Annotated in this window: 51 protein-coding genes and 1 riboswitch (1 of these 52 cut by a window edge); of the genes, 34 read left to right on the forward strand and 17 right to left on the reverse strand. The window is 71.7% G+C overall.

Annotated features, from left to right (window positions below; genetic code table 11):
• Nucleotides 1-75: 75 nt before the first annotated feature.
• Both AB0M29_RS32890 and AB0M29_RS32895 read right to left on the reverse strand, forming a co-directional pair.
• Entirely contained in the window at nt 76-1,764 is a 1,689-nt protein-coding gene (locus tag AB0M29_RS32890; RefSeq protein ID WP_365389415.1) for a hypothetical protein, read from the reverse strand.
• 78 nt (nt 1,765-1,842) lie between these two features.
• Entirely contained in the window at nt 1,843-2,058 is a 216-nt protein-coding gene (locus AB0M29_RS32895; RefSeq protein ID WP_365389417.1) for a hypothetical protein, read from the reverse strand.
• A 135-nt stretch (nt 2,059-2,193) separates the two neighbouring features.
• Here AB0M29_RS32895 and AB0M29_RS32900 point away from each other — a divergent pair, with 135 nt between their 5' ends.
• Nucleotides 2,194-3,168 carry a carbohydrate kinase family protein gene (locus AB0M29_RS32900; RefSeq protein WP_365389418.1) on the forward strand — a complete coding sequence of 325 codons (975 nt, stop codon included), beginning with the start codon at nt 2,194-2,196 and terminating at the stop codon, nt 3,166-3,168.
• A gap of 27 nt (nt 3,169-3,195) precedes the next feature.
• On the opposite strand, the gene AB0M29_RS32905 is transcribed toward AB0M29_RS32900, so the two are convergent.
• Nucleotides 3,196-4,605, reverse strand: a complete 1,410-nt coding sequence (locus AB0M29_RS32905; RefSeq protein WP_365389420.1) for an aminotransferase class V-fold PLP-dependent enzyme — start codon at nt 4,603-4,605, stop codon at nt 3,196-3,198.
• Nucleotides 4,606-4,843: 238 nt separating this feature from the next.
• Between AB0M29_RS32905 and coxB the strand changes: the two genes are divergently transcribed.
• The 4 genes from coxB (at nt 4,844) to AB0M29_RS32925 (ending at nt 9,499) form a co-directional block, all read left to right on the forward strand.
• Nucleotides 4,844-5,836 (forward strand): cytochrome c oxidase subunit II, encoded by a 993-nt coding sequence (gene coxB, locus AB0M29_RS32910; protein ID WP_365389421.1) that lies wholly within the window; start codon nt 4,844-4,846, stop codon nt 5,834-5,836.
• The gene (gene ctaD, locus AB0M29_RS32915; RefSeq protein WP_365389423.1) at nt 5,833-7,575 is read left to right on the forward strand and encodes a cytochrome c oxidase subunit I; all 1,743 of its coding nucleotides are present in this window, start codon (nt 5,833-5,835) and stop codon (nt 7,573-7,575) included. Before coxB ends, ctaD begins: the two co-directional genes overlap by 4 nt.
• Nucleotides 7,572-7,970, forward strand: a complete 399-nt coding sequence (locus tag AB0M29_RS32920) for a cytochrome c oxidase subunit 4 (protein WP_365389426.1) — start codon at nt 7,572-7,574, stop codon at nt 7,968-7,970. The genes ctaD and AB0M29_RS32920 overlap by 4 nt, the downstream gene beginning before the upstream one ends.
• Before the next feature lie 134 nt (nt 7,971-8,104).
• Nucleotides 8,105-9,499 carry an Ig-like domain-containing protein gene (locus AB0M29_RS32925; RefSeq protein WP_365389427.1) on the forward strand — a complete coding sequence of 465 codons (1,395 nt, stop codon included), beginning with the start codon at nt 8,105-8,107 and terminating at the stop codon, nt 9,497-9,499.
• Between the two features lie 58 nt (nt 9,500-9,557).
• Here the strand turns inward: AB0M29_RS32925 and AB0M29_RS32930 are convergent, their stop codons facing one another.
• Entirely contained in the window at nt 9,558-9,977 is a 420-nt protein-coding gene (locus AB0M29_RS32930; RefSeq protein ID WP_365389429.1) for a hypothetical protein, read from the reverse strand.
• Nucleotides 9,978-10,190: 213 nt separating this feature from the next.
• Between AB0M29_RS32930 and AB0M29_RS32935 the strand changes: the two genes are divergently transcribed.
• The 6 genes from AB0M29_RS32935 to AB0M29_RS32960 all read left to right on the forward strand — a co-directional run bounded on the left by AB0M29_RS32935 (nt 10,191) and on the right by AB0M29_RS32960 (nt 17,418).
• The gene (locus tag AB0M29_RS32935) at nt 10,191-10,811 is read left to right on the forward strand and encodes a heme-copper oxidase subunit III (protein WP_093784508.1); all 621 of its coding nucleotides are present in this window, start codon (nt 10,191-10,193) and stop codon (nt 10,809-10,811) included.
• 66 nt (nt 10,812-10,877) lie between these two features.
• The gene (locus AB0M29_RS32940) at nt 10,878-11,687 is read left to right on the forward strand and encodes a c-type cytochrome (protein WP_365389430.1); all 810 of its coding nucleotides are present in this window, start codon (nt 10,878-10,880) and stop codon (nt 11,685-11,687) included.
• Entirely contained in the window at nt 11,684-12,742 is a 1,059-nt protein-coding gene (locus AB0M29_RS32945) for a Rieske 2Fe-2S domain-containing protein (RefSeq protein ID WP_365389432.1), read from the forward strand. Before AB0M29_RS32940 ends, AB0M29_RS32945 begins: the two co-directional genes overlap by 4 nt.
• On the forward strand, nt 12,742-14,376 hold the full coding sequence (locus tag AB0M29_RS32950; RefSeq protein WP_365389435.1) for a cytochrome bc complex cytochrome b subunit: 1,635 nt from the start codon (nt 12,742-12,744) through the stop codon (nt 14,374-14,376). The genes AB0M29_RS32945 and AB0M29_RS32950 overlap by 1 nt, the downstream gene beginning before the upstream one ends.
• A 200-nt stretch (nt 14,377-14,576) precedes the next feature.
• Nucleotides 14,577-15,641: an anthranilate phosphoribosyltransferase gene (gene trpD, locus AB0M29_RS32955; protein WP_365389437.1), complete on the forward strand. Its 1,065-nt coding sequence runs from the start codon at nt 14,577-14,579 to the stop codon at nt 15,639-15,641.
• Nucleotides 15,642-15,724: 83 nt separating this feature from the next.
• Nucleotides 15,725-15,841, forward strand: a riboswitch (SAM riboswitch).
• A 206-nt stretch (nt 15,842-16,047) separates the two neighbouring features.
• Nucleotides 16,048-17,418, forward strand: coding sequence for an aminotransferase class V-fold PLP-dependent enzyme (locus tag AB0M29_RS32960; protein WP_365389439.1), 1,371 nt, complete (start codon nt 16,048-16,050; stop codon nt 17,416-17,418).
• Nucleotides 17,419-17,445: 27 nt separating this feature from the next.
• On the opposite strand, the gene AB0M29_RS32965 is transcribed toward AB0M29_RS32960, so the two are convergent.
• Both AB0M29_RS32965 and AB0M29_RS32970 read right to left on the reverse strand, forming a co-directional pair.
• Entirely contained in the window at nt 17,446-17,727 is a 282-nt protein-coding gene (locus tag AB0M29_RS32965) for an Lrp/AsnC ligand binding domain-containing protein (protein ID WP_365389441.1), read from the reverse strand.
• Complete coding sequence (locus AB0M29_RS32970) at nt 17,724-18,503, reverse strand: rhomboid family intramembrane serine protease (RefSeq protein WP_365389442.1); 780 nt, start codon at nt 18,501-18,503, stop codon at nt 17,724-17,726. The genes AB0M29_RS32965 and AB0M29_RS32970 overlap by 4 nt, the downstream gene beginning before the upstream one ends.
• Nucleotides 18,504-18,662: 159 nt before the next feature.
• On the opposite strand from AB0M29_RS32970, the gene AB0M29_RS32975 reads away from it, so the two are divergent.
• The 6 genes from AB0M29_RS32975 (at nt 18,663) to AB0M29_RS33000 (ending at nt 25,642) form a co-directional block, all read left to right on the forward strand.
• Nucleotides 18,663-18,923 (forward strand): hypothetical protein, encoded by a 261-nt coding sequence (locus AB0M29_RS32975; RefSeq protein WP_365389444.1) that lies wholly within the window; start codon nt 18,663-18,665, stop codon nt 18,921-18,923.
• Nucleotides 18,924-19,134: 211 nt separating this feature from the next.
• Nucleotides 19,135-20,472 (forward strand): NYN domain-containing protein, encoded by a 1,338-nt coding sequence (locus AB0M29_RS32980; protein ID WP_365389545.1) that lies wholly within the window; start codon nt 19,135-19,137, stop codon nt 20,470-20,472.
• A gap of 272 nt (nt 20,473-20,744) precedes the next feature.
• Nucleotides 20,745-21,770: an NlpC/P60 family protein gene (locus AB0M29_RS32985; RefSeq protein ID WP_365389447.1), complete on the forward strand. Its 1,026-nt coding sequence runs from the start codon at nt 20,745-20,747 to the stop codon at nt 21,768-21,770.
• 226 nt (nt 21,771-21,996) lie between these two features.
• Entirely contained in the window at nt 21,997-23,025 is a 1,029-nt protein-coding gene (locus AB0M29_RS32990; RefSeq protein WP_365389548.1) for an NlpC/P60 family protein, read from the forward strand.
• 206 nt (nt 23,026-23,231) lie between these two features.
• Nucleotides 23,232-24,500 (forward strand): hypothetical protein, encoded by a 1,269-nt coding sequence (locus tag AB0M29_RS32995; RefSeq protein WP_365389449.1) that lies wholly within the window; start codon nt 23,232-23,234, stop codon nt 24,498-24,500.
• Nucleotides 24,497-25,642 (forward strand): M48 family metalloprotease, encoded by a 1,146-nt coding sequence (locus AB0M29_RS33000; protein ID WP_365389451.1) that lies wholly within the window; start codon nt 24,497-24,499, stop codon nt 25,640-25,642. Before AB0M29_RS32995 ends, AB0M29_RS33000 begins: the two co-directional genes overlap by 4 nt.
• Nucleotides 25,643-26,489: 847 nt before the next feature.
• Here the strand turns inward: AB0M29_RS33000 and AB0M29_RS33005 are convergent.
• A complete protein-coding gene (locus AB0M29_RS33005) occupies nt 26,490-27,020 on the reverse strand; it encodes a PadR family transcriptional regulator (protein ID WP_365389454.1) in 531 nt (176 codons plus the stop codon).
• A gap of 121 nt (nt 27,021-27,141) precedes the next feature.
• On the opposite strand from AB0M29_RS33005, the gene AB0M29_RS33010 reads away from it, so the two are divergent.
• Complete coding sequence (locus AB0M29_RS33010; RefSeq protein ID WP_365389456.1) at nt 27,142-28,536, forward strand: MATE family efflux transporter; 1,395 nt, start codon at nt 27,142-27,144, stop codon at nt 28,534-28,536.
• A gap of 138 nt (nt 28,537-28,674) precedes the next feature.
• On the opposite strand, the gene AB0M29_RS33015 is transcribed toward AB0M29_RS33010, so the two are convergent.
• Nucleotides 28,675-29,904, reverse strand: coding sequence for a glycosyltransferase family 87 protein (locus AB0M29_RS33015; protein ID WP_365389550.1), 1,230 nt, complete (start codon nt 29,902-29,904; stop codon nt 28,675-28,677).
• A gap of 142 nt (nt 29,905-30,046) precedes the next feature.
• On the opposite strand from AB0M29_RS33015, the gene AB0M29_RS33020 reads away from it, so the two are divergent.
• Both AB0M29_RS33020 and AB0M29_RS33025 read left to right on the forward strand, forming a co-directional pair.
• On the forward strand, nt 30,047-31,177 hold the full coding sequence (locus AB0M29_RS33020; protein WP_365389459.1) for a glycosyltransferase family 4 protein: 1,131 nt from the start codon (nt 30,047-30,049) through the stop codon (nt 31,175-31,177).
• A gap of 167 nt (nt 31,178-31,344) precedes the next feature.
• Nucleotides 31,345-32,985 (forward strand): GMC oxidoreductase, encoded by a 1,641-nt coding sequence (locus tag AB0M29_RS33025; protein ID WP_365389461.1) that lies wholly within the window; start codon nt 31,345-31,347, stop codon nt 32,983-32,985.
• Between the two features lie 37 nt (nt 32,986-33,022).
• Here the strand turns inward: AB0M29_RS33025 and AB0M29_RS33030 are convergent, their stop codons facing one another.
• Nucleotides 33,023-34,819 (reverse strand): AMP-dependent synthetase/ligase, encoded by a 1,797-nt coding sequence (locus AB0M29_RS33030; RefSeq protein WP_365389463.1) that lies wholly within the window; start codon nt 34,817-34,819, stop codon nt 33,023-33,025.
• A gap of 218 nt (nt 34,820-35,037) precedes the next feature.
• On the opposite strand from AB0M29_RS33030, the gene AB0M29_RS33035 reads away from it, so the two are divergent.
• From AB0M29_RS33035 to AB0M29_RS33060, 6 genes are all read left to right on the forward strand, one after another.
• Complete coding sequence (locus tag AB0M29_RS33035; protein ID WP_365389466.1) at nt 35,038-35,799, forward strand: metallophosphoesterase; 762 nt, start codon at nt 35,038-35,040, stop codon at nt 35,797-35,799.
• Between the two features lie 102 nt (nt 35,800-35,901).
• Nucleotides 35,902-36,393 carry an SRPBCC family protein gene (locus AB0M29_RS33040; protein ID WP_365389467.1) on the forward strand — a complete coding sequence of 164 codons (492 nt, stop codon included), beginning with the start codon at nt 35,902-35,904 and terminating at the stop codon, nt 36,391-36,393.
• Nucleotides 36,394-36,397: 4 nt separating this feature from the next.
• A complete protein-coding gene (locus tag AB0M29_RS33045; protein WP_365389469.1) occupies nt 36,398-37,615 on the forward strand; it encodes an ArsA-related P-loop ATPase in 1,218 nt (405 codons plus the stop codon).
• A gap of 77 nt (nt 37,616-37,692) precedes the next feature.
• Nucleotides 37,693-38,085, forward strand: coding sequence for a DUF5304 family protein (locus tag AB0M29_RS33050; RefSeq protein WP_365389470.1), 393 nt, complete (start codon nt 37,693-37,695; stop codon nt 38,083-38,085).
• A gap of 55 nt (nt 38,086-38,140) precedes the next feature.
• Nucleotides 38,141-39,082 carry an ROK family glucokinase gene (locus AB0M29_RS33055; RefSeq protein WP_365389473.1) on the forward strand — a complete coding sequence of 314 codons (942 nt, stop codon included), beginning with the start codon at nt 38,141-38,143 and terminating at the stop codon, nt 39,080-39,082.
• 4 nt (nt 39,083-39,086) lie between these two features.
• The gene (locus AB0M29_RS33060; RefSeq protein WP_365389475.1) at nt 39,087-39,860 is read left to right on the forward strand and encodes an endonuclease/exonuclease/phosphatase family protein; all 774 of its coding nucleotides are present in this window, start codon (nt 39,087-39,089) and stop codon (nt 39,858-39,860) included.
• 94 nt (nt 39,861-39,954) lie between these two features.
• Here the strand turns inward: AB0M29_RS33060 and AB0M29_RS33065 are convergent, their stop codons facing one another.
• Together AB0M29_RS33065 and AB0M29_RS33070 are read right to left on the reverse strand one after the other, a co-directional pair.
• Nucleotides 39,955-40,518 carry a hypothetical protein gene (locus AB0M29_RS33065; RefSeq protein ID WP_365389477.1) on the reverse strand — a complete coding sequence of 188 codons (564 nt, stop codon included), beginning with the start codon at nt 40,516-40,518 and terminating at the stop codon, nt 39,955-39,957.
• Nucleotides 40,511-41,281 carry an alpha/beta fold hydrolase gene (locus tag AB0M29_RS33070; RefSeq protein WP_365389479.1) on the reverse strand — a complete coding sequence of 257 codons (771 nt, stop codon included), beginning with the start codon at nt 41,279-41,281 and terminating at the stop codon, nt 40,511-40,513. The genes AB0M29_RS33065 and AB0M29_RS33070 overlap by 8 nt, the downstream gene beginning before the upstream one ends.
• Before the next feature lie 194 nt (nt 41,282-41,475).
• On the opposite strand from AB0M29_RS33070, the gene AB0M29_RS33075 reads away from it, so the two are divergent.
• The 5 genes from AB0M29_RS33075 (at nt 41,476) to AB0M29_RS33095 (ending at nt 46,142) form a co-directional block, all read left to right on the forward strand.
• Complete coding sequence (locus tag AB0M29_RS33075; RefSeq protein WP_365389482.1) at nt 41,476-42,261, forward strand: 1-acyl-sn-glycerol-3-phosphate acyltransferase; 786 nt, start codon at nt 41,476-41,478, stop codon at nt 42,259-42,261.
• A gap of 40 nt (nt 42,262-42,301) precedes the next feature.
• Entirely contained in the window at nt 42,302-43,546 is a 1,245-nt protein-coding gene (locus AB0M29_RS33080) for a DUF5931 domain-containing protein (RefSeq protein ID WP_365389553.1), read from the forward strand.
• The gene (locus AB0M29_RS33085; RefSeq protein WP_365389484.1) at nt 43,543-44,226 is read left to right on the forward strand and encodes a response regulator transcription factor; all 684 of its coding nucleotides are present in this window, start codon (nt 43,543-43,545) and stop codon (nt 44,224-44,226) included. The genes AB0M29_RS33080 and AB0M29_RS33085 overlap by 4 nt, the downstream gene beginning before the upstream one ends.
• Before the next feature lie 68 nt (nt 44,227-44,294).
• Nucleotides 44,295-45,323, forward strand: coding sequence for a 6-phosphofructokinase (locus AB0M29_RS33090; RefSeq protein ID WP_365389486.1), 1,029 nt, complete (start codon nt 44,295-44,297; stop codon nt 45,321-45,323).
• A gap of 177 nt (nt 45,324-45,500) precedes the next feature.
• The gene (locus AB0M29_RS33095; protein WP_365389488.1) at nt 45,501-46,142 is read left to right on the forward strand and encodes a hypothetical protein; all 642 of its coding nucleotides are present in this window, start codon (nt 45,501-45,503) and stop codon (nt 46,140-46,142) included.
• Here the strand turns inward: AB0M29_RS33095 and AB0M29_RS33100 are convergent.
• Entirely contained in the window at nt 46,126-48,078 is a 1,953-nt protein-coding gene (locus tag AB0M29_RS33100) for an anthranilate synthase family protein (protein ID WP_365389491.1), read from the reverse strand. The two genes, AB0M29_RS33095 and AB0M29_RS33100, sit on opposite strands and share 17 nt — an antisense overlap.
• 194 nt (nt 48,079-48,272) lie before the next feature.
• Complete coding sequence (locus AB0M29_RS33105) at nt 48,273-51,119, reverse strand: N-acetylmuramoyl-L-alanine amidase (RefSeq protein WP_365389494.1); 2,847 nt, start codon at nt 51,117-51,119, stop codon at nt 48,273-48,275.
• Nucleotides 51,120-51,319: 200 nt separating this feature from the next.
• Here AB0M29_RS33105 and AB0M29_RS33110 point away from each other — a divergent pair, with 200 nt between their 5' ends.
• Entirely contained in the window at nt 51,320-52,669 is a 1,350-nt protein-coding gene (locus AB0M29_RS33110; RefSeq protein ID WP_365389497.1) for a class II 3-deoxy-7-phosphoheptulonate synthase, read from the forward strand.
• 156 nt (nt 52,670-52,825) lie between these two features.
• Nucleotides 52,826-53,137 (forward strand): (2Fe-2S)-binding protein, encoded by a 312-nt coding sequence (locus tag AB0M29_RS33115; protein WP_365389555.1) that lies wholly within the window; start codon nt 52,826-52,828, stop codon nt 53,135-53,137.
• 2 nt (nt 53,138-53,139) lie between these two features.
• Here the strand turns inward: AB0M29_RS33115 and bfr are convergent, their stop codons facing one another.
• Nucleotides 53,140-53,619, reverse strand: coding sequence for a bacterioferritin (bfr, locus tag AB0M29_RS33120; RefSeq protein WP_365389499.1), 480 nt, complete (start codon nt 53,617-53,619; stop codon nt 53,140-53,142).
• Nucleotides 53,620-53,779: 160 nt separating this feature from the next.
• Between bfr and AB0M29_RS33125 the strand changes: the two genes are divergently transcribed.
• Nucleotides 53,780-54,394 carry a sulfite oxidase-like oxidoreductase gene (locus tag AB0M29_RS33125; RefSeq protein WP_365389501.1) on the forward strand — a complete coding sequence of 205 codons (615 nt, stop codon included), beginning with the start codon at nt 53,780-53,782 and terminating at the stop codon, nt 54,392-54,394.
• 48 nt (nt 54,395-54,442) lie between these two features.
• On the opposite strand, the gene AB0M29_RS33130 is transcribed toward AB0M29_RS33125, so the two are convergent.
• The 3 genes in view from AB0M29_RS33130 to pknB are tightly spaced (at most 45 nt apart) and all read right to left on the reverse strand, a layout consistent with a single transcriptional unit that may run on beyond the window.
• Entirely contained in the window at nt 54,443-54,985 is a 543-nt protein-coding gene (locus AB0M29_RS33130) for a DUF4396 domain-containing protein (RefSeq protein ID WP_365389504.1), read from the reverse strand.
• 45 nt (nt 54,986-55,030) lie between these two features.
• Complete coding sequence (locus tag AB0M29_RS33135; RefSeq protein ID WP_365389506.1) at nt 55,031-55,963, reverse strand: deoxyribonuclease IV; 933 nt, start codon at nt 55,961-55,963, stop codon at nt 55,031-55,033.
• Between the two features lie 4 nt (nt 55,964-55,967).
• Nucleotides 55,968-56,590: the 3' end of a Stk1 family PASTA domain-containing Ser/Thr kinase gene (gene pknB / locus AB0M29_RS33140; RefSeq protein WP_365389509.1), read on the reverse strand. The gene runs 1,348 nt beyond the window's last position; only the last 623 of its 1,971 coding nucleotides appear in the window; the start codon falls outside the window, past its right edge — the gene reads right to left on this strand; it ends in the stop codon at nt 55,968-55,970.

Consider the following 56,590-nt stretch of genomic DNA (forward strand, 5'->3'; position numbering starts at 1 on the left):
GCCATCCGCCCTCCGTCCGAGGGTGCGGCCGCCGCTGTCTTTCCGTACGAGGCTCCGCCTCGCGGGCCGGCCGGGTCAGCGGGCCAGCAGGGTCTGCCCGTCCGCCGCGTCGACGACCTTGCGGTCACCCAGCGGCTTCTTCAGCTGGACGGTCTGCGAGAACACCTTGGCGATCATCGGGCACATCATCCCGGGCTTCTTCTCCCGCGACAGGATGCTCACCCGCACCTGGGAGTCCGTCTCCTGGGCGGTCACCGTGTAGTTGCTGCACAGCCCGCCGGTGAAGGTGACCGTGAGGGTGCTGCCGCTGGCGTGGTACGAGTCCGCCCGCACCGGGCGCGGCGGCAGCGGGTCGACCGGGTGCTCGGGCCCCGTGGACGGCGCCGGGGACGCCGGCTGCGCCGGAGTGCCGGGCTGGATCGGCGACGGGGCCACCGGGCCGGTGCGCTGGATGTACTTCGGGTCGACAGCGGTCTGCGCCACCGTGTCCGTCCCGCGGACGCCGGCCTGCGCGGTGTCGAAGAGCCAGGCGGGCACCAGGCTCTGCGTACCCGACACGAACTCCAGGGCCAGCCCGAAGACCGCGCCCCGCACTTCCACCGGATTGCCGTTGCCCGGGCTGCACGGCATCGAGTGCGGCAGCGTCTTGTCGTCACCCGAGCCGGTCGGCGACGCCTTCGGCTTCGGCAGCGGCGGCTGCATCGGGCAGTAGTAGATGATGTTGTCCGGGTGCATCACGTCCGCGTTGAGGTCCTTGAACGCCTGCGCCGCGCTGACCACGGGATAGGTGTCGCCCTTGGCGAGCGTCGCCAGCCGCCCGTAGCCGAGGGCGATCGTGCCGTCGGACCCGATCTGCAGACTGGTCGCCCAGCCGTGCGTGGGCAGGCCGCCCACCACCGGGTCGGCGGAGACCGTACGGATCGCCCCGGCCGTCCGGGTGGCGTCCACATGCGCCCCGGAGAGCCCCAGACCGGCGAGCACCGGGGCTGCCGCCGCCTTGGCCCGCGACTCGGAGACCGGCGGCGTGTCCGACGACGTGATGGTGGAGGTGCCGCCCGCGTTCACGCTCGACGAGGTGCTGTCGGAGCTGGAGGCACCGGGCGCGCTGCCGCCCGAGCCGCCGCTCATGGGCCGCTCCACCCCGGCGGGCGGCGCGCCCGGCACCGACCCCGGCTTCACGTCCGTCGCGGGCGGACCGGCGTCCTCGCGTACCGAGGTGTTCGGGCCGTAGTGCGTGTAGGACCAGGTGCCGGGCCCCGACTTGCTCACCAGCAGCTCGGGCCCGCTGCCGTCCGCGGTGCCGCCGACCCGCCAGGAGTCGTGGTCGGAGACCACTGACCCCTTCACCCCCAGCAGCGAGGCCAACCGGGTGACGGCCGCCGAGTCCACCTGGCCGTCGGGCCGGTAGACGGGCGCCGCCTTCGGGCCGCCGGGCAGCGTGCCCGTCAGCTTGTACGCGGGGCCGCCGACCGTGCTGGCGGGGCCGCCGCCGCTGCCCTCGACCGGTGCGGTGCCGTCGTCCATCCGCAGCGGAGCGGGGTGCGCCGACGGGCTGCCGCCGCTGCCGCCACCTGTGCCGTTCGCCGCCCAGATCGCGCCGCCGCCCCCGGCCAGCAGGACGGCCACCGCCACCGCCACAATCGTCAGCCGGGACCTGCGGGCGGGGCGGTCGGCGTCGTTCCGCTCGGCCGCGTGTTCCGTCCGGTCCGCCTTCTCCTCGTCGCGCTCGGTGCCCACCGCGTACTCCTTCGGCTCCGTACCCATCAGGTGCCGATGTGACGCGGCGGGCCGCCGGGCGGTTCCGCTGTCCCGGTCAGGCGCGCGGGGAAGCGCGGCCGGGGGTCAGTCGCCGAACTCCGCCATACCCTCCACCACGTGCGCGGACGCGGCGGGGACGGTGATGCCGTGCAGGCTGGCCGGGGCGACCACGGACTGCGCCTTGGCGGCCGGGACCTTCCAGTGCTCAGCCATCTGCCGGCAGTCGCCGATCAACTGCTCCAGCGATTCCGGGTCGGCGAGCGGGGAAGCGGGGAATGCGACGGGGGGAGTGTGGCTCATGCTTCGACACTAGGCAGGTGGGCACCCAGGAGAAAGCCCTACTATCGGGTAGTTTCGCCGTGTCCTGATCCGCCGCCCCAACCGGTAGCGTTGGCGCAAGCCAGCGCCGCCCACCCTTCGCAGGAGTCTGCCGCCGTGCGTATCGCCGTTACCGGTTCCATCGCCACCGACCATCTGATGACCTTCCCCGGTCGGTTCGCCGACCAGCTCGTCGCAGACCAGTTGCACACGGTATCGCTGTCCTTCCTGGTCGACGCCCTCGACGTACGCCGTGGCGGTGTCGGCGCGAACATCTGCTTCGGCATGGGCCAGCTCGGCACCTCGCCGATCCTGGTGGGCGCGGCGGGCAACGACTTCGGCGAGTACCGCGCGTGGCTGGACCGGCACGGTGTGGACACCGCCTCGGTGCGGATCTCCGAGGTGCTGCACACCGCCCGCTTCATCTGCACCACCGACAGCGACCACAACCAGATCGGCTCCTTCTACACCGGCGCCATGAGCGAGGCCCGGCTGATCGAGCTGCAGGCCGTCGCCGACCGGGTCGGCGGCCTCGACCTGGTGTCGATCGGCGCCGACGACCCCGAGGCGATGATCCGCCACACGGAGGAGTGCCGGTCCCGCGGTATCCCGTTCGCCGCCGACTTCTCGCAGCAGATCGCGCGGATGGACGGCGACGACATCCGGGTGCTGCTCGACGGCGCCGCGTACCTGTTCCACAACGAGTACGAGAAGGGCCTGATCGAGGCCAAGACCGGCTGGACCGCCGAGGAGATCCTCGACCGGGTCGGCGCCCGCGTCACCACCCTCGGCGCCCAGGGCGTACGCATCGACCGCAAGGGCGAGGCCCCGATCGAGGTCGGCTGCGCCGAGGAGCAGGCCAAGGTCGACCCGACCGGCGTCGGCGACGCCTTCCGCGCCGGGTTCCTGTCCGGCCTGTCCTGGGGCGTCAGCCTGGAGCGCGCCGCCCAGGTCGGCTGCATGCTCGCCACCCTGGTCATCGAGACGCTGGGCACCCAGGAGTACGAACTGCGCCGCGGCCACTTCATGCAGCGCTTCAGCAAGGCGTACGGCGACAGCGCCGCCACCGAGGTCCAGTCGCACCTGCGCTGACCGCCCGGCCACTCGGCCGTCCGTCCGTCAGACGCGGCGCCGCACCGTGTACGCGGTGCCGCGCTCTGCCGGGCGCTCCCCGACGTACTCCTGCTCGCGCATCGCGCACCAGGCGGGGATGTCCAGCCGGGCGGCCTCGTCGTCGGAGAGCACGGTGACCAGGCCGCCCACCGGCACGTCGCCGATCACCCTGGCCAGGTCGATGACCGGGATCGGGCAGAGCTTGCCCAGCGAGTCCACCACCAGGCCGCCGTCCGGGTCCGACCCGCCCGGCGCGTCCTCGGCGAGGTCCAGGGGCTCAGCCGCCGCCGGGGGAGCGGCGGCCGGGGCGCCCAGCGCGGCGCGGACGTCCGCGACCACACCCGGCAGCACGCCGAGGAAGCGCTCCACGTCCTCGGCCGCCGTGCCCGGCGGCAGCGACACCCGTACGTTGCCCTCCGACAGCACGCCCATCGCCTTGAGCACATGGCTGGGCGTCAGCGTGCTCGATGTGCACGAGGAGCCGGAGGACACCGAGAACCCGGCCCGGTCGAGACCGGTCAGCAGCGCCTCGCCGTCCACGTAGAGGCAGGAGAAGGTCACCAGGTGCGGCAGCCGCAGCGTGCCGTGGCCGACCACCTCCACATCGGGCACGAGCAGCGGCACCCGGGTCCTGATCCGCTCCACCAGCGCCGAAAGCCGCTCCGCCTCGGCCGCCGCCTCGGCGCGTACGGCCCGCAGCGAGGCCGCCGCGGCGACGATCGCGGGCAGGTTCTGGAATCCCGGCGCGCGGCCCGACTCCCGTTCGTCCGCGGGCTCCTGGGAGGCGAACCTGGTGCCCTTGCGCACCGCGAGCAGCCCCACACCGGGCGGCCCGCCCCACTTGTGGGCACTGGCCGCCAGCAGCGACCAGGCGCCCTCCACCGGGCCCCAGCCCAGCGACTGTGCCGCGTCCACCAGCAGCGGCACCCCCGCCGCGCGGCACGCGTCCGCCACCTCGGCGACCGGCTGGACCGTACCCACCTCATGGTTGGCGGACTGCAGGCACGCCAGCGCGGTGTCCTCGCGCAGCGCCGCCGCGTACTGCTCCGCACTCACCCGGCCGACGCGGTCCACGGCCACCGGCGTCGCGTCGTACGCCTCCGCCGCGTGCAGCACCGAGGAGTGTTCGACGGCGGACACCACGATGTGACGGCCCGTCCGGCGGCGGCCCGCCATCGCGCCCGACAACCCGGCGTGGACCGCCCGTGTCCCCGAAGGAGTGAAGACCAGTTCGTCGGGGCGGCAGTCCACCGCCTCCGCCGCGGCCTCGCGCGCCGCGTCGAGCAGCAACCGCGCCCGGCGTCCCTCGCGGTAGAGCCGGGCCGGGTCCGCCCACCCCTCGTCGAGCGCGGCGAGCAGTGCCTGACGGGCAACAGGGTGCAGCGGGGCGGCAGAAGCCATATCGAAATAGGACACGTCAGCACGCTACAACCACCCCCGCCCACACGGCCCGACCCCCTCCAGACTGCGGGATTCCATCCCTTCGGGGTTCCCCCCGGCGCGTTGGCCCCCCTCCCCGCGCGACCCCAAATAGCGTCCAGTAGGGTTTGGTCCGCATAAACATCCACACCTATTGCCCGCGCGCACGGGCCGACCGACCAGCTGACGGCCGGGCACCCGGGACGCGCGAGCGAGACTCTCGGGAAGGCGCTACGTGAGTCCCAACGGCTCCGACCTCCCCCACGGCCCTATGGGCGTGGGCGGCACCCCCACGTCGCGGCGCCGCCTGCGGCGGAAGCTGCCGCAGGCGCTGGCTGCGGGCCTGGTCCTGGCGACGGCCACTGGTTGCTCTGACAAGGACTATCCGCGGTTGGGCATGCCCAGCCCGGCCACGGAACAGGCACACAGGATCCTCGCGCTGTGGCAGGGCTCCTGGGCCGCCGCACTGGCGACCGGTGTCCTGGTCTGGGGCTTGATCCTGTGGAGCGTGATCTTCCACCGGCGCAGCCGGACCAAGGTCGAGGTCCCTCCGCAGACCCGCTACAACATGCCTCTTGAGGCCCTGTACACGATCGTCCCGATCATCGTCATCGCGGTGCTGTTCTACTTCACCGCCCGTGACGAGTCGAGGATCCTGGACACCTCCAAGAAGCCGCAGCACGTGATCAACGTGGTGGGCTTCCAGTGGAGCTGGGGCTTCAACTACGTCGAGAACGTGGACGGCAATCCGGCGACCCCCGCGGTGGTACCGCGGGAGCTGTCCCAGATCCCCGCGGACAAGCTGGCGCTGCCGCACGGGGCTGAGGGTGTCTACGACGTCGGTACTCCGGCGAGCAAGAACCCGGACACCGGTCTGCCCGGCCCGACGCTCTGGCTTCCCGTGAACGAGTCGGTGCGCTTCGTGCTGACCTCGCGTGACGTCATCCACTCCTTCTGGATCGTGCCGTTCCTGATGAAGATGGACGTCATCCCCGGTCACACCAACGTCTTCCAGGTGACGCCCAACAAGCTGGGCACCTTCGAGGGCAAGTGCGCGGAGCTGTGCGGTGTGGACCACTCGCGGATGCTGTTCAACGTCAAGGTCGTCACGCCCGCGCAGTACCAGCAGCACCTCAAGGACCTGGCGGCGAAGGGTCAGACCGGGTTCATCCCGGCAGGCATTGCCACCACGGGCAACGCGAAGAACTCGGAGCCCAAGACCACATGAGCATTCTCAACGAACCGCAGGGCGCGGCTCCTGCCGACGACTCCTACGCAGACGAACTCCCGGTACGCAGGCACAGCCCCGGCTCGGTCATCGTCAAGTGGATGAGCACCACCGACCACAAGACGATCGGGTCGATGTACCTGATCACCTCGTTCGCCTTCTTCATCATCGGCGGCGTGCTCGCGCTGCTCATGCGTGCGGAGCTGGCCCGGCCGGGCAACCAGTACCTGTCGAACGAGCAGTTCAACCAGGCGTTCACGATGCACGGCACCGTGATGCTGCTGATGTTCGCGACGCCGCTCTTCGCCGGCTTCACGAACTGGATCATGCCGCTGCAGATCGGCGCGCCCGACGTGGCGTTCCCGCGGCTGAACATGTTCGCCTACTGGCTCTACCTGTTCGGCTCGCTCATCGCGGTCGGCGGGTTCGTCACCCCTGACGGCGCGGCCGACTTCGGCTGGTTCGCGTACTCCCCGCTGTCGGACGCGGTCCGCTCGCCGGGCGTCGGCGCCGACATGTGGATCATGGGTCTGGCGCTCTCCGGCTTCGGCACCATCCTCGGCGCGGTCAACTTCATCACCACGATCATCTGCATGCGCGCACCCGGCATGACGATGTTCCGGATGCCGATCTTCTGCTGGAACGTGCTGCTGACCGGTGTCCTGGTCCTGCTCGCCTTCCCGGTGCTCGCCGCCGCGCTGCTGTGCCTGGAGGCCGACCGGAAATTCGGGGCGCATGTGTTCGACGCCGCCAACGGCGGCGCGTTGCTCTGGCAACACCTCTTCTGGTTCTTCGGCCATCCAGAGGTGTACATCATCGCCCTACCGTTCTTCGGCATCATCTCCGAGGTCATCCCGGTCTTCAGCCGTAAGCCGATGTTCGGCTACATCGGCCTGGTGGCCGCGACGATCTCCATCGCCGGTCTGTCCGTGACCGTGTGGGCGCACCACATGTACGTCACCGGCGGGGTGCTGCTGCCGTTCTTCTCGTTCATGACGTTCCTCATCGCGGTACCGACCGGTGTGAAGTTCTTCAACTGGATCGGCACGATGTGGAAGGGGTCACTGAGTTTCGAGACCCCGATGCTCTGGTCGATCGGCTTCCTGATCACCTTCGCCTTCGGTGGTCTGACAGGTGTGATCCTGGCGGCCCCGCCGCTGGACTTCCACGTGTCGGACTCGTACTTCGTGGTCGCGCACTTCCACTACGTCGTCTTCGGCACCGTGGTGTTCGCGATGTTCGCGGGCTTCCACTTCTGGTGGCCCAAGATGACCGGCAAGATGCTGGACGAGCGGCTCGGCAAGATCACCTTCTGGACGCTGTTCTTCGGCTTCCACGGCACCTTCCTCGTCCAGCACTGGCTGGGCGCCGAGGGTATGCCGCGCCGCTACGCGGACTACCTGGCGGCGGACGGGTTCACCACGCTGAACACCATCTCCACCATCAGCTCGTTCCTGCTCGGCCTGTCGATCCTGCCGTTCCTCTACAACGTGTGGAAGACGGCGAAGTACGGCAAGAAGGTCGAGGTCGACGACCCGTGGGGCTACGGCCGCTCGCTCGAGTGGGCGACGTCCTGCCCGCCGCCGCGGCACAACTTCACCACCCTGCCGCGCATCCGCTCGGAATCCCCGGCGTTCGACCTGCACCACCCGGAGATCTCCGCGATCGACGCGCTGGCGAGCAGTGGCCACGGCGGCAGGTCGCTGTCGGGCTCTGAGGGCAAGGAGGCCGGTCAGTGAAGATCCAGGGCAAGATGTTCCTCGGCTTCGCCGTCTTCATCCTGGCGTCCGCCATCGTCTACGGGATCTGGTCCAAGGAGCCCGCGGGCACCACGGCCCTCTTCCTCGCGTTCGCGCTGTGCACCATGATCGGTTTCTACCTGGCGTTCACCGCGCGCCGGGCGGACACCGGGGCCATGGACCGGGAGGACGCGGACATCGCGGACGACGCCGGTGAGCTGGGCTTCTTCAGCCCGCACAGCTGGCAGCCGCTCGCGCTGGGCATCGGCGGCGCGCTGGCGTTCATGGGCATCATCTTCGGCTGGTGGCTGCTGTACGCCTCGCTGCCGGTCATCCTGATCGGTATCTACGGCTGGGTGTTCGAGTACTACCACGGTGAGAACCGCACCCAGTAGGACGCCCGCAGCGGCACCCGCAGCACCCACGTACCACCCCGGGCAGGCCCCGGCACCGCAGTCAGGTGCCGAGGCCTGCCCCTTTTGCACGCTCTCACCGCGCGGGATCCCGCGGCCGTTCATAACTTGAGTGCATGAGCCACAAATTCGGACGCCGGATCGCGCTGCGCTGCACCCTCGTTGCCGCGCCCCTCGCGGTGGGGCTCACCGCTTGCGGCGGTGGCGGCAACCCACTCGCCGCCACCCCGCACACCGCAGCCGCCAAGGTCGCCTACGGGTCGGCCGCCGGAGGCAAGGCAGACCCGTCCAAACCACTACAGGTCACTGTGGAACGGGACGGCAGCCGGATAACCGACGTCACCGCTACGGACGCGGCAGGACGCTACGTACGCGGTGAACTCAGCGCCGACGGGATGACATGGCACTCCACGTCCCCGCTGGCCGCAGGAACCCACTACACGGTCCGGGTGAGCACCGAGGACTCCGACGGCCACCCCGGCCGCAAGGTCCTGGGCTTCGACACCACCCCGGCCGACGCCGGACTCCATGTGACCTTCGGCCCCGACGCGGGCACCTACGGTGTCGGGCAGCCGGTCACCGCGGCGCTCAGCACCCCCGTGAAGGACCCCAAGGCCCGCGCGATAGTCGAGGGCAACCTGCGGGTGTCCTCCACCCCGCAGGCTGCCCAGGGATCCTGGTACTGGGTCGACGACCGGACCCTGCACTACCGGCCCAGCACGTACTGGCCGAACAACGCGAAAATCGATGTCACCAGCACCCTCAACGGGGTGAAGGTGCAGGACAAGCTCTACGGCGGTCCTGACAAGAAGCTCACCCTGCACACCGGAGACCGCGTCGAGGCGCTCACCGACGCCGCCACCGACCAGATGACCTTCAAGCGGGACGGCAAGGTCGTCAAGACGATACCCGTGACCACCGGCAAGCCGGGTTTCTCCACCCGCAACGGCATCAAGGTCGTGCTGGGCAAGGAGTCCTTCGTCCAGATGAAGAGCGAGAGCATCGGCATAGCCGCCGGCAGCTCCGACTCGTACGACCTGCCCGTCTACTGGGCGACCCGGGTGACCTGGAGCGGTGAGTACGTCCACGCCGCGCCCTGGTCGGAGGGCTCGCAGGGATCGGCGAACGTCAGCCACGGCTGCACGGGCATGAGCACCGAGAACGCCCACTGGTTCTTCGACAACGTCCGGCAGGGCGACATCGTCCAGGTGGTCAACAGCCTCGGCGACACGATGACGCCGTTCGACAACGGCTTCGGTGACTGGAACCTGACCTGGGCGCAGTGGAAGCAGGGCAGCGCCCTGGGGACGCAGGGCAAGGCCGCGGCCGCCAAGAACAGCGCCCCCGACACCAAGACCGCCGCCAAGACCGGCACCACATCCGGCACGAAGCCCGACACCAAGACCGGCGCCACCTCGGGCACCGGCTCCAGCGGCACGGACGGGACGGCAGGGCCCGAGCCCGCGGCCGCCCCCGCCGACCCCTCCCGACTCCGCCCGCAGACCGTCTGAGCGGGCGGCAGGCGCTCCCAGGGGTCTCAGGGCGGCCCCTGGGCGCTGTACGGCGGGTCTAGCGGGTCGCGACAGCCTTCGTCTTCGGCGCGATCCGCGCCCGCAGCAGCGTGGCCAGCGTCTCGGCCAGCGCCACCGGGTCGACGGGGTGGGTGACCGCCGCGTCGGCCCGGCTCCAGGTCGCCAGCCAGGCGTCCTGCGGACGGCCGATGAGCACCAGTACGGGCGGGCAGCGGAAGATCTCGTCCTTCACCTGGCGGCACACACCCATGCCGCCCGCGGGGGCCGACTCGCCGTCCAGGACGCAGGCGTCGATGCCGCCGCGCTCCAACTCGGTGAGAACGGCGGGCAGCGTCGCGCACTCCACGTACTCCACCGGCGGCAGATCGGCGGCGGGCCTGCGGCCGACGGCGAGCCGGACCTGTTCCCGGGTGTTCGCGTCGTCGCTGTAGACCAGCACCGTGGCGGTCGCCTGCATCGTGGTTCCTCCTCGTGAAGGCGTTCTCAATCTCTTCGGATGCTACTCCCGCGACCGCCCCGACGAGGAGGGTTCCGACCCGTCGAAGATCCGCCGGACACACCGTCATCCCTCGTTCGAGGGACTGGCGCACTACGCCACGCGGGTAGCCCTGGGGCCTGGACACACCGAAGGGGACCCCCCGGAGTGAGCGCCAGATAAGCGACCGACATAATGTCGGACGTGGCGACAGCAACTGCAGTAGAAACCGGGCACGCGCACCCGTCGGTCAACCGGCCGAACCTCACCAGCGTCGGAACCATCATCTGGTTGAGTTCCGAGCTGATGTTCTTCGCGGCCCTCTTCGCGATGTACTTCACCCTTCGGTCGGTCACGGGTGCCGACTTCTGGAAGGCACACGCCGATGCGTTGAACGTCCCGTTCTCGGCGACGAACACGACGATCCTCGTGCTCTCCTCCTTCACCTGCCAGATGGGCGTCTTCGCCGCTGAGCGTGGTGATGTGAAGAAGCTCCGGTCGTGGTTCATCGTGACCTTCGTGATGGGCGCGATCTTCATCGGCGGGCAGATCTTCGAGTACACCAACCTGGTCAAGAAGGACGGGATCTCGCTGAGCTCAGACCCGTACGGCTCGGTGTTCTATCTGACCACCGGGTTCCACGGGTTGCACGTGACAGGCGGCCTGATCGCGTTCCTGCTGGTGCTCGGCCGTACCTACGCGGCCAAGCGGTTCACCCACCAGCAGGCCACCGCTGCCATCGTCGTGTCCTACTACTGGCACTTCGTCGATGTCGTGTGGATCGGCCTCTTCGCCACGATCTACCTGATCAAGTAGTCGGTCGCGCACCACACACACATTCCAGAAGCATCGACGCAAGAGATCCTGACACCGGGGTAATCCGTGAAAAAGCTCTCCGCACGACGGCGCCACCCGCTGGCGGCGCTTGTCGTCCTACTCTTCGCGCTCGCGGCCACCGGGGGGCTGTACGCCGCGCTCGCGCCGGCGCCCAAGGCGCAGGCTGACGATTCGGCTCAGTCCCTCGCGATCACCGAGGGCAAGAAGCTGTACTCGGTCGGCTGCGCCAGCTGCCACGGTATGTCCGGGCAGGGCAGTTCCGACGGCCCGAGCCTGGTCGGCATCGGCGCCGCGGCCGTGGACTTCCAGGTCGGCACCGGCCGCATGCCCGCACAGCAGCCCGGCGCGCAGATCCCGAAGAAGAAGGTGATCTACAGCCAGGCCGAGATCGACCAGCTCGCCGCGTACATCGCGTCGCTCGGCCCGGGTCCCGCCATCCCCACCAAGGACCAGTACAGTCCGGCCGGCGCGGACTCCGCCAAGGGCGGCGAGCTGTTCCGTACCAACTGCTCCCAGTGCCACAACTTCGTTGGCAAGGGCGGGGCGTTGACGGATGGCAAGTATGCGCCGACCCTGGAAGGCGTGGATCCCAAGCACATCTACGAGGCCATGCTGACCGGTCCGCAGAGCATGCCGTCCTTCCCGGACACCACGATGCCGCAGGACACCAAGGCTGACATCATCGCGTACCTGCACGAGGTGGACAGCGCCAAGTCGGAGAGCCCCGGTGGTCTCTCCCTCGGCAGCATCGGCCCGGTGTCGGAGGGCCTGTTCGCGTGGGTCTTCGGACTCGGGACGCTACTGGGCATCGCGACCTGGGTCGCCGCCCGGACGACTAAGGCCAAGAAGTCATGAGCGAGACTGGATCTCACAAAGACGTGTCAGAGAACCTGCCGAGTGAGCACCATGCTCACGGGAGCGAAGTAGCGGTCACCGAGGACCCGTTCGCCAACCCCGGGCATCCTGCCCACGAGTACCGCCGCCAGGACATCGACGAGCGGGCCGCGAAGCACTCCGAGCGAGTGGTGGCGGGGCTGTTCACCCTGTCGATGCTCGGCACGATCGCGTTCATCGCGTGCTTCGTGATCTTCCCGGTCGACAAGATCGTCTTCATCTTCCCGTTCGGCAACGTCAGTGCGCTGAACTTCTCGCTGGGCCTCACGCTCGCCGTGGCGCTGCTCGGCATCGGCGCGGGCGCGGTCCACTGGGCCCGCACCCTGATGTCCGACGAGGAGATCGCCGACGAACGCCACCGTGCGGACGCGGACGACGAACTGCGCGCGAACGTCGAGGCGCAGTGGATCCAGGGCGCGAAGGAGAGCGGCTTCGGACGGCGCAAGCTGATCCGCAACACCATGCTCGGCGCGCTGACCCTGGTGCCGCTGTCCGGTCTGGTGATCCTGCGCGACCTCGGCCCGCTGCCGGAGGACAAGCTCCGTCACACCATGTGGGCCAAGGGCAAGACGCTGGTCAACATGAACACCAACAAGCCGCTGCGTCCCGAGGACATCGTGGTGGGTTCGCTCACCTTCGCGAAGCCCGAGGGCCTGGAGGAGTCGCAGGAGGACTTCCAGGAGCAGATCGCCAAGGCGGCGCTGATGATCGTGCGGCTCAAGCCGGACGACATCAAGGACAAGCAGGAAGCCGACTGGGCCCACGAGGGCATCGTCGCCTTCTCCAAGATCTGCACTCACGTCGGCTGTCCGATCAGCCTGTACGAGCAGCAGACGCACCACGTACTCTGCCCGTGCCACCAGTCGACGTTCGACCTGTCCGACGGTGCCCGGGTGATCTTCGGCCCAGCGGGACACCCGCTGCCGCAGCTTCGGATCAGCGTCAATGGTGAGGGCAACCTCGTCGCCCTCGGCGACTTCGCGGTGCCCGTCGGTCCGGCCTTCTGGGAGCGCTGATGACTACAACGACCGAAGCCCCTGTCCGCCGGGGCAAAGCACCCGCGGGGCAGCGGGTCGCGGAGTGGACCGACAGCCGGCTCGGGCTCTACAAGCTGGCCAAGTCCAACCTGCGCAAGATCTTCCCGGACCACTGGTCCTTCATGCTGGGCGAGATCTGCCTGTACAGCTTCACGATCCTCATCCTCACGGGTGTCTATCTGACGCTGTTCTTCCACCCCAGCATGAGCGAGGTCGTCTACCACGGCCCGTACGTGCCGCTGCAGGGTGTGCGGATGTCGGAGGCGTACGCCTCGACCATGCACATCAGCTTCGAGGTGCGCGGTGGTCTGCTGATCCGGCAGATCCACCACTGGGCCGCGCTGATCTTCGTCGCGGCGATGATCGTGCACATGATGCGCGTGTTCTTCACCGGCGGTTTCCGCAAGCCGCGTGAGATCAACTGGCTGTTCGGCTGGACGCTGCTGTTCCTCGGCATGTTCACCGGCTTCACCGGTTACTCGCTCCCCGACGACCTGCTCTCCGGCACCGGTATCCGGTTCGCCGAGGGCGCGGTGCTCGCCACCCCGATCGTGGGCACGTACATCTCGATGTTCCTGTTCGGCGGCGAGTTCCCCGGTCACGACCTGGTGCCGCGCTTCTACTCGGTGCACATCCTGCTGCTGCCGGGCCTGATGGCCGGTCTGCTGGTCGCGCACCTGATCCTGGTCTTCTACCACAAGCACACCCAGTTCCCGGGTGCGGGCAAGACCGAGAAGAACGTCGTCGGCATGCCGCTGCTGCCGGTGTACACCGCGAAGGCGGGCGGCTTCTTCTTCCTGGTCTTCGGTCTGATCGCGGCGCTCGCCGCGGTCGCCACCATCAACCCGATCTGGACGATGGGTCCCTACCGGCCGGACCAGGTGTCCACCGGAGCCCAGCCCGACTGGTACATGGGCTTCTCCGAGGGCCTGATCCGTGTGATGCCCGGATGGGAGATCAGAGGCTTCGGCCACACGCTGGCACTGGGTGTGTTCGTACCGCTGATGATCTTCCCGCTGGTCCTCGCGGCGATCGCGGTCTACCCGTTCATCGAGTCCTGGGTGACCGGGGACAAGCGTGAGCACCACCTGCTGGACCGCCCGCGCAACCGCCCCGTCCGCACCGGCTTCGGTGTCGCCTGGCTGACGATGTACTTCGTGCTGCTGATCGGTGGCGGCAACGACCTGTGGGCCACGCACTTCCATCTGTCGATCAACGTGATCACCTGGTTCGTCCGCATCGGCTTCTTCACGCTGCCGGTCGCGTCGTTCTACGTGACCAAGCGGATCTGCCTGGGCCTGCAGCTCCGGGACCGCGAGAAGGTGCTGCACGGTCGCGAGACCGGCATCATCAAGCGGCTGCCGCACGGCGAGTTCATCGAGGTGCACGAGCCGCTCTCGCAGGAGCAGCGCCACATCCTCACCGCGCACGTCCAGCCGACCCCGCTGGAGATCGGCCCCGAGGTCGACGAGAACGGTGTCGAGCGCAAGGCCAACCCGGTCGAGAAGCTCCGGGCGAAGCTGTCGCGTGGGTTCTACGGGGAGAGCAGCCAGATCCCCAAGCCCACCGTCGAGGAGTACGAGGAGATCACCAGCGGGCACGGGCACCACTAGCCGTACGGTGCACCACCGCTGAGCAGTGCTGAGCAACGCCACCTTCCGGGCCGGTCCCGGTGTCCCTTCGGGGGCGCCGGGGCCGGCCCGGAGGCGTTGCGGGACAGGGGCGTCCGCAGTGCGGGCAGCGGCCGCCGCACGGTCGGCCCGCCGCTAGGCTGAGCGCGCGGAACCCTTCCCGACCACCAGGAGCGTGGACCATGAGCGTTGTGACCCCGGCAGGCGGCAACAGCCCGGCGGCCCCCTCCTGGCCCGACGTCCTCAGCACCCTGCTGGCCGGACGGGACCTCACCGCGGCGCAGACCGGGTGGGCGATGGACACGATCATGCGCGGTGAGGCCACCGACGTGCAGATCGCCGGGTTCGCGGTCGCGCTGCGGGCCAAGGGGGAGACCGTCGAGGAGGTCTCCGGGATGGTGCGGGCGATGTACGCGCACGCCAACACCATCGAGGTGCCGGGCAAGACGGTGGACATCGTCGGCACCGGCGGCGACCGGGCCAAGACCGTGAACATCTCCACGATGTCGGCCATCGTGGTGGCGGGCACCGGCGCCAAGGTCGTCAAGCACGGCAACCGGGCCGCGTCCTCGGCCAGCGGCGCCTCCGACGTACTCGAACACCTGGGGGTCAACCTCCAGCTCACCCCGCAGCGGGTCGTCGAGGTCGCGGAGGAGGCCGGGATCACCTTCTGCTTCGCGGTGAAGTTCCACCCGGCGCTGCGCCATGTGGCGACCGCGCGCGCCGAGCTGGGGGTCGCGACGACCTTCAACTTCCTCGGCCCGCTGACCAATCCGGCCCGGGTGCGGGCGCAGGCGACCGGTGTCGCCGATCTTCGGATGGCGCCGATCCTGGCCGGGGTGCTGGCCGAACGCGGCTCCTCCGCCCTGGTGTTCCGTGGCGACGACGGTCTGGACGAGCTGACCACCACCGCCACCTCCCAGGTGTGGGTGGTGCGTGACGGCAAGGTCGAGCAGACTCCCTTCGACCCGCGCGACGTCGGTCTCGGCCTGGTGCCCGTGGAGGCCCTGCGCGGCGCCGACGCGGCCTACAACGCGCAGGTCGCCCGGCGGGTGCTCGCGGGCGAGACCGGGCCGGTACGCGACGCGGTGCTGCTGAACTCGGCGGCCGCGCTCGTGGCGCTGTCGCCGACCAGCGGCTCGCTGGAGGAGCAGATCTCCGCCGGGCTGGTCCGGGCGGCCGAGTCGATCGACTCGGGCCGGGCCGCCGCCGCGCTGGAGCGGTGGGCCGCGGCGAGCAACGCGTAGCAGGACGTACGCACGCACAAGTCGCCGTCCACTCCATGGACGGCGACTTGTGCGTGCGCCGCCCTGTGGCAGAATGCTGAGCAGGTCACGAGTGACAGCGCAAAGGCCCCGGCTCGCTGTCCGGCAACCCTCCGTCCGAGGCGGGGTGCCCCGGGTGATGACCAGGCCGTGAGCAGCGAGGCTCTCGGCAAGCCGGACTTGGGGAGTTCTCTCATGCGTAAGCGAATGCGATAGGGCCTGTCGGCCCGGTTCCGCCGTACCGCCATCACGTCGACGCAGGGCTCTGCCGCGCGTCCGACGCATCCGTTCGACGAAATCCGTCCCGCTCCGCCCCGCGTGCATCCGCCGGTGTGTCCTCCGGCCGCGGGCGTGCGGTGATGTCGCCTGCCTTTTACGGGAGTTCGCCATGACTGTGTCCTTCGCTGCCACCGACCGAGAGATTTGTACCCCGCTGCCCGTTCTGGGGCATGACGTCCGCGTGCCGCTGGTGACCGGCGGCGAGGTGACGTACGCCGCGCTCGACTACGCGGCCAGCGCCCCGGCGCTGCAGCGGGTCTGGGACGACGTGGCGGCGTACGCCCCGTACTACGGCAGCGTGCACCGCGGCGCCGGGTACCTGTCGCAGCTCTCCACCGACCTGTTCGAGCAGAGCCGGGAGACCGTGGCCGCGTTCCTCGGCTGCCGGGCGGACGACCAGGTGGTCTTCACCCGGTCGACCACCGACTCGCTCAACCTGCTGGCCGCCGTGCTGCCCGCCGGCACCCGGGTCTTCGTCTTCGAGACCGAGCACCACGCCTCGCTGCTGCCCTGGGAGCGCGCCGAGGGCGCCGAGGTCACCTACCTGGCGGCGCCGCGCACCCCCGAGCAGGCGGTCGCCGCGCTCGACGTGGCGCTGCACGCCGCGCCCAAGGGCCCCAAGCTGGTCTGCGTCACCGGTGCCTCGAACGTCACCGGCGAGCTGTGGCCGGTACGGGAGCTGGCCGCCGCCGCGCACCGGCACGGCGCCCGGATCGTGCTCGACGCCGCGCAGCTCGCCCCGCACCACCCGGTGGACGTCGCCGCGCTCGACGTCGACTGGGTCGCCTTCTCCGGCCACAAGCTGTACGCCCCCTTCGGCTCCGGAGTGCTGGCCGGGCGGGCCGACTGGCTGCGCGAGGCGGAGCCGTACCTCGCCGGGGGCGGCGCGAGCCGCAAGGTCGCCCGCCGGGCCGACGGCGGGGTCGACGTCGAGTGGCACACCACCGCCGCCCGGCACGAGGCGGGCTCGCCCAACGTGATCGGCGTCTACGCGGTCGCCGCCGCGTGCAAGGCGCTCACCGAGGCCGGGTTCGACCGGCTCGTCAGCCGCGAGCAGCAGCTGCTGGCCCGGCTGCGGGAGGGCCTCGCGGAGGTCCCCGAGGTGCGGGTGCTCTCGCTCTTCGGCGAGGACGCGCCGCGGGTGGGCGTGCTGTCCTTCGTCGTCCAGGGCTGGAACAGCTCGCACTTCGCCGCGGCGCTCTCCGCGGAGTACGGCATCGGGGTCCGCGACGGCCTCTTCTGCGCCCACCCCCTGGTCCGCACCCTCCTCGGGGGCGAGCCGGACGCGCCGGGCGAGTGCGGGGCGCCCGAGGCGGTGCCCGGCGAGCGCTCCCTGAACGCCATCCGGGTCAGCTTCGGCGCCGGGACGCCCGACGAGCACATCGAGCGCTTCGTGCGCGCCGTGCGGGAGCTCGTCCGCGACGGCGCCCGCTGGAAGTACCGCACCGAGGACGGCCGCTGCGTCCCCGACCGCGGCTGACGCCGGCCCGCGGGCGGGCCGGCGGCGCTACGAGTCGAGGCCGATGGCGAAGGCGGCTTCCAGGTCGTGCTGCGAGTAGGTGCGGAAGGCGACATGGGTGTCGGTGACCTGGACGCCGGGGATCTTGCTGATCCGGCCCGGGATGATGTCCGCGAGGTCGTCGTGCCGGGCCACCCGCACCAGCGCCACGAGGTCGTACGTCCCGGTCACCGAGTAGACCTCGCTGACGTTCTCCAGCGCGGCGATCGACTCGGCGATCTCGGGGATGCGGTCGACTGACGTCTTGATGAGCACGATCGCGGTGATCACGGCTGGATGTCTCCTTGGGTCGACCCGAATACGAGCCCTACCTTACGACGCGGCCGGTAGCACACCCAGGCGCAGAGGAACCCGAAGGCGAAGCCGACCACATGGGCGAGGTAGGCGACGCCGGGACCGTTGCGCGCGGTCTGCGCGGCCAGCCACTGCAGCACGAACCAGAAGCCGAGCACCACCCAGGCGGGGAAGCGCAGTGGGATGAAGAAGAGGAACGGGAACAGGCTGGTGACGCGGGCCCGGGGATAGAGGTAGAGGTACGCGCCCAGCGCCCCGGAGATCGCCCCGGAGGCGCCCACCAGGGTCTGCGCCGACTCGCTGTTGGCCAGCGCGAAACCGTAGGTCGCCAGATACCCCGCGACCAGGTAGAAGACGGCGAAGCGGACCCTGCCCATGCGGTTCTCCACGTTGTCGCCGAAGACGTAGAGGAAGAGCATGTTGCCGATCAGGTGCAGCCAGCTCCCGTGCAGGAACATCCCGGTGAGCACGGAGACGAACGGCACCTTGGTGAAGGCGTCCGGCACCGGGCACCCGGAGGGCAGCCCGAGCCGGTCGGGCGGGAGCTGCCCGTGGAACAACTCGTACGGGATGACGCCCCAGTGGTTGAAGTAGCCCGACTGCGCGCACTGCAGCCGCTCGCCGGTCCCGTACGAGGTGTTGAAGCCGGAGAGCGGGCCGAGCAGGAAGACCACGGTGCACACGGCGATCAGCCCGTATGTCACGACCGGTGGACGGCGGACGGGGTTCTTGTCGTACACCGGGATGACCATGGACCGATGATGACGGACCGGGCGTAACGGTCATAGGCCGCCTCGCCGCAGCGCGCCGTACCTCCGAGGCCGTAGGGTGACCCGGGACGTTTCGCCCTCCGCCGGCCATCGGCTGGGGGAACCCCCGTCACGTATGCCCGAGGAAGAGGTGCAGACCCGATGCCGGTTCCCCTGCCGACCGACACCACGCGCTGGCGCTGCACGCTGTGCGGCAATCTCACCCGCTTCGACGTGACCCGCTCGACGCGGGTCGTGGAGTACGTCCACCTCGATCTCGCGGGCGCGCCGTCGATCGAGGAGACCGAGGTGCTCAGCGAGACGGTCGAGTCGGTGCGCTGCCGCTGGTGCAACGCGCTGGACCAGATCGAGCTGGTCGACCGGCCCGGCGCCGACGCGGAGAACGGCACCGCGCAGGGTTGACCGCCCGTACGGGGACAATGGACACAAGAGGCGGCGGCCGGAGGATCGAAGGGGGCCGGGGAGGCGCCGTGTAACCGGACGGGAGTGACTGGTGGACGGTATCGGCGGCGTTCCGCGGGCCGAGGCGAGCGGGGCCGAGGCGGGTGCCGCCGCGCCGGGCGAAGGCGCGCCGGACGACGGCGTTCCTGACGACCGTGTCGCGGGCGACGGCGTGCCCGGGCCCGGCGGTGAGCCCGCGCTCGACCGGCCGCTGCCCGAGGGGGTACGCCACCGGGTGGTCGCCATCGCCGCCGACGCGTTCGGCAGCTTCACCTACCCGGAACTGCCGGTCAGCTTGCGCCCGTACGCCCGCTTCACCCCCTCCAGACGTGTGAAGTACGCGGCGACCGCACTGGCCGCCGCCCTCGAAGGGGACGCGGCGTTCCGGCAGAAGGTCGCGGGCCGGCTGCGCGAGGCGCAGCCCGAGCTGACCGGGGCGCTCGACGGCGGCACCCCGCCGCCCGCCGCCGACCCGCTGGACGTGGCCGCGGCCGCCTATCTGCTGCGCCCCGCGGGCTGGGCCAAGCTGGTCGCCACCGCCGGCGAGGAGGCCCAGCGGGCGCACGACGAGCGGGCCGACGAGGAGACCCTGCGCGAGCTCGCCCGGCTGCGCGAGGAGGTCGACGGGCTGCACTCCCAGCTCCGCGCCGAGGCGCAGCGCGCCCGCGCCGAACTGGACGCGGTCCGCAAGGAGGGCGACTCGCTGCACCGCAAGCTGCGCAGCGCCCTGAGCGACGTCAAGCGCGCCGAGGCGGCGCAGCGCAAGATCCAGGCCGAACTGGACGAGACCCGCACCGCCGCCGCCCACGACAAGACCGCCGCCGAGAGCGAGGCGCGGCGGCTGCGCACCCGGCTCACCGAGGCGGAGGCGGCCGTGGAGTCCGGCCGCAGGGCCGCCCGCGAGGGACGCAGTATCGAGGACGTACGGCTGCGGCTGCTGCTGGACACCGTGCTGGACGCGGCCTCCGGGCTGCGCCGCGAACTGGCCCTGCCGCCACGGGACACCATGGGTGTGCGCCCGGCCGACACCGTGGACGCGGTGGCGCCCGGGGCGTTCAGCCCGCGCGACATCGCCACCCGGGCGCTCTCCGACACCGACCCGGCGCTGCTCGACCAGTTGCTCGCGCTGCCGCAGGCGCATCTGGTGGTGGACGGCTACAACGTCACCAAGACCGGCTATCCGGCGATGCCGTTGGAGAAGCAGCGGCTGCGGCTGCTCGGCGGCCTGGCCGCGCTGGCCGCGCAGAGCGGTGCCGAGGTCACCTGTGTCTTCGACGGCGCCGATCTGGACATGCCGGTGCTGCTTGCGCCGCCGCGCGGGGTGCGGGTGCTGTTCAGCAAGGCCGGTGAGACCGCTGACGAGTTGATCCGCCGTCTGGTGCGGGCCGAACCGCCGGGGCGGCAGATCGTGGTGGTCTCCGCGGACCGCGAGGTGGCCGACGGCGTCGCCAAGGCGGGCGCCCGCCCGGTCGCCTCCGTACTCCTGCTCAAACGCCTCGCAAGGGTCTGAATCCCCCCTGAACGTACGCTTTCCGTCCGCATGGGTGTTCACTAATGCACCAGCGCCAACTCAGCGTGAGCGCACCTCACCACGCGTACGAGGGTCGTAAAAAAATTGCGAAGCGGTCGAGATTTTGCCTACAAGGATTTGAACCGATCACAGGAAGGTCACTAAGGTCGGGCGTCGAACCTCCGCGCAGTCGATCATCCAATCCGGATGGCGCTCGGGGACCGCCCACCAGTCAACCGGTAGGCGGCTGAAGGAAGAAGGAGCTCGCCTCCGTGGCGTCCCACCGTCGTCCCAAGCCGGCAAGCCGCACGCGCGTCTCCGTGCTGACCGCGACCGCCGCAGCAGCGGTCGCTCTCTCGTCCCAGGCCGCGCACGCCGCCCCCGCCACGTCCGTCAAGGACGCCAAGGCGAAGGTCGACGCGCTGTACACGCAGGCCGAGCAGGCCACCGAGAAGTACGACGGGGCCAACGAGAAGCTCCAGACCCTCCAGAAGGAGGCGGGCAGCCTCCAGGACCAGGTCGCCCGGCAGCAGGCCCACCTGAACCAACTCCGGGACGGCCTCGGCGCGATCGCCGCCTCCCAGTACCGCACCGGCGGAATCGACCCGTCGCTGCAGCTCTTCCTGTCGTCCAACCCGGACAACTACCTGGACCAGGCGACCACGCTGGACCAGCTCAGCTCGCTCCAGACCGACGCGCTCAGCCAACTCCAGGACGCCAAGCGGACCCTGGACCAGCAGCGCGCCGAGGCCACCACCAAGCTGGCCGAACTGCAGAGCACCCGCACCGAGCTGGCCAACCGCAAGGCGGAGGCGAAGAACAAGCTCGCCCAGGCCCGGCAGATCCTCAACTCGCTGACCGACCAGCAGCGCGCCGACATCGCCGCCGCCGACGCCCGGGCGAACCGCTCGAACGTCCGCGTCGACCTCGGCAACTCCAAGGCCGCCACCGCGCGCGCCGCGGCCGCCTTCGCCGAGGCGCAGAAGGAACTGGGCAAGCCGTACGTCTACGGCGCCACCGGCCCCAGCTCCTTCGACTGCTCCGGCCTCACCTCCTGGGCCTACAGCCACGCCGGGGTCTCCATACCCCGCACCTCGCAGGAGCAGGCCAACGCGGGCACCCGCATCTACTCGCTGTCCCAGCTCGGCGTCGGCGACCTGGTCATCATGTACGGCGACTACCACCACGTCGGCCTCTACGCGGGCAACGGCATGGTGCTGCACGCGCCGAAGCCGGGCGCGGTGGTGCGCTACGAGGCCCTCAGCGACATGCCCTTCGAGTTCGGCGTGCGCATCTGACCCGGAGTACGGGTCTCACCTGGAGTACGGGTCCGGGCTGGAGTACGGGTCTGACCGGATGTTCGTCATACGGCGTTCGGGTGATGAACACGTTCACGAGCGTTCCGGCCCGGGGTGTGTGACCTGCGGCTGAACCGGGGCGCGCTGCTCAGGGCGCCCCGGCGTCTTTGAACTCCGCGTGTCCGGATGGCTACTGTCTGCTCCCGTGGCTTCCCATCGACGCTCCATGCCGCCGGGCCTGGCGGCCCGCACCACCCGTGTCACCGTGCTCTCCGCGGCGGCCGCGGCCACCGCGGCGCTGTCCGGCGGCACCGCGCAGGTCGCGGCGGCCGACCCCGGCGGCGGTGGTCACGACTCCGGGGCGTCACGGCTGGACCGGCTCTACCAGCAGGCCGAGCAGGCCACCGAGCGCTACGACGCCGCCCAGGAGCAGACCCGTAAGCTCCGCGCCGACCTCAGCGCCCTCCAGGACCGGGCGGCCCTCGGCCAGCAGCGGGTCAACGACCTGCGCGACGAACTGGGCATCCTGGCCACCGAGCAGTACCGCAGCGGCGGTATCGACCCCTCGCTGGCGCTGCTGCTCTCCTCCGACCCCGACGACTACCTCGACCGGGCCACCGCCCTCGACCGCCTGAGCGGCAGGCAGGCCGAGCGGCTGGACGAACTCCGGGCCGCCGAGCGGACACTGCGGCAGCAGCGCACGGAGGCGGCGGGCAAGCTCGCCGAACTCGACCGCACCCGGGTGCTGCTGCAGCAGCGCAAGCAGACCGTGCAGACCGCGCTCGCCCAGGCCCACCGGCTGCTCGACGCGATGCCGGTGGCGCAGCGCGCCGCATACGTACCCGGCATGGACGTGCGTGCCTCCCGCGACCGTGTCACGCCCGACATCCCCGACCTGCCCGCCGCCTCCGGCCGCGCCGCCATCGCGGTGGCCACCGCCCGGCAGATGGTCGGCGCGCCCTACGTCTGGGGCGCCACCGGCCCCAACTCCTTCGACTGCTCGGGCCTCATGCAGTACTCCTACGGCCGCGCAGGCGTCGCCCTGCCCCGTACCTCCCAGGAGCAGATGAACGCGGGCCGCCATGTCCCCCTCGACCAGGCCCGCCCCGGTGACCTGGTCATCTACCGCGGCGACGCCAGCCATGTGGCCATGTACGTCGGCGGCGGACAGGTCGTCCACGCCCCCTACCCGGGCGCCCGCGTCCGCTACGACCCGGTCGGCATGATGCCGATCACGGCGGTCACCCGGCCGTAGGAAGCCGTCCGCCGCCGCGGGCGGTCGGCCGCGGGTGGCCTCGGGCACGGCGGCCGGTCCGCTCGGACCGCGGGCGGGCGGTCGGCCGCGGGGCGTGGCCGCGGCGCTCGCCGGTCCGCTCGCCGCGGGCCTCCGGTGCGGGTGCGGCGCCCCTGCGTCGCCGGTGCGCGGCCCGCCGGCCGCCGCCGCATCGTACGATCGGGGCCATGGCCGCGGTGCTCCCACGACGCTCCCGGGCCGCCGTCCGGGCGTGGGCGGCGGCCCTCGTCGTGCTGGCCGGGGCGCTGACCGCCGGATGCGGCGGCGGGGGAGGGGCGGCGGCACCGACCGCGACGCCCGACCGCAACGCCGCGGCGCGCGCCCTGCTCGACCAGCGGGCCGCGGCCGTACTGCACCACGACAGCGCCGCCTTCCTGGCCGGGGTCGACCCGCGGAACACCCGCTTCGTCGCCGCCCAGCGGCGGATGTTCACCGACCTGACGGACGTACCGCTGTCGGCCTGGTCGTACCGCCTGGTGCGCACCGGCGCCTTCCCGCTGCCCGCGACCGCCGACGGCACCGCGCGGACCGCCGCCGAGGTCGAACTGCGGTACCGGATCGGCGGGTACGACACCGAGCCGATCGTGTCGACCTCGTATCTGACCCTGTCGCAGCGCGACGGCCACTGGTACGTGGCCGGGGACGGCGACGGCGCGGCGAGCGGCCACCGCGGCACCGTCCAGCTGTGGGACCAGGGCCGGGTGCGGGTGGTGCGCGGGGCGCACAGCCTGGTGCTCGGGCTCGGCGACCCGGCGGTGCTGCGCGGTTACGCGACCGACGCGGACCGGGCGGTGCCGCAGGTCACCCACGCGTGGGGCGCGGGCTGGCCCGGCAAGGTCGTCATCGAGGCGCCGCGCACCCTGGACCAGATGGCCGCGCTGCTGAACGCGACGCCCGCCACGTACAAGGGGATCGCCGCGGTCACCACGGGCGAGGCAGGCGGCACCACGCAGGCCCCCGCGGACCGGGTGATCCTCAACCCAGCGGCTTTCGGCGAGCTCTCCGCCTTCGGCCGCCAGGTGGTCCTCACCCACGAGACCACCCATGTCGCCACCCGGACCCTCACCACCACCGGCACCCCGCTGTGGCTCTCCGAGGGCGCCGCCGACTGGACCGCCTACCGCGACTCCGGCCGGTCAGCCCGGCAGATCGCGCCCGAACTCGCCGCGGACGTCGACGCGGGCAAGGTCCCCGCCGCGCTGCCCACCGACGCCGACTTCCGCACCACCGCCACCCGCCTTCCGCAGGCGTACGAAGGCGCCTGGCTGGCCTGCCGGATGATCGCCGACGACTGGTCGCCGGCCAAACTCACCGCGCTCTACGGGGCGATCGCCCACGGCGCCTCGCCGGACGCCGCGATGCGCGCGACGCTGGGCGTCGGCCTGCCGGAGTTCACCACGCGCTGGCGGGCGTACGTACGGCAGGAGCTGGCATGAGCGACGAGGCCGCCGAGGACTTCACCCCCGAGGAGATCGCCCGGGCGCGGGCGCTGCGGCAGGCGACCTGGCCGGTCGGCGTGGGGCGGCGGCTGGTGGGCCTCGGGCTGCTGCTCGGGCTGGGGCTGACGTCGGCCGGGGCCGGCCTGGTGGCGGCCTTCGGCGGCGCGTGGGCCTGGCGGGTGGTGGGCGCGGCCGTGACACTCGTGGTGCTGCCGGAGGTGGCCGGGCTGCCGTTCGCCGCCAGGGGGCGGGTGGTGCGGGTGCGCTTCGGGCTGGTCACGCAGGGGTGGCGCGGCTGGTGGGCGGACGTGCTGCGCGGGCTGCTGATCTCGCTGCCGCTGACCCTCGGGGCGCTCTTCGGGGTGTACGCGCTGGCCGGTGCCACCCGCTGGTGGTGGGCGTGGGCCGCGCTCGGGGCCGCCGCCGTGACGGTGCTGATGTCCTGGGTGGCGCCGCTGGTCTTCGAACCCCTCTTCAACCGCTTCACGCCGATGGAGCCGGGACCGCAGCGGGACTCCCTCCTCGCCCTCGCCGCCCGCGACGGGGTGAGCGTGCGGGACGTGCTCGTCGCCGACGCCTCCCGCCGCACCACGGCCCTCAACGCGTACGTCTCCGGCTTCGGCCGCACCCGCCGCGTCGTCGCGTACGACACCCTGCTGACCACCGCCACGCCCCGCGAGGTGGAACTCGTCGTGGCCCACGAACTCGGCCACGTGGTGCACCGCGACGTCCCGCGTGGTACCGCCCTCGGCGCCCTCGGCGCCGCCGCCGGGGTCTGCCTGCTGGCCGTCGTCGTCACCTGGCAGCCGCTGCTCGACCTCGCGGGCGTCGACCACTTCGCCGACCCGCGCTCCGCCTGGCTCCTCGCCGCCGTCGCCGCGGTCGGCGGCGCCCTGGCCGGACCCCTCGGCTGCGCCGTGAGCCGCCGCGTCGAACTCCGCGCGGACCGCCACGCCCTCGAACTCACCGGCACACCCACCGAGTTCATCGCCATGCAGCGCCGCCTCACCGTCGCCAACATCGGCGAACCCACCCCACCCCGCGCCCTCCACCTCCTCTTCGGCACCCACCCCACCCCCACCACCCGCATCACCCTCGCCCGCACCTGGCACCCCCCGCCGGCCCCCACGACCCCCTGATCCGGGATCCCGCGCCCGGGGACTAGGGGAGAGGGGCCGAGGCGCGAGCCCGGCGCCTCGGTGCGGCACGTAGGTCGGCGAGGACAGCGAGCGCGGCCGGGGCGGGGCCGCGAGCTGTGCGCTGGCGGGTTGTGCCGTCTCGGGCCGGTGCGGGTGGCCGCGTGTGGGCGGTTGCCGGTGAGGACGGGGGGCGTGGGCGGGGCGGGGCCGCGAGCTGTGTGGCGGCGGGTCGTGGCGGCTCGGTGCGGCGCGCGGTGGCCGCGTGTCGGCCGATGCCGGGCGCGGACAGTGGGCGTGGGCGGGGCGGGGCCGCGAACTGTGCGACGGCGGGGTTGTGCCGCCTCGCTGCGGCACGCGGTGGCCGCGAGTGGGCGGTTGCCGGTGGGGACGGGGGCGTGGGCGGGGTGGGCCCGCGAGCCGTGTGACGGCGGGTTGTTCCGCCTTGCTGCGGCACGCGGTGGCCGCGTGGGCGGTTGCCGGTGGGGACTGTGGACGGGGCGTGTCCGCGAACTGTGTGGCGGCTCGGTTGCGGCTCGCGGTTGCCGGTGGGGACGGCGGGTGTGGGCGGGGCCGCGAGCTGTGTGGCGGCGGGTTGTGGCGGCTCGGTTGCGGCTCGCGGGTCGGCGGGCGTGGGCGGGCCCGCGAATTGTGCGCTGGCAGGTTGTGCCGTCTCGGGCCGGGGCGGGGTGGCCGCGGGTCGGCGTGGCCGGGCGGCTCGCGTGCCCACGCGGGGTGGGTTTCCGGGTGGGCCCCCAACGGGTCGACCCGCGCGGAAGCGCCGCGCGGCGCCGCTGCGTCAAGCGGCGGTAACGGGTGGGTGGGTGGGCCGCGGGGCCCTGGCCGCGGGTCAGGTGGCGGGGGTCAAGGCGGCGATGGCTTCCTTGAGCCACGCCTTTTCTTCGGTGCCCGTCGCGCGAGCGACCCGCAGCATGCCGCGGCGGAAGAGGTCGGGTTCGTCCTCGAGCCGGACGGGGCGGCCGTCGGCGTAGAAGAAGCTTGCGGGCTGGAGGAGGAAGTCGAGGCGGCGCTGGAGGACGGCGGCCTGGGCGGTGGGGTCGTCGAGGTGGCGGAGGAAGGCGAGGAGGGTGTTGAAGCGGGTCGAGTCGGTGACCTCCACCGGCTTGGGGTCGCGCAGCCGCTCACGGAGGCGGTCGCGGCCCGCGTCCGTCAGGGAGAGGACGCGCCGCGGCGCCGCGCCCGCGCCCGGCTCGGTGTGCTGGTCGAGCAGGCCCGCCGCCGTCATCCGGCTGATCGCGGGGTAGAGCGCCCCGTCGCTGACGGGGCGGACATGCCCGCTCAGCCCGGTGATGCGCTCCTTCAACTCATAGCCGTGCAGCGGCTGTTCGTAGAGAAACCCGAGAATCGTCAGCTCCAGCACGGCGCTTCCGCCCCTCCCTCGTGGCCCGGCGGCAGCCGTCCTTGCGCGGCCCGCCACCCTCATGGTACCTCTAAACGAGCTACCTCGAATCGAGGTAATCATTCCGTCGGGGGAGGCCACCATGAACCACCGCACCCGCCTGCTCACACTCGCCTTCCCGGTGTACTTCGAGCTCCTCGCGAGCGTCCTCGCCGGGATCATCGACATGCTGTGGGTGGCGCGGCTCGGCGGCGCCGCCGTCGCGGCCGTCGCGGTCGCCACGAGCACCGAGAACCTGCTGCTCGGCGTGATCCTCACGGCCGCCGTCGGCACCACGGTGCGGGTCGCGCACGCCGCCGGAGCCCGCGACCACGGCGCGCTGCGCGAGGCGGTCCGCGGCGGCTGGGCGCTCTGCGCCGTCCTCACCCCGCTCGTCGCGGTCGGCGGCTGGCTGTTGCGCGACCCACTGGCCGCCCTGGTCCTCGGCGGCGGCGCAGGCGGCGGTGACGCGCACGGCGCCCGCGCCCTCGCCGCGGGCTACTTCGCCATCTCCCTCCCCGGCATCGCCGTCTTCTTCGCCCAGAACGTCCTCGACGGCATCCTCAAAGGCACCGGCGACACCCGCACCCCGATGCGGCTCTCCTTCCTCGCGAACGCGCTGATCCTCGTCCTCGACCCGCTCCTCATCCACGGCCTCCTCGGCCTCCCCGCGCTCGGCGTCCGCGGCGCCGCCCTCGCCACCGTCCTCGGCCGCGCCGTCGCCCTGGCCGCCGGATGCGTGGCGCTGCGCCGCAACCCGGTGCTGCGGGCCGCCACCCGCCGTACACCCCCTGCCCGTTCCACCCTGACCGCCGCCCGCCGTACCGCCGTGACCGGCGCCCCGATGTCCGCCGACTTCGTGATCCGGATGGCCGGGGGGATGGTGATGGTGGCGCTGGTGGCCCGGGTCGGGGTGACGGCCGTGGCCGCGTACGGCATCGCGACCAAGGCGACCTACGTGGCCACGATGGCCTTCTACGCCCTGCGCCAGGCCGCCTCCATCCACACCGCGCACACCGAGGGCACCGGCCGGGACGACCGCGCCGCGATCGGCCGCCAGGCCCTGCTCACCGGGGCGCTCCTCGGTACGGCCGCCGCCGGGGCGCTGCTGGTGGCCGCACCCGCCCTGATGCGGGTCTTCGGCGCCGACACCGCCGTCACCGCGGCCGGGGCGGGCTATCTGCGCTGCCTGGGCCCGTACCTGGTGCTGCTCGCCTGCTTCATCGCCCTCGGCGGCGTCTTCCAGGGCAGCGGCACCGGCCGCCAACTCGCATGGGTGACCCTGGCCGGAACCGCTGTCCAACTGCCCCTCGGCTACGTCCTGTCCGGCCCCGGGGCGGGTCTCGGCCTCAACGGCGTGGCACTCGCGATGGCCGTGAGCGCCGCACTGCAGTGCCTGGCCGTTGTGGGCCTCTTCCGCGCCGCCGTCCGCGACCGCGCCGCACCGCACGAGATCGGCACGGCCGAGACACCGGCCGACCCCGCCCGCCGCGGCTGAACGCCCGCGCCGCGGAAGGGCCCCGAAGGCGCGACGCCATACGGCCGATCCGACGACCGGTCCCGCCGCCCGCGAGGCAGCCGCGGACCGAGCCGCCCGCCGCCGCCGTCGAGCGACCGCGCCAAGCTCCCCCGCGCGTTAGCGCGACGTCAGGACCGCCGGTGTGTCCGCCGCCCCCGCCCGGGGGGCCCGCGCCGTGTGGGCGGCGCGCTGCGGGACCGTCGCCGCCCACAGCCTGCGGCAGGCGAGGACGGAGGCGGTGACCAGGAGCCCGTTGCGTACCAGCAGCAGCGCCACGCCCAGCTTGTCGCTGGCCACCACGTCGGAGAAGAACACCGGGAACTCCAGGGTGGTGAACAGCGAGGCGACCAGGATCAGCGCGATCGGCAGCCGCTGGACGGTGGTCCGCGTCGTCATGCAGACGGCGCCGACGCCGACCAGCCAGACCATGTACTGCGGGCTGATCACCCGGCTGGTGGTGGTGAAGACCAGCAGCGCGGTGAAGGCCGCGTCGTACGGGGTGGCGGGCCCGAACTCGCGGGCCCGCAGCCGCCACAGCAGCAGCCAGCCGAAGGCGAGCACGGAGAGCGCCAGGGCCGCGGCGCTCACCAGGTGGACGTGGGGGCCGACGAACTCCACCGAGCCGTAGTTCATCTCGGCCCGGCCGTGCCAGCCGAAGTGCCTGCCCAGATGGAAGACCGTCGCGCCGAGCGACTCGACCTCGGTGCCGCGGTCACGCTGGAAGGTGAGGAAGGAGAAGGCACCGGGCATCGCAGCGTGGAAGAACACCGCGAGCGCCACCACCGTCCCCGCGGTCCACGCCCACGTCCGCCGCAGCGCCCCGTCGCGCGGCACCCCGAACACCAGCAGCAGCGGCCACACCTTGAGCATCGCGCCCGCCCCGGCCAGCACCCCCGCCACCCCGGGACGCCGGCGCAGCGTCAGCAGCGCCAGCACACCCACCAGCGTCACCATCACGTCGTAGCGCGCGTAGACGATCGGCCCGAGCAGCGCGCCGCCCGCCGACCACACCCACAACCCGGCCAGCCCGCCCCGCCGTCCGCCGTCCGAGACGCGCGCCAGCGCCACCAGCACCGCCGCGTCGGCCGCCCACGCCAGCCACACGAACGCCGTCGTGTAGCCGAGGAACGGCAGCACCCGCGGCGCCAGGATCACCACCGCCGCACCCGGCGGGTACTGCCACGTCACGTCCGCGAGCGGAAACGTCCCGCCCCGCAGCACCTCGTACCACCCGTGATAGACCGTCGACACGTCATTGGCCAGGTACTGCCCGGGGAAGTGCACGACACGGCACACGAACAGCAGGAACGCGGCACGCGTGACGGCCCAGACGACAACTGCCCACATACGACCACTGATGTATGTTTTTGTCACGATACGCATCATCGCTGCCGCACCCGCCCCCGGTCCGCACGGACGCGGCCGGGGCCGCCAGCCGGGTGAACACCGACCACGAAGGCGCCCGCGGGAGCGGGTACTGTCGGCGGCGATGGACAAGACGCTGATCGTGACCAATGACTTCCCGCCGCGGCCCGGCGGGATCCAGTCCTTCGTGCACAGCATGGCGCTGCGGATGGATCCGGGGCAGGTCGTGGTGTACGCCTCGACGTGGAAGGACGGGAGCGAGGTCGCGCGGTTCGACGCGGAGCAGCCGTTCCCGGTGGTCAGGGACCGTACGAAGATGATGCTGCCGACGCCGCGGGTGGCGCGGCGGGCGGCCGGGCTGCTGCGTGAACACGGCTGTTCCTCGGTGTGGTTCGGGGCGGCGGCGCCGCTCGGGCTGATGGCGCCGACGCTGCGCAGGGCCGGGGCGCGGCGGCTGGTGGCGACGACGCACGGTCACGAGGCGGGCTGGGCGCAGCTGCCGGTCAGCCGCCAACTGCTGCGCAGGATCGGCGAGGGCACCGACACCCTCACCTATCTGGGTGAGTACACGCGGTCGAGGATCGGCGCCGCGTTGACGCAGGCGGCGGCCGGGCGGATGGTGCAACTGCCGCCCGGTGTCGACGAGAAGACCTTCCATCCGGCGTCGGGCGGGGCGGTGGTACGGGCCCGGCTGGGGCTGACCGACCGCCCGGTGGTGGTGTGCGTGTCGCGGCTGGTGCCGCGCAAGGGGCAGGACACGCTGATCCTGGCCATGCCGCGGATCCTGCGCGAAGTGCCGGACGCCGTGCTGCTGATCGTCGGCGGCGGGCCGTACCGCCGCGAGCTGGAGAAGCTGGCCGGGCGGACCGGGGTGGCGGAGGCCGTGCGCTTCACCGGCTCGGTGCCGTGGGAGGAGCTGCCCGCGCACTACGGCGCCGGCGACGTCTTCGCGATGCCGTGCAGGACCCGGCGCGGCGGCCTGGACGTCGAGGGCCTCGGCATCGTCTACCTGGAGGCGTCCGCGACCGGGCTGCCGGTGGTGGCGGGCGACTCCGGCGGGGCGCCCGACGCGGTGCTCGACGGCGAGACCGGCTGGGTGGTCGCGGGCGGCTCGCCCGAGCAGTGCGCCGAACGCGTCCTCACCCTGCTGCGCGACCCCGAACTGCGCCAACGCATGGGCGAGCGCGGCCGCCAATGGGTCGAGGAAGCCTGGCGCTGGGACCTCCTCGCCGACCGCCTCCGCTCGCTTCTCTGACGCCGGAGCGGCCCCGGATCGGCCCCGGATCGCCCCGGGCGCCCCTTGCCCCGACGCCGGAACCACCCGTCACATCAGTGACATGTTGATGACGATCACGTAAAACACCTAAAAGATCATGCGTCATGTGCATGGAGGGTTCACGCGGACCCGCCCATCATGCGCGCATGACTTCAGAACTGACGCGCCGTCACTTCCTGGGGCTCGGCGCCCTCCAGACCGCGGCCGCCCTCGGCCTCACCCGTATCGCGCTCTCCGCGACCCCGGCGTCGGCGGCCGAACCCGCCGCGGAACCCGCCGCCACCACCTTCAGCCCGGCCATCGTGATCGGATCCGGCTACGGCGGCGCCGTGGCCGCGCTCCGGCTCGGTGAGCACGGGGTCGCCACCACCGTCCTGGAGATGGGGCGGCTGTGGGACACCCCCGCCGCCGACGGCAAGATCTTCTGCAACACCAGCTCGCCCGACCAGCGCTCGATGTGGTTCAGGACGCGTACCGAGGCGCCGCTGGCGACCTTCCTCTGGCTCGACGTCGTCAACAAGAACATCACCCCGTACCCGGGAGTGCTGGACCGCGTGCACTACGGCGACATGTCCGTGTACGTGGGCCGCGGCGTCGGCGGCGGCTCGCTCGTCAACGGCGGTATGGCCGTCACCCCGTCCCGCGCGTACTTCGAGGAGGTGCTGCCGCAGGTCGACTCCGGCGAGATGTACGGCACCTACTTCCCGCTGGCCAACCGGATGCTGGGCGTGAACACCGTCGACCCTGCCTGGTTCGAGTCCACGCAGTGGTACCAGTTCGCCCGCGTCTCCCGCGACCAGGCCCACAACACCGGCCTGAGCACCACCTTCGTGCCGAACGTGTACGACTTCTCGTACATGCAGGCCGAGGCGGCCGGCACCGCGACCAAGTCCGCGCTGGCCCAGGAGGTCATCTACGGCAACAACCACGGCAAGCGCAGCGTCGACAAGACCTATCTGGCCGCGGCGCTGGGCACCGGCAAGGTCACCATCGAGACGCTGAGCCGGGTCAGAGCCGTACGAAGATCACCGGACGGCACCTATGTGCTGACCGTGGAGCGGATCGACCTGACCGGCGCGGTCGTGGAGACCCGCGAGGTCGGCTGCAAGTACCTCTTCCTCGCCGCGGGCAGCCTCGGCTCCACCGAGATCCTGGTCAGGGCGCGGGAGACGGGCACCCTGCCGCGGCTCGGCGGCAGCGTCGGCACCGCCTGGGGCGGCAACGGCAACATCATGCTCGCCCGGGCGAACTACATGTGGAACCCGACCGGCGCCAACCAGGCCACCATCCCCGTCATGGGCATCGACGACTGGGCCAACGCGGCCAACCCGGTCTTCGCCGAGATCGCCCCGCTGCCGATCGGCTTCGAGACCTGGATCAGCCTCTATCTGGCGATCACCAAGAACCCGGAGCGCGGCACCTTCTCCTACGACGCCGCCACCGACTCCGCGCGGCTGAACTGGACGCTGTCGCAGAACCAGCCGTCCGTGCAATCGGCCAAGACCCTCTTCGACCGGATCAACCGGAAGAACGCCACCATCTACCGCTACGACCTCTTCGGCGGCAACAAGGCCTTCGCCGACGACTTCTGCTACCACCCGCTGGGCGGGCTGCCGCTGGGCGCCGCCACGGACGCGTACGGCAGGGTCGGCGGCTACGACCACCTCTATGTGACGGACGGCTCGCTGATCCCCGGATCGATCGGCGTCAACCCGTTCGTCACCATCACGGCGCTCGCGGAGCGCGCGATGGCACGGGTGCTGGCCCAGGACGGCCTCACCGGCTGAGCCGGGGCCGGGGCCCGGCCGGTGAACCACGCACCGCTCAGCGCTGGTACAGCGCCTCGATCTCGTCCGCGAAGTCCTTCAGCACGACATTGCGCTTGAGCTTGAGCGACGGCGTGACGTGGCCGGACTCCTCGGTGAACTGGGTCGGCAGGATACGGAACTTCCGCACCGACTCGGCCTTGGAGACGGCCGCGTTGCCCTCGTCCACCGCGTGCTGGACGGCGGCAAGCAGCTCGGGGTCGGCGGCCAGCTCCGCCGCCGTCCGCCCGGTCTTGCCGTGCTGCTCGGCCCAGTGCGGCAGGAACTCCTCGTCCAGCGTGATCAGCGCGGCCACGAACGGCCGGGCGTCGCCGACCACCATGCACTCGGCGACCAGTGCGTCCGCCCGGATCCGGTCCTCGATCACCGCGGGCGCGACGTTCTTGCCGCCGGCCGTGACGATGATCTCCTTCTTGCGGCCGGTGATCGACAGATAGCCGTCCTCGTCCAGCGTGCCCACGTCACCGGTGTGGAACCAGCCGTCGGAGACCGCCTCGGCGGTCGCCGCGTCGTTGTTCCAGTACCCGGTGAACAGGTGCTCGCCGTGCAGCAGCACCTCGCCGTCGTCGGCGATCCGGATCGTGGAGCCGGGCAGCGGCTGGCCGACCGAGCCGATCTTCGTACGGTCCCAGGGGTTGAAGGCGGTGGCCGCGCACGACTCGGTGAGGCCGTAGCCCTCCAGGACGGTGAAGCCGATACCGCGGTAGAAGTGGCCCAGCCGCTCGCCCAGCGGGGCGCCGCCGGAGATCGCGTGGGTGGCCCGGCCGCCGAGCACCGCGCGCAGCTTGCTGTAGACGAGCCGGTCGAAGACCTTGTGCGTGAAGCGCAGCTTCATCGAGGGGCCCGCGGCGGTGTCCAGCGCCCGGCTGTACTCGATCGCGGTGGCCGCGGCCTTGTCGAAGATCTTGCCCTTGCCGCCCGCCTGGGCGGTCGCGCGCGCCGAGTTGTAGACCTTCTCGAAGACCCGCGGCACCCCGAGGATCATCGTCGGCCGGAACGAACTCAGGTCGTCGGTCAGGTTCTTGATGTCGGGCACATGGCCGAGCCGGATCGGCGCCATCACCGCGGCCACCTCGACCAGCCGCCCGAAGACGTGCGCGAGCGGCAGGAAGAGCAGCACGGAGGAGTGGCCGGTCCTGAACAGCGGGCCGAGCCGCTCCACCACGTTGCCGCACTCGGCGAAGAAGCTGCGGTGGCTGAGCACACAGCCCTTGGGGCGGCCGGTGGTGCCCGAGGTGTAGACGATCGTGGCGGGGGAGTCGGCGCTCGCGCTGGCGCTGCGCTCGTCCACCACCGCCTCGGAGATGTCGGTGCCCGCCGCGGCCAGCGCGTCCACCGCGCCGGTGTCGATCCGCCACAGGTGCTTGAGGTGCGGCAGCCGGTCCCGTACGGACTCCACCGCCTCCTCGTGCTGCGCGGCCTCCACCACGACGGCCACGGCGCCGGAGTCGCTGAGGATCCACTCGATCTGGGACGCCGAGGAGGTCTCGTACACCGGCACGGTGACCGCGCCCGCGCTCCACACGGCGAAGTCGAGCAGCGTCCACTCGTAGCGCGTTCTGGACATCAGTGCCACCCGGTCGCCGGGCTGCACGCCCGAGGCGATCAGGCCCTTGGCGGCCGCGCGCACCTGCGCCAGGAAACCGGCGGCGGTGATGTCCTGCCACTGGCCGGCGGAATCCTTGCGGGCGATGACCGCGGTGTCCGGATGCTGCGCGGCGTTGCGGCGGATCAGATCCGTCAGGTTGCCGTCCGCAGGGACCTCGTACAGGGCCGGAAGGCTGAACTCACGCAAGGCGGCTACTCCTCATCGGTGCCACGGCGCACCCGGAGGGAAGGTATGGACGGCCTGGACGTTACCCATCGGTAAAGCTCCGGCGATAGGGGGGCAGTACAGATGTTTTAAGCATCACACACCGGGTGGAGCGGCTGAACCGCTGCCGGAACAGTAGTCCAGCCCGCGAGTGATTCGCAGGGAACCCGCTACGGGATGCCCCGCTATAAAGTATCGGCATGCGGGTCCATGTGGTGAGTGACGTCCATGGTGCGACGGAGGCCCTGGCCAGGGCCGGAGACGGTGCGGACGCGCTGATCTGCCTGGGCGATCTGGTGCTCTTCCTGGACTACGCGGACCACTCCCGCGGTATTTTCCCCGACCTCTTCGGCGTGGACAACGCCCATCGCATGGTCGAACTGCGCACCGCCCGGCTCTTCGACGAGGCCCGCGCGCTCGACCGGCGGCTCTGGGACGGCATCGACCGCCGCAGCACCATCGAGACCGCGGTGCGCAAGCAGTACGCCGAACTCTTCGCGGCCTTCCCGACGCCGACCTACGCCACCTACGGCAATGTCGACATCCCGCAGCTCTGGCCCGAGTACGCCGCCCCCGGCACCACCGTCCTGGACGGGGCCACCGCCGAGATCGGCGGCCGGGTCTTCGGCTTCGTCGGCGGCGGGCTGCGCACCCCGATGCGCACCCCGTTCGAGGTCGACGAGGCGGAGTACGCCGCGAAGGTCGAGGCGCTGGGCCCGGTCGACGTGCTCTGCTCGCACATCCCGCCCGCGATCCCCGAGCTCTGCTACGACACCGAGGCCCGCCGCTTCGAGCGGGGCAGCGAGGCGCTGCTGGAGGCGATCCGCAGACTCCGCCCGAAGTACGCGGTCTTCGGCCATGTCCACCAGCCGCTGGTCGCCAGGACCCGGATCGGGCCCACCGAGCTGGTCAACGTCGGTCACTTCAACCACACCCGCACGCCCTGGGCGATGGAGTGGTGACGGCCGCCCGACCTGCACGCGGTAGCCTTCCCGAGCAGTAGCGATCAGCAGCGGCAGGACACTTACCAGCAGGCGACGCGACGTCCCGGAGGGGCCACGGCGATGGCGGAACACACGAGGTCGAGCATCACGATCGAGGCGGCCCCGGCCGCCGTCATGGGCGTCATCGCCGACTTCGGCCGCTACCCGGAGTGGACCGGCGAGGTCAAGGAGGCCGAGGTACTGGCCACCGACGACGCCGGGCGGGCCCAGCAGGTGCGGCTGCTGCTCGACGCGGGCGCCATCAAGGACGACCACACCCTCGCCTACACCTGGATCAGTGACCACGAGGTCCAGTGGTCGCTGGTGAAGTCCCAGATGCTGCGCACCCTCGACGGCTCCTACGCGCTCGCCCCGCTCGACGGCGGCGCCCGTACCGAGGTGACCTACCAGCTCACCGTGGACGTCAAGATCCCGATGCTCGGCATGATCAAGCGCAAGGCCGAGAAGGTCATCATCGACCGCGCGCTGGCCGGTCTGAAGAAGCGCGTGGAGACCGGCGCCCAGCCCGACTCCCTCCAGCCCGACCCCGCCCAGCCCGGCGACCCGGCCTGATCCGGTGGCCTCCGCGGCGAAGGCACGCACCCTGCTGGTCACCGGGCCCGGCGGCGCGGGGGTCACGACGGTCGCGACCGCCCTCGCCGTCGCCGCGGCGCGCGACGGCGCCCGCACCCTGCTGCTGACCGGTGACCGTACGTCGCTCACCGACCCCGCACCGCCGTCGGCCGGGGACGGCGGTCGCCCCTCGGTCGTACGGATCGACCAGGCCGCGTCCTTCCGTACCGACGCCATGGCCCTCCAGGACCGGATCGGCTCGCTGCTCGACCTGCTCGGCGCGGCCCCGCTCGACCCCGAGGAACTCACCGAACTGCCCGGCGCGCGGCCGCTGGCCCTGCTGCGGGCGCTGCGGGACGCGCACACCCCGGGACCCGACGGCGCCCCTGCCTGGGACCTGGTCGTGGTCGATCTGCCGCCGGTGCGGGACGCCCTCGCGCTGCTTGCCCTGCCCGAGCAACTGCGGCGCTACCTGCGGCGGTTGCTGCCCGCCGACCGCCAGGCGGCGCGTGCGCTGCGGCCGGTGCTCGCCCAGCTCGCCGGGGTCCCGATGCCGGGGGAGTGGGCGTACCAGGCCGCCGCCCGCGCCGACGGCGAACTCGCCGTCGCCCAGGCGGTGGTGGAGGACGCGGCCACCACGCTGGCCTTGGTGGTGGAGCCGGGCCCGCGCGCCGACCAGGCGGTACGGGACGCCCGTACCGGGATCGCGCTCCACGGCCACCGGCTGTCGGCCGTGGTCGCCAACCGGTTGCTGCCCACCGGCTCCGACGACCCGTTCCTGGCCACGCTCGCGGCTCAGCAGCAGGACCACCTCAAGGCGCTGGCGGCGGTGTGCGCGGCCGACGGCGTACCGCTGTGCGAACTTCCGCACCTGGGCCGGGATCCGCTGGACCGCGCGGAGCTGGACCGGCTGGTGGCGCCGCTGGCCGAACTGCCCGCGCCCGGCGGCCTCGTGCCGGGGCCCGCGCCCGATCCGTGGACGGTGGAGGAGCGGTTGGCGGACGAGGGCTGGTTCCTGTGGACGCTGCCGCTGCCCGGAGCCACCCGAGAGGGGCTCGACCTGGTGCGGCGCGGTGACGAACTGGTCGTCGACGCGGGCGGCTTCCGGCGGATCGTGCCGCTGCCCTCGGCGCTGCGGCGCTGCACCGTCTCGGGCGCGGCACTGCGCGACGGGGCGCTGCGGGTGCGGTTCACCCCCGATCCCGACCTGTGGCCCCGCTGAACCAGGCGCGGCGTTCAGGTACCGTCGAGGAGAGTAAGCGCCGAATCACCCCGGAGCGCCCCCGTTTGGAGCCGATCATGAGCGAAGCCACGGACCGTCCTGACGCCGACGCCTGGGCCAAGGCCAGCGCGGAGGACATCGCGGCCGAGCACGCCAGGCGCCGCGAACAGGCGGGCCAGGGTGTGGGCAGCGCGGGGGAGGAACTGCGGCGTCTGGCCGAGGCCGTGGCCGACCGGCTCTCCGCGCTCAACAGCCCCGCGGTGCAGATCGCTGCCCAGAGCGTCATCTCCCAAGTGCGTTCAGTTGTCGAACCCATCAAGGATCGCAATCCGGAGGTGTTCGATCACCTGACGTCAGCCGGAGCCGAATTGCTGGCCGCATACCGCTCGGCGGTGGCCGGAGCCGAGGCGCGTTGGACGGGCGAGGACCGCTCCCCGAGTTCACACGCTGAACACATCGACCTCGACTGAGCCTCCCTCCGGTACGGTTCTCCTAAGCGGGGATCGACCGAAAACTGAGGGACACATGGGACTCACCATCGGCGTCGACATCGGCGGCACCAAAATCGCGGCCGGCGTGGTCGACGAGGAAGGCTCGATTCTTGAGACCGTCAAGGTGCCGACGCCGCCGACTCCCGAGGGCGTCGTGGACGCGATCGTGGAGGCGGTACGCCAGGTCAGCACCGGTCACTCCATCGAAGCGGTAGGTATCGGCGCCGCCGGATACGTCGACGACAAACGTGCCACCGTCCTCTTCGCCCCCAACATCGCCTGGCGGCACGAGGCGCTCAAGGACAAGGTCGAACAGCGTGTCGGCCTCCCCGTCGTGGTGGAGAACGACGCCAACGCGGCGGCCTGGGGCGAGTACCGTTTCGGCGCCGGACAGGGTCACTCCGATGTGATCTGCATCACTCTTGGCACCGGTCTCGGCGGCGGCATCATCATCGGCAACAAGCTGCGCCGCGGCCGGTTCGGGGTGGCGGCGGAGTTCGGCCACATCCGGGTCGTGCCCGACGGACTGCTGTGCGGATGCGGCAGCCAGGGCTGCTGGGAGCAGTACGCCTCCGGACGGGCACTGGTCCGCTACGCACAGCAGCGGGCCAACGCCACCCCGGAGAACGCCCAGGTGCTGCTCGCCCTCGGCAACGGCACCGTGGAGGGCATCGAGGGGAGGCACATCAGCGCCGCCGCCCGGCAGGGCGACCCGGTCGCCGTCGACTCCTTCCGCGAACTGGCCCGCTGGGCCGGTGCGGGCCTGGCCGACCTGGCCTCGCTCTTCGACCCGTCGGCGTTCATCGTCGGAGGCGGCGTGTCGGACGAGGGCGAACTCGTCCTCGACCCGATCCGCAAATCCTTCAAGCGGTGGCTGATCGGTGGAGAATGGCGGCCGCACGCACAGGTGCTTGCCGCACAACTCGGCGGCAAGGCAGGACTCGTCGGCGCGGCCGACCTGGCACGACAGGGCTAGATACATGAGCGTGGAGGATCTGCCGGGTTCCGCGAGCGAGCCCGGGGGCTCGGCGGTCGTCCGCGTACTCAGCTACAACATCCGCTCGATGCGTGACGACACGGCGGCGCTGGCCCGGATCATCCGTGCCTGCGCCCCCGATCTCGTCCTCATCCAGGAGGCCCCGCGGTTCTTCCGATGGCGCAAGGCCGCGGCCCGCCTCGCCCACGCGACCGATCTCGTCTACGTGACCGGCGGTGCCACCACCGCGGGCCCGATGATCCTGTCCTCGCTGCGCCCGCACGTGGAGCGCACCGAGGACGTGCTGCTGCCGCACACCCCGGGGCTGCACCAGCGCGGGTTCGCCACCGCCGTGTTCCGGATCGGCGGCGCCCGGCTCGCCGCCGTCAGCACCCACCTCAGCCTCGACCCGGCCGAGCGCCGCGACCAGGCGGGCCTGCTGCTGGACCGCGTCGCGGCGATGGGCGAGCCGCATGTGATCGCCGGCGGCGACATCAACGAGCCGCCCGACCGGCCCGGCTTCAGCCGGCTGTCGGCGACCCTCCAGGACGCCTGGGCCACCAAGCCGTGGGGCGGCGAGATCACCAACATGCGCCCGCCCTACCAGCGTATCGACGCCCTCTTCGCCACCCCGTCCGTGGAGATCCTCGGCTGCGGCGTCCCGCACTCCCTCCCCGGCGTCACCACCGCCGATCTGCGCGCCGCCACGGACCACCTGCCCGTCCTGGCCGCGATCCGCGTCCCGGCGACGCAGCCCGCCGCCGCGGCGCAGCCTTAATCGACGGCGCCCGATCGCCGGACGGAGTCCGGCGCAGCCGCCCGAAGCCCGGGAGGCGCCCCGGCGCCGAGCGGCGCGAGGGGGGCGTCGAGATTCAGACCACTGCGCCGCCGTCGGGGCGGTCGTCGTCGTCCTCGCCGGTGCGCATCCGGGTGACCAGGGTGGCGAAGCCGCCGAGGAAGCCGCCGACGCCGACGGTGAGGGCCCACCAGGTGAGTTCGATCTGGAAGAGGACGAAGCCGAGCAGCAGGAGAGGGCCGCCAAGGACGGCGATCCAGGCGAACTTGGTGGTGGCGTCGGCGTCGGGGAGCGGCGGCGGCTCCGGCGGGACGAAGTGGTCGTCGTCATCGTCCTCGGCGACCTCGTAGTCGCGCGGCCCGTGGATGACCGGGTGCACGACGATGCTGCGGGTGGCGCCCGGCTGCGGCACGGCGCCCGCGTCCTTCGCGGCGGTGCCGTCCGCCTCGGCGTCCTCGTCCGGTCCCTCGGGGACGTTCTCCGCCTCCGGCCAGGACGCCGCGGCGCCCGGCTCGGGCTCGTCGTCGAAACCGGCGATCAGCGCGGCCCAGGCCGCGTCCTCGTCCAGCGGCGGGCGGTCCGGCTCCTGCCGGACCGGCTCCTCCTGCGGGGCGGCGTCCTCGTCCTCCCGGTCAGCCACCGGACGTCCCCTCCTTGACCGCCGACAGACGCTGCACGAACGCGTACGACTCCGAGAAGATCCGCTCCGCGTCGTGGTCGAGCGTGGCCACGTGGTAGCTGCGCTCCAGCACCTTCTCGGTGACGTCCGTGGACGACACCTTGCTCAGCAGCACCGCGGAGTTGGACGGGTGCACCACGTGGTCGACCCGGCTGTGCAGCAGCAGCAGCGGCTGGGTGACCTGTGGCAGGGCCGGGCGGACGACCCGCCACAGTCTGGTGAGCGAGTACACCGCGTGCAGCGGCGTACGGTCGTAGCCGACCTCCTCGCTGCCCTCCAGTGCGATGTCGCTGGCGATGCCCGGCACCGACGGCACCAGGTGCCGCACCACCGGCACCGCCTTGATCTGCAGGCCGTCCGCCTTCACCGACGGGTTCACCAGCACCAGCCCGCTGATCGCGGCGCCGTGCTGGATGGCCAGCCGCAGCGACAGCGTGCCGCCCATCGACAGACCCATGACGAAGACCTGGGAGCAGCGCTCGGACAGCGCCCGGAACTCCCGGTCGACCTCGGCGTACCAGTCCTGCCACCCGGTGATCTGCATGTCCTGCCAGCGGGTCCCGTGGCCGGGCAGCAGCGGTACGGACACCGTCAGGCCGCGCTCGGCCAGGTACTCGCCCCACGGCCGCATGGACTGCGGGGAACCGGTGAATCCGTGACAGAGCAGCACGCCGGTCTCGCCGCCGTCATGGCGGTACGGCTCGGCTCCGGGCATCAGCGGCACCGTAGGTCTCCTTGCTCGGCAGGGTGGGGGGAGCGGGTTCACGGATGGTGGGAGGTTCAGCGTACGCGGAGCCGATACCAACCGGTAAGCCCCGCAGGCAGCGACGACGCAAGCCTTCGGGGGCGAGACCGCGCTCCCGTGGCGTTAAGGTCAGTGCGTCGCCTACAGGAGGTCCTCGGTTGTTCTACGGCGCGATGAAGATCGCCATTGGCTCGCCGCTCAAGGCAGCCTTCCGCCCGTGGGTGGAGGGCCTGGAGAACATCCCCAAGGAGGGTGCGGCGATCCTGGCCAGCAACCACCTGTCGTTCTCCGACTCGTTCTTCCTGCCCGCGATGCTGGACCGCAAGGTCACCTTCATCGCGAAGGCGGAGTACTTCACCTCCCCCGGAGTCAAGGGCAAGCTGACGGCCGCCTTCTTCAAGGGCGTCGGGCAGCTCCCGGTGGACCGCTCGGGTGCGCGCGGCGCGGGCGAAGCGGCGATCAAGAGCGGGCTGGCCGTGCTGGAGCGCGGCGAGCTGTTCGGCATCTACCCGGAGGGCACCCGCTCGCCGGACGGCCGGCTCTACCGCGGCAAGCCCGGCGGTCTGGCCCGGGTCGCCCTGGCCAGCGGCGCCCCGGTGATCCCGGTGGCGATGATCGACACCGAGAAGGTGCAGCCGGTCGGCCAGGTGATGCCGAAGCTGTCCATCCGCCCCGGCATCCGGATCGGCAAGCCGCTGGACTTCAGCCGCTACCACGGCATGGAGGGCGACCGCTTCATCCTGCGCTCGGTGACCGACGAGGTCATGTACGAGATCATGAAGCTCTCCGGCCAGGAGTACGTGGACATCTACGCCACCGCCGCCAAGCGCCAGATCGCCGAGGCCGCCAAACGCGCGGCCGACGAGGAGAAGGCCGAGAAGGCGGACAAGGCCGAGAAGGCGAACAAGGCGAACAAGGCGGACAAGGCCGAGAAGACGGAGCCGTCCAGCGGTCACTGACCGGTGGACGGGGAGACAGGGGGAGGGGCCCGTGCCCGCCATGCGGATGTCGGTCGAACAGCCCCTGTGGCGCGCCCTGCTGGCGTACCGCGTCCTGACCCTGGTGTACGCCGTCGCGCTGTACGTCCACGCGTACGGCGAGCTGCTGCACCCGCTGACGGCCGGGATCTACATGGGCGTTCTCACCGTCTGGACGCTGTCCACCCTGGGCCGGGTGAAGAACGCGGAGCGCTGCACCAAGCCCTTCCTGGCCGTCGACCTCACCGTCGCGCTGACCGGCATCCTGCTCACCATGGTCGTCGACACCCAGGCCAGGATCGACGCGGGTTCCTTCACGCTGCCGTCGATATGGGCCGCGGGCTCGGTGCTCGCCTACGCGGTGAAGGGCGGCTGGCGGTGGGCGGCCTTCGCCTCCAGCCTGGTCGCGATCGCCGACCTGGTGGAGCGCGGCTCACCCAGCCGCGACACCGTGCACAACGTGATCCTGGTCTGGGTGGCGAGCATCGCCATCGGCTACGTGGTCGAGGTGGCCCGGGCCAGTGAGCGCACCCTGGCCCGCGCGCTGCAGATCGAGGCCGCCACCCGGGAGCGCGAGCGGCTCGCCCGCGACATCCACGACGGGGTGCTCCAGGTGCTCGCCATGGTGCAGCGCCGCGGCAACCAGGCCGGCGGCGAGGCCGCCGAGCTGGGCAGGCTGGCCGGTGAGCAGGAGGCGGCGCTGCGCACCCTGGTGACCGGCGGGAAGCCGTCCGTTCCCGGCGGCCCGGACGACCCGCCGGGGCCGCACGACCTGACGACGCTGCTGGCCCCGTACGCCTGCGCGCGGGTGACCCTCTCGGCGCCCGGCACCCCGGTGCTGCTGGAGCCGGACGCGGCGGCCGAACTCGCCGCCGCCGTCGGCGCGGCGCTCGACAACGTCGCCCGGCACGCGGGCGAGCAGGCGCACGCCTGGATCCTGGTGGAGGACGAGCCGGACGCGGTGCTGGTCAGCGTGCGCGACGACGGTCCCGGGATCGCCGAGGGGCGGCTCTGCGCGGCCGAGGACGAGGGGCGGCTCGGTGTCGCCCAGTCGATCCGCGGGCGGCTGCGGGACCTGGGCGGCACCGCCGAGCTGGTGTCGGTCCCCGGCCAGGGCACCGAGGTCGAACTCCGGCTGCCCCGGCGGGGATCCGGCCGTACCCCCGCCCGGCCGCGCACGGCCGACTCCGTACCCGTAACAGAATCCGTGCCGGCGGTGGGATCCCTGCCCGGACGCACGGAAGCAGACAGGAGCAGTACGGCATGACCGACGAGTCCGTGACGGTGATGGTGGTCGACGACCACCCGATGTGGCGCGACGCCGTCGCCCGCGACCTCGCCGAGTCCGGCTTCCAGGTGGTGGCCACCGCGGGCGACGGCCCCGAGGCGATCCGCCGGGCCCGCGCGGCCCGCCCGCGGGTGATCGTCCTCGACCTCAACCTGCCCGGCGCGTCCGGCGTGCAGGTCTGCAAGGAGGTCGTGGCGCACGACCCGTCGGTACGGGTGCTCGTGCTGTCCGCCAGCGGCGAGCACGAGGACGTGCTGGAGGCGGTGGTCTCCGGCGCCACCGGCTATCTGCTGAAGTCCGCGGGCCGCGACGAACTGGTGGACGCGGTGCGCAGGACCGCCGTCGGCGACCCGGTCTTCACCCCGGGCCTGGCCGGTCTGGTGCTCGGCGAGTACCGCAGGCTGGCGACCGTGCCGCCGCCCGCCGCCGCCGGTGAACCGGCCGCGCCGCGGCTGACCGAGCGGGAGACCGAGGTGCTGCGGCTCGTCGCCAAGGGCCTCAGCTACAAGCAGATCGCGCAGCGGCTGGTGATCTCGCACCGCACCGTGCAGAACCACGTGCAGAACACCCTCGGCAAACTCCAGCTCCACAATCGGGTCGAGCTTGTCCGATACGCGATCGAGCGCGGCCTGGACGGCGATCTGGACGGCGACATGTGACCCAAGTCACGCTAGCTTTGCCGGGGTTGGAAACCGGTACAGCTTGCTTGTGACGAAGGGAGAAAACCATGCGGGTCGGAGTTCTGACCGGCGGCGGTGACTGCCCAGGTCTCAACGCGGTCATCCGTGGCATCGTCCGTAAAGGCGTCCAGGAATACGGGTACGACTTCACCGGCTTCAGGGACGGTTGGCGGGGTCCCCTGGAGGGGGACACCGTGCCGCTCGACATCCCCGCCGTCCGCGGCATCCTGCCCCGCGGCGGCACCATACTCGGCTCCTCGCGCACCAACCCGCTCAAGGTCGAGGGCGGCGTCGCACGCGTCCAGCGCCACCTCGCGGAGGAGGGCGTCGACGCCCTCATCGTGATCGGCGGCGAGGACACCCTCGGTGTGGCCGCCACCCTCCACCGGGAGCACGGCGTCAACGTCATCGGCGTCCCCAAGACCATCGACAACGACCTGTCCGCCACCGACTACACCTTCGGCTTCGACACCGCCGTCAACATCGCCACCGAGGCCATCGACCGCCTCCACACCACCGCCGAGTCCCACATGCGGGTCCTGGTGGTGGAGGTCATGGGCCGCCACGCGGGCTGGATAGCCCTGCACTCCGGCCTCGCGGGCGGCGCCAACGCGATCCTCATCCCGGAGCAGCGCTTCGACCTCGACCAGGTCTGCGCCTGGGTGGAGAGCCGCTTCAAGATCCGCTACGCGCCGATCGTGGTGGTCGCCGAGGGCGCGATGCCGCGCGACGGCGACATGGTGCTCAAGGACGGCACGCTGGACTCCTTCGGCCATGTACGACTCTCCGGGGTCGGGGAGTGGCTGGCCGACCAGATCGAGAAGCGCACCGGCAAGGAGGCCCGGACCACCGTTCTCGGCCATGTCCAGCGCGGCGGCACCCCCAGCGCCTTCGACCGCTGGCTGGCCACCCGCTTCGGCCTGCACGCCATCGACGCGGTCCGCGACGGGGACTTCGGCACGATGGTCGCGCTGCGCGGCACCGACATCGTCCGGGTACCGATCGGCGACGCCACCGCCCGCATCAAGACGGTCGACCCGTCGCTCTACGAGGAAGCCGGCGTCTTCTTCGGCTGACACCGGGCGACCCCCGACACGTCACCGAAACGTCCCTTGGCAGCCCCTTGACCGACAGCGCTTGCCGCGAACGATCTCCCCGACCTACCATCCCTCCACCCGGTAGGGAATGGTCGATCGACCAACCCCGGTCCGGCCGCTTCGTTTCCCCCTTTGAGCACATGAGGAGCGCCCGGTATGACGGGTGTGGCGAGCGGGCGCGTGGCGCCCGTACTGGCGGTCGCCGGCGGCACCGCGTCAGGCAAGTCAACCCTTGCCGACGCGCTGGCGCTGCACCACCCCGAGGCCGTCGGCCTCATCCATCTCGACGACTTCTACGTCCCCGCGCACGACCCCGTGCGCGGGGTCAGGACGCTGAGCGCCAGCGGCGCCGAGACGCTGGACTGGAACCATCCCGGGTCCATCGACGAGAGCGCGGTGAGCGCCGCCGTCGACGCCATGGCGGGCAGCGGCAGGCACCGGCTGGTCGTCGTCGAGGGCCTGTTCGCGCTCACCCTGCCCGCGGTGGCCGCCCGCGCCACCTGGCGGGTGTACGTGGACACCCCCGACGACATCCGGCTGGCCCGCAAGATCCTCCGCAAGATCGAGGTACAGCGCCAGGACCCCCGGCTGTCCCTGCTCAACTACCTGCAGACCGGGCGGGAGCGGCATGCCGCGCATGTCGCCCCCTCCCGGTCGCTGGCCGATCTCGTGGTCGACGGCACCGCCGACGAGTACGCGATGATCGCCGCGGTGACGATGCTGATCGGCCCCGTACTGGCGGAGCCGGTACGCACCGAGCCGGTGCTGGACGCCTCCCAGTTCAGCGAGACGGCGTGAGCACACCCGCCAGCAGCTCCGCCGCGAGCGCGGTGCCGTTGAGGGTCAGCACCGACTCCGGGTGGAACTGCACGCCCGCGAAACCGGGGCCGCGCATCGCGTGGATGTCCCCGGTCAGCGGGTCCCGGCTCAGCTCCACCTGGTGCATGGCCAGTTCCTCCGCCGCGGTGTCGTCGCAGCGCGCGGTGAAGGTGTTGTAGAAGCCGACCGTCTCCGCGCGGCCGAAGAAGTCGATCCGCTCCTGCGCGCCCTGCGCGGGATCGGTCTTGCGCACGATGTCCAGGCCCAGCTCGGCGGCGAGCAGTTCGTTGCCGAGGCACACCCCGAGCAGCCCGTGCCGGTGCCCGGCCACCAGTTCGGCGGCGAGCCTGCGCAGGAACCGCATCTTGGGGTCGGCGGTGTCCGACGGGTCGCCGGGGCCGGGGCCCAGCACCACGGGGCCCTGGTGCCCGAGTGCGGTCTCCCGCAGCCCCGGGGCGTCGTAGCGGGTCACCGTCACCGCCAGCCCCGACGAGCGCAGCACGTGCGCCAGCATCGCGGTGAAGGTGTCCTCGCCGTCGACCACCAGCGCGTGCCGCCCCGCCAGCGGCCCGTCCGGCGCCTGCGGCAGCTCGGTCCGCATCCGCAGCCAGAACGGCGCCAGGCTGCCGCGCCGCGCGTCCAGCGCCGCCCGGACCCGGATGTCGTCGGCGAGCCGCGGCCGCGGCCCGGCCGGCGGCCGCGCGGGTGCGGGCCGCACCCCCAGCGCGGTCAGCACACCGGCCGCCTTGGCGTGCGTCTCGGCGACCTCCGCGCGCGGCTCCGAGTGCCGCACCAGGGTGGCGCCGACCGGCACCTTCAACTCGCCGCCGGGCGAGATGTCCGCCGTACGGATCAGGATCGGCGAGTCCAGCGTCTGCGCGCCGCCCGCGTCCCGGCCGAGCAGCGCCAGCGCGCCCGCGTAGTAGCCGCGCCCCGAACCGCCGGGCCCCGCGGGCTCGTAGCGCTCGATGACCCGGCAGGCGTTCTGCACCGGGGAGCCGGTCACCGTGGCGGCGAACATCGTCTCGCGCAGCACGTCCCGCACGTCCATGGTGGAGCGCCCGCGCAGCTCGTACTCGGTGTGCGCCAGGTGTGCCATCTCCTTGAGCCGCGGACCGACCACCACCCCGCCGAGGTCGCCGACGGTGCACATCATCTTCAGCTCCTCGTCGACGACCATCGTCAGCTCCTCCACCTCCTTCGGGTCGTGCAGGAACTCCAGCAGCCCCTCGGCCGACGGCCCTTCGGCCGGGTAGCGGTACGTGCCGCTGATCGGGTTCATCACGACCGTGCCCCCGGACATCCGCACATGCACCTCGGGGCTGGCGCCGACCAGCGTCCGCTCCGGGGTGTGCACCACGAAGGTCCAGTACGCGCCCCGCTCGCCGCGCAGCAGCCGCCCGAACAGCGCCAGCGCGGCGTCCGGGCCGTACCCCGGCACCGCGCCCCGGAAGGTGCGCCGGATCACGAAGTTGGCGCCCTCGCCGCGCCCGATCTCGTCCTCGATCACCCGCTCCACGATGCCCGCGTAGGTGTCGTCGTCCACGTCGAACGCGCCGCCCTCGACGGTGACCTCGCGGTCGGGCAGCGCGGCCAGCAGATCGGCCAGCGGCAGCGCGTACGACTCCTCGGGGCGCAGCACGGCCAGCGGGGTGCCGTCGTCGCGGACGTCGAAGCCGCGCTCGCGGATCTGCCGGAACGGCACCAGGGCGAGCGCGTCGGTGGTGGCGGTGCCGGTGGCCGGGGCGCCGGTCGGCAGCGGGATGTCGGTCAGCCGGCCGACGGCGCCGACCGGTCCGATCAGGACCTCGACGACGTCCTCGGCATGGCCCGGCGTCCTGCGGTGCAGCAGGGCGAACGGCGGGCAGCCGGGGGCGAGCAGACGCTCGACGAGGAGCTGGGGCGTGAGATGCACGGCGGTCCTTCCAAGGGTGGTCGGAAGGGGCGGCCGGGCGGGAAACGCCGAAGGCCGCCCCTGGGGGCGGCCTTCGCGAGGTTTCGTACGCGCGATCAGTGGGCCGCCGGAGGGACGGTCCACCACCAGTTCTGGTTCATGGTGCGGGTCTGCGCGAACATGGCGCCGACCCTAGCGCATACGCCTGTGGTGTGTCAGACGAGTGCGTTGTAGATCTGCCATCCGGTGCCGACCTGGGTCCTGGCCGAGTACGGCGTGGTGGCGCTGCCAGTGCCCTTGTAGACCCACAGCTTGCCGCTGGTGTCCCTGGCGACCAGGTCCCCCTTGCCGTCACCGCTGAGGTCGCTCACCCCGACGATGCTGTTGTAGATCTGCCACCCGGTGCCGATCTTGACCCGGGGCGCGAACGGCGCCGTGGCGCTGCCGGTGCCCGAGTAGAGGTACAGCGCCCCGCTGGTGTCCCTGGCCATCAGGTCCGCCTTGCCGTCCCCCGTGAAGTCACCGAGGCTGACGAGGGTGTTGTAGCCCTGCCAGCCGCCTCCTATACGAAGGCGCGCCGCGAAGGGCGCCGTGGTGCTGCCGGTGCCCTGGTAGAGCCACAGCACGCCGGAGGCGTCCCGGGCGATCAGGTCGGGCTTGCCGTCCCCGGTGACGTCCCGGACGCCGGACAGGTTGTTGTAGATCTGCCAGCCCCCGCCGACCTTCACCCGCGCCTGGAACGGCGCCGACGGCTTCCCGCTGCCCTTGTAGTACCAGAGCGAGCCCGAGGTGTCCCTGGCCACCATGTCGCCGACCGCGTCGGCCCGCAGCGCGGTCATCGCGGTCACCGCGTTGTAGCCCTGCCAGCCCGCGCCCACCCGGAAGCGGGTGTAGAACGGCGTCGTGGCGCTGCCGGTGCCCTGGTACTGCCACAGCACGCCCGAGGAGTCCCGGCCGAGCAGGTCGTACCGGGTGGCCCCGGAGTCCGGCGCCGTGGTGCCGATCTGCTGTACGTCGCCGGCACGCACCCAGGCGAGCCGGTGGTTGTAGCGGATCGGGTAGAAGACGTTGCTGCTGCCGCTCACCAGGGTGCGGTCGCCGGGCGTGGTACCGGCGTACGTTCCGCCGTAGTAGTAGTCGCCGGCGGCCTCGGGACCGGCCTGCGCGTACGCCTGCCCCGCGGCGATGGTGTACTTCGTCAGCGAGGTGTCGTTGTCCGTCTGCACCGGCACGTTCGTCCCGGTGTACGCGGCCTGTTCCGGGTAGGCGCGCCCGTAGACCGGGATGGTGCCCGACTTCGGGGTCAGCACCATCTGGCCGGTCACCGGCGCGGTCCACTGGCCGCCCGGGTTGTGGAACCAGACCTTCTTGCCGCCGTACCAGATCGCCGTCCAGTCGGTCTGCACCCCGGCGACCACGTACTCGCCGCCCGCGACCAGCTTGTTCGACCAGTTGGAGCCGTCGCTCCAGGCCGGAGTGCCGAGGTAGGGGTCGGTGGGCAGCGCCGCCGTCGTGGAGGGCGAGGTGTACAGGTAGACGAAGTTCGCCGGGTGGGCCGGCTCCGTGGTGCCCGCACTGGTGATCTTCGGCTGGTTGTCCGTGGTGAACGGCGGGACGATCCGCACCAGCTCACCGGTCTTCACCGGGCCGCCCGCGTTGCCGACGCCGGTGGGGGCGCCGAGCAGCGACATGTAGTGGTTCCAGTCGAAGTACGGTCCCGGGTCCCAGTGCTGCGTCTTGACGTTGCCGTCGAGGACGCCGGGCACCTCGTCGTGGCCGATGATGTGCTCGCGGTCCAGCGGGATGTGGTACGTGGCGGCCAGGGACTTCACCAGGGTGGCCGAGGACTCGTACTCCGGCTCGCCGACCCAGCCCGCCTGGATGGCGTAGCCCTCGTGCTCGATGCCGATCGAGTGCATGTTGATCGTCTTGTTGGCCGCGTGCCAGGACTCGTCCTTCGTCTGCACCATCTGCGTCACGCGGCCGTCCTGGGCGATGACGTAGTGGGCGCTGGCGCTGGCCGAGGCGTTCTGGAACTCCTGGATCGCTCCCGCGAAGCTGCCCTCGGTGTCGTGGATGATGATGTAGCGGATGTCCTCCGCGCCCGCCGCGGGCGGCCCGGGCACCCGGTTCGCCGGGTTGTAGTTCCCGAGGATGGTCGGCGGCTTGCTCGTGTCCGGGCCGAAGGCGGCCGGGACGAAGTTGCACTTCAGCACGGCAGGGCACTCAGGAGCGGGGGTGGCCGCCGTCGTCGCGGGGGCCGCGGTGGTGGTCGCCGCCAGTGGCACCTTCGCGGGCTTGACGGGCGTGACCGACGGGTCGGCCGCCAGCGTCACGGCCTGGCCCTCCGCGGTGACCCGGCTCTCGCCGGTCCGCACCGAGTCGAAGACCCGCTGGGCGAACTGCTCGGCCCCGGCGGCGGACGGCGACTGGCTGTAGCGGGCGACACCCGCGTACCACTGGCCCGCGTCGGAGGGCAGCGAGCCGACGGCCGCCTTCTCGTACTGCGCCAGCAGCGCGGCGCCCGCGCGCACGCTCTGCCGCGCGTCGTTCTTCACCTCGTCGGCGGAGGCGTCGATCAGCTTCGCCGCCGCGTCCAGGGTGTGCAGCCGCGGGTCGGAGGTGTCGACCTTCGCCACGGCGGTCTTGAGGGCGCGGGCGGCGTCGAAGTGCTTGGTGACCGCCGGGTCACCGCTGAGGTTCATCTCGGCGAGCCGCTGGTCCGCGGTCGGCTGCACCACGTCGGCGGCCGTGACCTGCGTGAGGCCCATCACGTTGTAGTTGCCGGTGGTGCTCGGCCGGCCGCCGTGCGAGTCCCACAGCGTCTGGTGGTACGCGACCGCCATCAGCACGTTCTTCGGCACCTGGAACTCGGCGGCCGCGGCCGAGAAGTCGTCCTGCAGGGCGGTGGCGGACGCCCCGCCGCCGTTCTTGGCGTCGCCCGTGCCGCCCGACGACGTCGTCGCCAGCGCGATCGTGCCGTAGGTGGCGGCGGTGGCCAGTGCGAGGCCGGCGGCTCCGTAGGCGATCACTGATTTCTTGCGGCGGTGTCTGCTTGTCACGCGCAGTTCCTCTAGCCTTCCGGCACGCGGATCCGCGCGCGCCCTCCCCGGAAGTGACCGCTGGGATTGGCGATCACCAGTGAAACGCGCGTGAGGCTACCAGTTGGCATAGTCCAATTCACGGTTGGGCGGAACCTCGGCACGTCTCACCCACTGGGCGGGTCGAAAACGGGTCGACATGACCCCGTAATGTTGGATCCGTGACCGTGAACGCAGATATCCACGCCGGTGACAACACCTGGCACTCTCTTCCCGCGGCGCAGCAGCCGGAGTGGCCCGACGCCGAGGCTCTGCGCGAGGTAGTCGCGGACCTCACGTCGTATCCGCCGCTCGTCTTCGCGGGCGAGTGCGACCAGTTGCGCAACCGGCTGGCCTCCGTGGCCAAGGGTGAGGCGTTCCTGCTCCAGGGCGGCGACTGCGCCGAGGCGTTCGACGCCGTCGGCGCGGACCAGATCCGCAACAAGCTCAAGACGCTCCTGCAGATGGGAGCGGTGCTCACCTACGCGGCCTCGGTGCCGGTGGTGAAGGTCGGCCGGATCGCCGGGCAGTACTCCAAGCCGCGCTCCAAGCCCACCGAGACCCGTGACGGCGTCACTCTGCCGACCTACCGCGGCGACTCCGTCAACGGCTTCGAATTCACTCCAGAGGCCCGCATCCCGGACCCCGAACGGCTCAAGCGGATGTACCACGCGTCCGCCTCGACGCTGAACCTGGTGCGCGCCTTCACCACCGGCGGCTACGCGGACCTGCGGCAGGTGCACGCCTGGAACCAGGACTTCGTGAAGTCCTCGCCGTCCGGGCAGCGCTACGAGCAGCTCGCCCGCGAGATCGACAACGCGCTGAACTTCATGAAGGCGTGCGGCACCGACCCGGCCGAGTTCCGCACGGTCGAGTTCTACGCCTCCCACGAGGCGCTGCTGCTGGACTACGAGACGGCGCTGACCCGTACCGACTCGCGCACCGGGCACCTGTACGACGTGTCCGGCCACATGGTGTGGATCGGCGAGCGCACCCGGCAGCTCGACGGGGCGCACATCGAGTTCGCCTCCCGGATCCGCAACCCGCTGGGCGTGAAGCTCGGCCCCGGCACCACGCCGGAGGAGGCGCTCAGCTACGTGGAGCGGCTCGACCCGGAGCGCGAGCCCGGCCGGCTCACCTTCATCGTGCGGATGGGCGCGGACAAGGTGCGCGACAAGCTGCCGACGCTGGTGGAGAAGGTCACCGCGTCCGGCGCGCAGGTCGCCTGGGTCTGCGACCCGATGCACGGCAACACCTTCGAGGCGGCCTCCGGCCACAAGACGCGGCGCTTCGACGACGTGCTCGACGAGGTCAAGGGCTTCTTCGAGGTGCACCACGGCCTCGGCACCCACCCGGGCGGCATCCATGTGGAGCTGACCGGCGACGACGTCACCGAGTGCGTGGGCGGCGGCGACGAGATCTTCGTCGACGACCTGCACCAGCGCTACGAGACGGCCTGCGACCCCCGGCTGAACCGCAGCCAGTCGCTGGACCTGGCGTTCCTGGTGGCGGAGATGTACCGGGGCCAGTAGGGCCACGAGCGGCACGGCGAGGGGCGCGGATCACACCGATCCGCGCCCCTCGCCGCTTTTCTCCGCTCACGCCGCCGGGTAAGGTAAGGATTACCTCAGCACAGAGGGGCCACCCGTCAGGGGGCTCCCGCCCGGTCCGGAACGGTGGTGACCCGCGTGTACGTCTGCTCCTGCTTCGGCATCACCGAACAGCAGGTCAAGCAGCACGCTGACGACGGCCGCTGCACCCCCCGCCAGATAGCCTCCGCCTGCAAGGCGGGCACCGACTGCGGCTCCTGCGTCAAGCGGATCCAGAGCCTGCTGGGGCGCGGCACCGAGTGCACCACGCGCACCAGGCTCGCCCCCACCCTGGCGGCGGCGGAGACGGTCACCGCGTCGGTGACCGCGATGCAGTCCGCCGCACCCGCCCCCGAGGAGCCCGCCGCCCCCGCCGATCCGGCGGCCCCGGCCGCCGCGCGGGCCGCCTGAGGTCAGGACTCGGGCTGCTCGATGAGCTGCGCGATGTAGAGCGGCTCTCCCAGCTTCTCGATCAGTTCGAGCTGCGTGTCCAGGTAGTCGATGTGGTGCTCCTCGTCGGCGAGGATCGACTCGAAGATGTTGGCCGAGGTGATGTCGCCCTTGCTCCGCATGACCTCGACACCGCGCCGCAGCCGGTCGATCGCCTCGACCTCCACCTGACGGTCGGCCTGGAACATCTCGGTGACCGTCTGGCCGACGCGGACGTGGAAGAGCCGCTGGTAGTTCGGCAGGCCGTCCAGGAAGAGGATGCGGTCGGTCAGGATCTCCGCGTGCTTCATCTCGTCGAACGACTCCGACCGGGTGTACTTGGCGAGCTTCACCCAGCCGAAGTTCTCCTGCATCTTCGCGTGCAGGAAGTACTGGTTGATCGCCGTCAGTTCAGCGGTCAGCTGTTCGTTGAGGAACTCGATGACCTCGGGGTCGCCCTGCATGGCAACGCCGCCTTCCCAATCGGACCGACACAATGGGCGCATCCTCGCACCGGGGCCCCGCGCGATCCAGTAAGCGGAGGCTTACGTTCTGTTGTCCGGCTTGTCCGGAATGGGGTGAGCGGGGTCAGAAGCACCACGTCCGGTCTGTCACCATGGACTCATGGGTCAGTCCGAGCACCGCATGGGGGAGCTTCCCCCGGGGCAGCGGATTCAGCGGGGCTGGCCGGTCACGCACTACGGTCCCGTGCCGCGCTTCAAGCCGGACCGCTGGGAGTTCCGGGTCTTCGGGGCCACCGCCGACGGCGGGATGACCTGCTGGAACCACGAGGAGTTCTCGGCCCTGCCGTACGCCACGGTCATCGCCGACTTCCACTGCGTCACCAAGTTCTCGATGCTCGGCATCGAGTGGGGCGGGGTGTCCGCCGCGACCGTGCTGAAGCTCGCGCCGCCCGCGCCCGACGTCACGCATGTCATGGTCTGGGCCGAGTACGGCTTCAGCTCCAATCTGCGGATCGAGGACTTCCTCGACGACAAGTCGATTTTCGCCACCCACAAGGGCGGTGAACCCCTCACCGTCGAGCACGGCTTCCCGGTGCGCTTCGTCGTCCCCCGGCTCTACGCCTGGAAGGGCCCCAAGTGGGTGCGCGGCGTGGAGTACATGACCGCCGACCGCCGCGGCTTCTGGGAGGAGCGCGGCTACCACAACATCGGCGACCCCTGGACCGAACAGCGCTACTCCTACCAGGAGGAGCCGGGCGACGGCCCGGAGCTGTAGCGCCCCGGGCCGCCGCCCGGCCCTGTCCTCGTCCCCGCCGCGGCCTCGTCAGTGGAACTGGTGCACCACCGCGTGGCCCTTGCCGCGGCCGATCAGCCACTTGTTGACCGGCGTGGTGACCGAGAAGGCCACCACGAAGGAGAGCGCCAGGCTCACCCAGAACAGGGCGTCGGACAGCGTCGCGTCCATGGCGCCGGGGAAGACCAGGATCGTGCCGTTGTCGGCCAGCTCCATGAAGATGATCGAGACGGTGTCGGCGGCCAGCGCCACCCCGAACGCGGCCCGCAGGTCGAGACCGGCCCGCAGGACACCGCGCATGGTGAGCGAGTAGCCGAAGACGAAGGCCAGCACGATCGCCAGCACCATGGTGGCCAGGTTCCCCCAGCCGAACGCGGTGCCGATCAGCATGCCGAGCACCTCGCCGATGGCGCACCCGGTGAGGCAGTGCAGGGTGGCCAGCGCGGCCATCGTCCAGGTGGAGCCGTGGGCGGTGTGCTGCCCGTGGCCCGTGTGGTCATGGGCGCCGTGCTGGTGCCCGTGCGCGCCGTGTTCGTGAGCCGTGTGCTCGGGCGCGGTGTGTTCGTAACTCATCTCGTGTCCCCCGTCCTGGGAAGGCCGCAGTGCCTTGCAGGAGGGTTAACCACATACCCCCGGGGGGTATTCCCCGTCGCGCATGTCCTGGAGGAGTTTCACGTCCGTGGCGTGCCCCTCGGGGCCGCCGGGGGTCTCGATGACCAGCGGCACGCCCTGGGTCGAGGGGTGCCGCAGCAGCGCGCGGAACGGCTCGGCGCCCAGATGCCCGGCGCCGATGTTCACATGCCGGTCCTTGCGCGCGCCGCACACGTCCTTGCTGTCGTTGGCGTGCACCAGCCGCAGCCGCCCGTCGCCTGCCGTCGCCGTCAGCTCGTCCAGCAGCGCGTCCATGCCGCCGGGCGCCGCCATGTCGTGCCCGGCGGCGAAGGCGTGGCAGGTGTCCAGGCAGACGCCCAGCCGCGGGTGGCGGTCGAGCGCGTCCATGTACGGGCCCAGGTCCTCGGCCAGCGAGCACAGCGAGAAGCCCTGGCCCGCCGTCGGCTCCAGCAGCAGCCACGGGTCGTCGTCGTGCGTCAGCTCGTCCAGCAGCGGCCGCATCCGCTCCCGTACCTGCGCCAGCGCCTCCGAGCGCGGCCGCCCACCGGTCGCCGAGCCGGTGTGCACCACCACGCCCAGCGCGCCGATCGCCCGCGCCCGGCGCAGCGAGTGCCGCAGCGAGTCCACCGAGCGGTCCACGGTGGCCTCGGTGTGCGAGCCGAAGTTGATCAGATACGGCGCGTGGACGTAGCTCGGGATGGCCAGTTCCGCGCAGCGTGCCCGGAACTCCTCGTCCTGTGCCGGGTTTCCCGGCGGCGTCGCCCAGCCGCGCGGATTGGCGGCGAAGACCTGGACGGTCTCGGCGCCGATCCGCGCCGCGTAGCCGAGGCCGGTGGCGGCCAGACCACCGGCCACCGGCACATGGCTGCCGACGGGGTTGCGCGGGCCTGACAGGTGCGGGCCGGACGGGTGCGGGCCCGTGTGGTGCGGGTCGGGCATCCGGTCAGCGCACCCAGAGCGTGATCGTGGCGCCCTTCGGCGCCTGGCCGCCGCCGTCCGGCGACTGGCTGAAGACGGTGTCGCCGAAGAACAGGTTGATCACCCGTACCTCGAACCCGGCCGCCTGCAGGATCTGCTTGGCGTCGCCCGAGCTCTTGCCCTTCACGTCGGGCACGTCGAAGACCTGCTGCCCCTTGGAGACGGTGATCGTCACGGTGTCGCCGGTCCCGGCCTGGGTGCCCTTGTCGGGGGACTCCAGCGCGACGGTGTCCTTGTCCGCCTCGTCGGAGAAGACCTTGTCCGGCGCCAGCACCACCACCAGACCCGCGTCCTGCAGTGCCTGCTGGGCGTCGGTGACCGAGTCGCCGATCACGTCCGGCACCTCGACCGGCGCGCCGCGCGAGACGGTGAGCGCGACCGCGCTGTCCGGCGCGCGCTCGGTGCCGCCCGCCGGGTCGGTCGAGATCACCTGGCCCTTGGGCACCTCGCTGGAGAACGCCTGCTGGACGTTGCCCGGCACCAGACCGGCGTCCTTCAGCTCCTGCTGGGCCAGGGACAGCGCCCTGCCGTGCACGTCCGGCACCCGTACCCGCTGCGGGCCGCGGGAGACGGTCAGGGTGACCGTGC

Source organism: Streptomyces sp. NPDC051976 (assembly GCF_040680795.1).
Taxonomy (GTDB): Bacteria; Actinomycetota; Actinomycetes; order Streptomycetales; family Streptomycetaceae; genus Actinacidiphila.

What these genes read in the sequence shown, in the direction of transcription:
- AB0M29_RS32890 (WP_365389415.1), bottom strand. Translation starts at nt 1,764, where the DNA reads ATGGGTACGGAGCCGAAGGAGTACGCGGTGGGCACCGAGCGCGACGAG.
- AB0M29_RS32895 (WP_365389417.1), bottom strand. Translation starts at nt 2,058, where the DNA reads ATGAGCCACACTCCCCCCGTCGCATTCCCCGCTTCCCCGCTCGCCGAC.
- ctaD (WP_365389423.1), top strand. Translation starts at nt 5,833, where the DNA reads ATGAGCATTCTCAACGAACCGCAGGGCGCGGCTCCTGCCGACGACTCC.
- AB0M29_RS32925 (WP_365389427.1), top strand. Translation starts at nt 8,105, where the DNA reads ATGAGCCACAAATTCGGACGCCGGATCGCGCTGCGCTGCACCCTCGTT.
- AB0M29_RS32930 (WP_365389429.1), bottom strand. Translation starts at nt 9,977, where the DNA reads ATGCAGGCGACCGCCACGGTGCTGGTCTACAGCGACGACGCGAACACC.
- AB0M29_RS32935 (WP_093784508.1), top strand. Translation starts at nt 10,191, where the DNA reads ATGTCGGACGTGGCGACAGCAACTGCAGTAGAAACCGGGCACGCGCAC.
- AB0M29_RS32945 (WP_365389432.1), top strand. Translation starts at nt 11,684, where the DNA reads ATGAGCGAGACTGGATCTCACAAAGACGTGTCAGAGAACCTGCCGAGT.
- AB0M29_RS32950 (WP_365389435.1), top strand. Translation starts at nt 12,742, where the DNA reads ATGACTACAACGACCGAAGCCCCTGTCCGCCGGGGCAAAGCACCCGCG.
- trpD (WP_365389437.1), top strand. Translation starts at nt 14,577, where the DNA reads ATGAGCGTTGTGACCCCGGCAGGCGGCAACAGCCCGGCGGCCCCCTCC.
- AB0M29_RS32960 (WP_365389439.1), top strand. Translation starts at nt 16,048, where the DNA reads ATGACTGTGTCCTTCGCTGCCACCGACCGAGAGATTTGTACCCCGCTG.
- AB0M29_RS32970 (WP_365389442.1), bottom strand. Translation starts at nt 18,503, where the DNA reads ATGGTCATCCCGGTGTACGACAAGAACCCCGTCCGCCGTCCACCGGTC.
- AB0M29_RS32975 (WP_365389444.1), top strand. Translation starts at nt 18,663, where the DNA reads ATGCCGGTTCCCCTGCCGACCGACACCACGCGCTGGCGCTGCACGCTG.
- AB0M29_RS32990 (WP_365389548.1), top strand. Translation starts at nt 21,997, where the DNA reads ATGCCGCCGGGCCTGGCGGCCCGCACCACCCGTGTCACCGTGCTCTCC.
- AB0M29_RS32995 (WP_365389449.1), top strand. Translation starts at nt 23,232, where the DNA reads ATGGCCGCGGTGCTCCCACGACGCTCCCGGGCCGCCGTCCGGGCGTGG.
- AB0M29_RS33000 (WP_365389451.1), top strand. Translation starts at nt 24,497, where the DNA reads ATGAGCGACGAGGCCGCCGAGGACTTCACCCCCGAGGAGATCGCCCGG.
- AB0M29_RS33010 (WP_365389456.1), top strand. Translation starts at nt 27,142, where the DNA reads ATGAACCACCGCACCCGCCTGCTCACACTCGCCTTCCCGGTGTACTTC.
- AB0M29_RS33015 (WP_365389550.1), bottom strand. Translation starts at nt 29,904, where the DNA reads ATGTGGGCAGTTGTCGTCTGGGCCGTCACGCGTGCCGCGTTCCTGCTG.
- AB0M29_RS33020 (WP_365389459.1), top strand. Translation starts at nt 30,047, where the DNA reads ATGGACAAGACGCTGATCGTGACCAATGACTTCCCGCCGCGGCCCGGC.
- AB0M29_RS33025 (WP_365389461.1), top strand. Translation starts at nt 31,345, where the DNA reads ATGACTTCAGAACTGACGCGCCGTCACTTCCTGGGGCTCGGCGCCCTC.
- AB0M29_RS33035 (WP_365389466.1), top strand. Translation starts at nt 35,038, where the DNA reads ATGCGGGTCCATGTGGTGAGTGACGTCCATGGTGCGACGGAGGCCCTG.
- AB0M29_RS33040 (WP_365389467.1), top strand. Translation starts at nt 35,902, where the DNA reads ATGGCGGAACACACGAGGTCGAGCATCACGATCGAGGCGGCCCCGGCC.
- AB0M29_RS33050 (WP_365389470.1), top strand. Translation starts at nt 37,693, where the DNA reads ATGAGCGAAGCCACGGACCGTCCTGACGCCGACGCCTGGGCCAAGGCC.
- AB0M29_RS33055 (WP_365389473.1), top strand. Translation starts at nt 38,141, where the DNA reads ATGGGACTCACCATCGGCGTCGACATCGGCGGCACCAAAATCGCGGCC.
- AB0M29_RS33060 (WP_365389475.1), top strand. Translation starts at nt 39,087, where the DNA reads ATGAGCGTGGAGGATCTGCCGGGTTCCGCGAGCGAGCCCGGGGGCTCG.
- AB0M29_RS33075 (WP_365389482.1), top strand. Translation starts at nt 41,476, where the DNA reads ATGAAGATCGCCATTGGCTCGCCGCTCAAGGCAGCCTTCCGCCCGTGG.
- AB0M29_RS33080 (WP_365389553.1), top strand. Translation starts at nt 42,302, where the DNA reads ATGCGGATGTCGGTCGAACAGCCCCTGTGGCGCGCCCTGCTGGCGTAC.
- AB0M29_RS33085 (WP_365389484.1), top strand. Translation starts at nt 43,543, where the DNA reads ATGACCGACGAGTCCGTGACGGTGATGGTGGTCGACGACCACCCGATG.
- AB0M29_RS33090 (WP_365389486.1), top strand. Translation starts at nt 44,295, where the DNA reads ATGCGGGTCGGAGTTCTGACCGGCGGCGGTGACTGCCCAGGTCTCAAC.
- AB0M29_RS33095 (WP_365389488.1), top strand. Translation starts at nt 45,501, where the DNA reads ATGACGGGTGTGGCGAGCGGGCGCGTGGCGCCCGTACTGGCGGTCGCC.
- bfr (WP_365389499.1), bottom strand. Translation starts at nt 53,619, where the DNA reads ATGCAGGGCGACCCCGAGGTCATCGAGTTCCTCAACGAACAGCTGACC.
- AB0M29_RS33125 (WP_365389501.1), top strand. Translation starts at nt 53,780, where the DNA reads ATGGGTCAGTCCGAGCACCGCATGGGGGAGCTTCCCCCGGGGCAGCGG.
- AB0M29_RS33130 (WP_365389504.1), bottom strand. Translation starts at nt 54,985, where the DNA reads ATGAGTTACGAACACACCGCGCCCGAGCACACGGCTCACGAACACGGC.
- AB0M29_RS33135 (WP_365389506.1), bottom strand. Translation starts at nt 55,963, where the DNA reads ATGCCCGACCCGCACCACACGGGCCCGCACCCGTCCGGCCCGCACCTG.